Origin of the sequence: Parasphingorhabdus sp., from assembly GCF_039968395.1 — a bacterium.
In the GTDB taxonomy this organism is placed as follows: Bacteria; Pseudomonadota; Alphaproteobacteria; order Sphingomonadales; family Sphingomonadaceae; genus Parasphingorhabdus.
The window spans coordinates 627223-681615 of the sequence record NZ_JBDVPV010000002.1 but is presented as its reverse complement, the minus strand read 5'-3'; the positions used below and the strand labels follow the sequence as shown (position 1 = coordinate 681615).

Below are 54393 nucleotides of genomic sequence, written 5' to 3'. Positions count from 1 at the left end.
CATCGGCCAGCGTCGTCAACACCCCTCCATGCGCGACTTCAATGCCATTTATATGCCCGTTGCCAATGCGGATGCCCACCGCAATATGGTCAGCTTCTTTCCGCGTAAAATAGGGGCCGGCAACATCCAGAAAACCGGTCGAGAATTTCGCAGGGACGAAACCCTCGGGAAGGTCAGTCAAGATCCTATTCCGCAGCTTGCAACTTCGGACTTTTCGGCGCTTCGTCACTATCGAGCCAAAGATTCAGCGTTTCGTGAAAATGCCGGATCTTGCTTTCCTGATAGCTGGCAAACATCGTTTCACCATGGGGATGACTGTGCACCCCTTTTTGCACGGCCCGATGATTGAGATAGTCCTGATTGAAGATTTTGAGCAGATAGCTCCCAAAATTCGGTGCTTCGGTATAATCGTCATGTAGATCCAGAAATGTGCACTCAGCGGGTTCCGGTCGTTCGGCACCTTCAGGCAGGGGAAGCAAGTACATCACTTCATGCAGAGATTGTTCCGGGTTGTCGCCATCGGGCCGAAACCGATAGAATATGGCATTGTGGTCAGCCCATGGGCTGATGTTGGGGAAAACGCTGTAGAAAATTGAGTCGCACAGGTCGGCATCGCTGAAGCCTTCAACTTCATCCCCCCACGTTTCGCGCATGTCTTCACGCCGCGCGTTGGCAATCGCATCGCGGTATTCGCGCGGAGTGCCTGGCGGAAACGGGGCGTCCATTTCTTCTTCTTCGGGCGCAATCTTGCCGCCCACCCAGTTGCACATATGTGTATCGGCATTTTTGACATCGCCTTCAATATAGTTGGCTTCCATATCGAACACGCCTTTTTTCCCATTTGGGAATTCTACTTCGACGCGATTTTCCTCCAGGCGCCGATAAACATGATTGTTGATCGGATGGTGAAAGCTCTTGAACAGTTTGCCATCCGGGAATGCTGTCGGATCCGGGTTTGTCAGAGAAGTATGCGGGCTCGGCGGGCCGGATGCTGACATGGCGCGCGACATGTTGTGCCACACGTCATATTTGCTGTTCGCATCTGAGAATGTAGGCATCAAAACGGGATGAGTGCCCACAACATGATAGCTTTCCATAAAGGCTTCCTGCGCGACCTTCCAGTTACAGGGAAGACGCTTCACCAGATGCGCAGCCTTGTAGCGGCGCTCAAAAGGAATACGGAAATGCCGATCGATATCGCCCAGGAAATCTTCCAGCGGTTCGCAATCCGGGTCCGGATTAATGAAGATAAGTCCGCCCCATTGACCGATTTTCACCTCGGTCAAACTATGCGTTTCTTCGCTGACAGTCGGAAAATCCCATTGGCAAGGTACTTCCTTCAGTTTTCCATCCAGTTCCCAAGACCAGCCATGAAACGGGCAGCGTATCGCTTTCAGTCCCTTTTTATGCGCATCGCACAGAGATCGACCGCGATGCAGGCAGGCATTTGGATAAGCCTTGTACTCTCCCTCAGCAGCATGAACGATGAGGAAGGACAGTCCTGCAATATCATAGACATGCGTGTCGCCAACATTGGGGATATCATCCTTGTGACAAGCCATTTGCCAAACACGCTTCCACAGTTTCTCTACTTCCCGGTCATGCTCTTCCTTAGACCAGTAGCGCGACACCTCGACGGTAGTGAGACCCGGCTCCATTGGAGAATCTTCAAGATAGACCGCTGGAGGCGGAACGGTGTCGCCTTCCAGAATTTCGTTATATGAAATACCGTTTGACCGATTATGGCCTGTCAGCGTCTCAACCATTAGTCTCTCCTGAAAACTTTTTCCTGTAGCCACGCAAAATAGAGCAAGACTTGACGATATCCACTAGTGAATCTGGCAGCAGAAATCCGGTTTGCGTCCTACTGTTTTTGAGAGGACCGCGAGGCGATGCTACCTGTGTATCCTGCCGGATATAGAAGCAGGCGCGATTCTGCTCGTCAACCAGTTCATAAGGAGAAGATCCCCTTGAAGCTTTATTCCAGTCTTGGCCCCAATCCCCGTCTTGTACGGATGTTTCTGGTAGAGAAAAATATCGACGTAGAGCGGATTCATCTCGACATTATCACCGGCGAAAACCGCAGCGCAGACTACGCCCAAAAGAATGTCATGCAGACAACACCAACGCTGGAACTGGATGATGGCATGCTACTGACCGAATCAACGGTAATTTGCGAATATCTGGAAGAAACCCATCCTGATCCTGTGATGATCGGATCGACACCGCAAGAGCGCGCCGAAACACGGCGTTGGGCCCGGCGCATCGATCAGGAAATCGCAATTCCCATGACAATGGGGTTCCGCGGTGGAGCGGGGCGACCCATGTTCGAACCGCGCATGAATGTTGTTAGCCAGGAAGCGGCGGCCGAACTTTCGGCAATGTCAGACAAACACTGGTTGTGGCTGGACGAGCAGCTCGGCAGCAAGGATCATATTTGCCACGGCAAGCTGACGCTCGCTGATCTGGTAACCTTCTGTTTCATTAAATTCGGCGGCACTGTAGGCTGGTCACTGCCCGCTGGGGCGAACAATCTAACCCGGTTTGCTGCAAAAATGGAAGAGCGCCCATCGGCTGAAATATGGCGCGGCGAAGAATGAACGCCTCTCCCGCCAAGAGTCCTGCTTCCCTGGCCAGTCTCGGGACGATCATGCAGATCAGCTATGTCCCGGAAGACTACGACTCAGCTCTTGAATACTGGACAGTAACAATGGGTGCCGGTCCTTTTTTCCACACCGAAACGGTACAAGTCGAAAACGTGAAATTCCGCGGTGAACCAAGCGACATTCAATTTTCCATGGCCATTGGTTATTGGGGAGATGTTCAAATCGAATTGATCCGTCCGGACAACGACGCGCCCTCCATGTTCAAGGAATGGCGTGCAAAGGGACTTCAAGGAGTGCAGCATCTTTGCATCATTGTGAATGATCTGGATCAAGCACGCCAGATTACCGAAACCAAAGGCGGTACCGTCATCCAGGAAGTCAGCCTTCCAGGCGGCGTAGGCGGTGCATTTTACGCCGATTATGGCGGCGGCCCCGGTACCATCATCGAATATCTGCAAATCCCGCAAGCGGGCCTCGATGGCTTTGCAGCCATGCGTCAGGCGCACCTTGATTGGGATGGCGTCAGCAACCCGGTAATAGGAAAAGCGTAATGAGCGAAACACCTCCCGAACGAAAAGCAGATCAAAAACCGATCCGTTGCGTCATGGTTGCGGCCGGAAAATATCACGACATAGATTTTGCGCGGCTCGAGTTGTTAAAATTGCTGGCCGAAGATGATCGTATCCGAGTCCGCATTTTCGAGGATTATGAAAACCTCGATGCGATCAAAAATGCTGACATGCTGATCAGTTATACATGTGATCTGCTGCCCAGCGAAGCAGCCCAGAAGAACATTCAGGACTGGGTCAGTGGCGGCGGCCAGTATTTTGCCCTGCATGGCACCAACAGCGTGCTTAAATTTCTCGAAAATGGCCTGGTCGATGCACCGGATGACATGCCGACTTTTGTCGACACACTCGGCAGCCGGTTCCTCTCGCATCCCCCCATCATTCCCTTCACGGTAGACAATGCACAGCCAGACCATCCCTTGGTCAAAGGCATTGAAAGCTTTGAAACCGTCGACGAACAATATCTTGTGGAAACGCGTGCCGAACTCGACGTTCTGCTCGATACTGAGTATAATGGCACCGATGATATTAGCGGTTTCGTCCACAGCGACATCAAGAAAAGCCGTCATCCGGTATTCTACATCCGCAAGATGGGCGAAGGTGCTGTGCTCTATCTGACCATGGGTCATTGCCGCGGACATTATGACATGGAGCCGGTGCTGGACTGGTGGCCGGAAGTAGATCGTTCCGGTTGGCAGCAGCCAATTATCTACGACCTGCTGCGCCGCGGTATCAAATGGGTGTGTCAGCCCGCAATTTCGAAATTCTGAACCCGAAACGACATTTAAAAGGAGAGCATTATGGACTTGGGACTTAAGGGCAAGAAAGTCATTCTTACAGGCGGTAGCCGCGGATTGGGGCGTGCAGCTCTGGAACATTTCGCAAAAGAAGGTGCTGACGTGGCATTTTTCTCGCGTAATGCGGAACAAGTTGCCGCTGCAAAGGGCGAACTCGAAGCGCATGGCGGCAAAGTCTTTGCCGAAGCTTTCGACATGACCGATGCCGACGGCTATCCCAAATGGCTCGAAAAAGCAGCTGGCGAACTGGGTGGCTGTGACATATTCATCCACAATGTCAGTTCTTCAGGCGCCGGCGCTACAGGTGACTGGGAAGTGACTTTCAACACGGACATTATCGGTGCCGTCAAAGCGCTTGAAGTCCTTGAACCGCATCTGGAAAAATCTGATGATGGTTCGGTGATTTTCATGTCGTCGACGGCAGCGTTCGAAACTTTCGTCGCACCACAGGCCTTCAATGCCATGAAAGCCGCATTGATAACCTATGGCAGCCAGCTTAGCCAGGCACTCGGTCCCAAGGGTATCCGCGTCAACATGGTCTCGCCGGGTCCAATTAAATTCCCGGGCGGAAACTGGTCGCAAATCGAAAAAGGCATGCCGGAATTCTATGAAATGACCAAAGCCGGATTCGCACTGGGTGATTTTGGCGGAGCCGATGACGTGGCTCGTAGCGTGGTCTTCCTCGCCAGCCCTGCATCAAGTTACACGACCGGCGCGCACCTGGTCATCGACGGTGGCTTCACCAAGCGCGTTCAATTCTGAGTTTTGAAAATACCGGGCAGTCTAGTTGACTGCCCGGTCCTTTCCTTCCCAATAGGGTTCCCGCAGGTCTTTTCGCAAAATTTTGCCTGATGGATTGCGCGGCAGAGCGGCAATAAAATCGACGGATTTCGGACATTTATATCCTGCAATATGTTCCCGGGTATGTGCAATGACATCAGCCTCGGACAGTTCCTGACCTTCCTTGACAACGACGCACGCCTTGACCGCTTCACCCCACTTGTCATCCGGAATGCCGATTACAGCGACATCCGCGACTTTGGCGTTGGCATAAATCGCGTTTTCGACTTCCGCTGGATAGATGTTCTCGCCCCCTGAAATGATCATGTCCTTCAGCCGGTCGTGAATATACAGATACCCCTCTTCATCCATATAGCCCGCATCTCCGGTACGCAGCCAGCCGTCTTCATCAATCGTTTCTGCGGTGGCATCGGGCCGATTCCAGTAACCTTTCATATTTTTGGCTGATCGAGTTGCAATTTCACCTACCGTGCGAGGGGAAAGTGTTTTTCCATCCGTGTCGATAATCTTGAGCTCGACGCCCGGAAGCGCCGTTCCTACTGAACGCATTTTTTCATTGCCTTCAGGGTCATGATCTTCCGGATTAAGGGTCGTAATCGTTCCGCTGGTTTCGGTCATTCCGTACATCTGGACAAAACCGCAACCAAGCACGTCCATAGCCTGTTTCATTAGTTCCAGAGGAATAGGCGAAGCGCCGTAGGTGATGTATTTGAGCTGGCTGAAATCGACTTCGCTGGCCCGCGGATGATTGAGCATGATCTGGATCGCAGCCGGGACCATGAAAATCTTTGAAATCGTGTATTTCTCGATGAGCTCGAGGGCCTGGGTGGGATCATATTCGGACAGAATCATCGCGCTGCCACCGTTGAACATTGTCCCCAGACCAGTGCCCGTTCCGCTGATATGGAAACAGGGCATGGCGAGCAGCGTGATTTCACCGGGCACCGGTTTTTGCCAATCCATCAGATCATCCTCGGAAATGCCCGAAGCTCGGGATGAAAAAATCGAGCCATTGGTCATAACAGCGCCCTTGGGATGACCGGTTGTACCCGATGTATAAAGCTGCAGTGCTTCATCCTCTTCCGTACAGGGCGTGTGCGGATCAACGGAATCAAAACCATCTCGCCACGCGGGATAGCTGGCAAAATCTGCCTCTGCATTCTCTGATCCGAGGATAAGGTCCACATGTTTCAATTCGGAATGGATTTTGCGCACGAGATCGTCAAAACCCGGACCGACGAACAATATTCGGGCCTGACAGTCATTCAGAATATACGCAACTTCGGGGGGAGCAAGCCGCCAGTTAACCGGCGTCATCACGGCGCCCAGCTTGGCAGCACCGACCAGAATCTCGAAATACAGATGCGAATTCTTGCCCATATAAGCAATCCGGTCACCCTTGCCGACACCTTTTGATGCCAATGCCTGAGCCGCCCGATTGCTACCCGCATCCAGCTCGGCATAAGTCATTTGCGCATCTTCAAACGTAAAAACGACGCTATCCGGCTGTTGCTGAGCATGAAAACGGACCACATCACCAATGGAAACAACGTCGTCTTCGGTCATATTCTATCCTCTCTCTGCGATGCCAGGATCGCTTTTTCAAGACAGGAACATAGTGTTAGTGAGCCGTGAAAGTGCCTGTCAGATTCACTAGCCCGGGGCTCCTCAAATTCGCAGGTGCAAAGCCTACCGCACATAGTATGCATTGCCGGATGCGCAGTTTGGCTATTCACCAGATTACATTCCTGCCCGGAGGTCCTGCCGGATTGATTGAGTTCGCCTCGCAGGCTGAACTGCAATCGGTATGCCTGTTCACTGCCACCCCGATCCACCCCGATGGAACACCGATGTTTCCGGTCGTCTCACCAGCAGAAAAAATCGAAATGCGTTCCCGATTGTCTAACCGGGGCATAACCGTGACAAATGCCGAATATTTTCTCATCGCTCCGGATATCGAAGTGCGCGATTATCGCGTGCCACTGGAGTTGGCAGCAGAGCTTGGTGCTAAGCGCGCGGTTACTCATATTCATGAACCGCAATCGAGGCGTGCCGAGGATCAGTTGGGGCAGTTGTGTGAAACCGCCGCCGATCTCGGATTGGATATTGGCTTGGAGTTTACCGGCTTTGCGAAAGGTTGCGACAGTTTGAAACGAGCGGTGGCTCTGCATGGCAAAATGGCACAGGACAATTTGTTCATTGCGGTTGATGCGCTGCATTTGTTCCGAACCGGCGGTACAATTGAAGCACTGGCTGCCATTGAACCGAAAACGATCGGCTATGCACAGATATGTGATGGGCTGGATTTGAGAGTTACGGAGGACTATCTGGAAGAAGCCATGAGCCGCATGGTTCCAGGGGAAGGCATTTTTCCATTGCCCGAGTTTTTGGGTGTATTGGGAGAGCATGTCGATGTGGATATCGAAGTCCCCTGCACGGCCATGCCGCCAGATTGCACATCGGAAAAATGGGCGATGCTGGCGGTAGCTGCCAGCAAGAATCTACTGAGATAAAGGAAAAGCAGTCAATGATGCATGAAGAGCTGGTTGATCGGACGAACATTGTTGATCACATTTTAAACTATGCAACGGGAATCGACCAGCGTCGATGGGATCTGTATCGATCAATTTTTGCAGATGAAGTCTCGCTGGATTTTTCCAGCTGGTCGGGGCAACCCGAGGCCTCAATGCCTGCCGATGACTGGGTAGCTGGCGTCCGGGCGACATTGGAGCCTTTTGACGCAACCCAGCATGTATTGACCAATTTTACCGTCAAACTCGATGGGGATCGTGCAGCCTGTACCTGCTATATGAGCGCTCATCATCATCTTGTGACCGGCGAGCTTCGTGAAATGCATTCAATCGGTGGCTACTATGTCCACGAACTTCGACGTAGCGGCAATGGCTGGCTGATCCATCGCACACAACTCAATGTTACATGGGAAATGGGAGATCGAAGCCTGTTCGAGCAAGCGGCGCAACGCGCAGTTTAAACTGCAATCTCGTAGCTCGCAGTGGTTTTGGCAGCAACATCCTCTGCTGTTACTCCCGGTGCCAGCTCCACCAAACGAAAGGGGCTGTTATGATCCGCGCGGTGAAACACGCACAAATCGGTGATAATCATATCGACCACATTGGTTCCGGTCAGCGGCAAAGTACATGTCGGAATAAACTTCGGACTGCCATCCTTGGCACAATGATCCATGACCACAATGATTTTTTTAACACCGGCGACAAGATCCATCGCACCGCCCATGCCCTTTATCATCTTGCCCGGAATCATCCAGTTGGCAATGTCGCCATTTTCCGCCACTTCCATCGCGCCCAATACGGTCAGGTCAATATGACCGCCACGAATCATGGCGAAGCTATCGGCGCTACCGAAATAACTTGAGGAAGAAAGTTCGCTGATCGTCTGCTTGCCGGCATTGATCAGGTCAGCGTCGATTTCGTCTTCGTAGGGAAAGGGGCCAATGCCCAGCATTCCATTTTCGGACTGCAACGTTACTTCCACACCTTGGGGAATATGGTTGGCAACCAGGGTCGGAATACCAATGCCCAGATTTACATAATAGCCATCTTGTAGTTCTTGCGCCGCTCGGGCCGCCATTTGATTTCTATCCCAAGTCATGCAGGTTATCCTTCATCTTCGTCGCCAGCCGCAGCTTGGTCAGACATCGTTTTGTCCGGCGAAGCTACCAGGGGCGTGGGCGCGACAAACCAGCCTGCCCCAAACATATATTCCAGCGTGATTGCACCATCCGGATTGCGCAGATAATCGTATAGCTCGTCAAAGTCGGAGCGAGAGTCCCCTGCAGATGCCACGATACAATAGGCGCGCGCGGCATCCCAACGGCGGGCTTGCTTGCGATCGTCGTTCCCGCGATCCAGAAACAGGAAATCATCTGCTTCAGGGGCAGACAGGCCAGCTTCAGACAGAATTTGTGCAATCCGGTCCGATGCTGTGGCAGGCTGATCGGACAACCAGATCACGCTGACTTTGGCGGCTCGCAACGCGCTCACAGCTTCCGGTAGTCCCTGCTGCCAGTAGAGCGTATCAGCGGTCAGCCATTGTTTTTCAGATTTATCGTCGAGATCGATCAGAACAGCAAGCGGCTTGCCCGCACAAGATACCGTTTGCGGCTTTTCGATTGCGACACGAGGCACAAGTACGGATGATTTCAGGCCCTCACCAGCTTCGAGCTTTGCCGCCTGAGACAGCGCGTAATTTGCAAACTCAGTATATGCGGCGAAAGGCCTGGCGCCGATGGGCTTTTGATATCGTGACAGATAGCTTTCGATCGCTCCGGCTGTTTGCGCATCTCGCTCCATATCGAACCCACCGCCCTGGCCGGAAAATTCTCCCGCTTTTATGGCATTGTGACGTCCAGCTGGCTGCACAACATCTGTCGCACCAGCTGCAACCAATTCCCGCTTGGCCTTTACACGATCGATCTGGGTTTTACCCATCACTCCCGCCGCCGCGATCGGCAACAACGCCGCAACGCAACCGGAAAGCAACGGCAACACCATTGCCGATAGCAACAAGAGGCGGAGCTTTGGCATCAGTCCGGTTTCTCGTAATCTTGAATAGTATCAAGGTCTGTGGTGTTGCGCTTCCGTTCGACATCGACACCGGCCCAGATCATCTCGAGCGCATCGGCTTCGGAAATCCCATGCGCTTGCGCGTAGGCACGAGAACCGTGGCGTATACAATCAACCATGAGCATTCCGAACATTTCCGGGCGCTCCAGTTTTTCAGGTTGAATGAGACATGTCGCGCCGGCACCATCTTCCACCCAAAGGCGTGCCACTTCATGCGACTGGTCAAGGAAATCAAAATCATCCACGGCGATAGCATTTTCGTAACGACCGCCCTTTTTCTTGTTGCCAAACACTACACCCTCTTCCCCTCTCGGATCATACGAAACTCAATTTTCTTGTCATATGGAGCCCCGCAAATCAGACGCTTCACATAAATGCTCGGGAGATGGATTGCATCAGGATCGAGGTCTCCCACTTCGACAATCTCTTCAACCTCAGCCACACATATCTTACCGGCAGTGGCCATGGGTGCATTGAAGTTTCGGGCTGTCTTGCGGAACATCAAATTGCCCGCCTTGTCCGCTTTCCAGCCCTTGATCAGGCAAAGATCAGCAAATATTCCGCGCTCCAGAATAAAGTCTTCAGGTCCATTTGGGCCATCAAATCTCTTTATTTCTTTGCCATCAGCCACTTGCGTACCCACGCCGGTTTTTGTGTAAAAACCCGGTATACCGGCACCGCCTGCACGACACCGCTCCGCCAGAGTTCCTTGCGGACAAAATTCCACTTCCAGCTCGCCAGACAAATACTGCCGTTCAAATTCCTTATTTTCACCCACATAGGAAGAGATCATCTTTTTGACCTGTTTTGAACGCAACAATTTGCCCAGGCCTTCATTGTCAATTCCGGCGTTATTGGAAGCGATTGTCAGATCTTTGACACCTGCATCCTGAAGCGCGTCAATCAACCGTTCCGGGATTCCGCACAGGCCAAATCCGCCGACGCACAAATGCATGCCATCAAACAGGAGTCCGTCCAGTGCCGAAGTCGCGTTTGCGTATATTTTCCTCATAGATTGGCCTTCTGCAACAATGGAGCCTCCCTAGCGCAAGATGGAACAAAGCGTCCAGAATAGAATATATTTCCGCGTGTGGATCGTTTATGGGCGCTGACGTGACCCGAATACTGGCCTGTTTTTCCCTGTTCTTTTTCCTGGTACCCGTAACCTGGGTGCACGGGCCACCGCCGGTGAAAAACACCAGTCAGTTCATCAATCTGCAACCGATCGCATTTGATTCGTCAGACCCCGAACGCAAACGCACCGGTCGACTGGAATTTCTCGCGGGCTGGAAAATGACCAGCGACAATTCCGATTTCGGCGGCATCTCTTCCATGTTGTTGTTGCCAGAAAACCGGTTTTTCATGCTCAGCGATGCCGGTGTCCTGATCGGCTTCACCCTAGATGAAGATAAAGATCGTGCAAAACGCCCCTTCATTGCTCCACTACCGGATGGACCGCCAAAGGAAAGCGAATTTGGCCGTCAGAACTGGGATGCAGAAGCGATGTTATATGATCCGGAATCGCGAAAATTCTGGGTTGGCTATGAACGGCAACACGGGATCTGGCGCTATAGTGCCTCCTTCGCGAGAAAGGAAGTAATGCATCAGCCCTCAGCCATGCAGGATTGGCCTCTTAACGGAGGTGCGGAGGCCATGTTGCGTCTGGCGGACGGCCGATATCTGGTCTTTTCAGAAACGGCCGACTATTCAAAAGGCGGGACACAAGCCCTGATATTTGACAGCGATCCAGCAGAACCTGGCGCAAAGTCGACATTGTTCGGATACAAGGCGCCAAAAGGCTATCGTGTAACCGATACAGCGCTATTGCCCGATGGTTCTGCCCTAATACTCCATCGTCGATTCACGCCGCTGCAGGGAGTGTCCGCCATTTTGTCCATTGCTGACACCACTGAAATTGCGGCTGGCAAAGTCTGGACGTCACGCCAGATCGCCAAGCTGAAACCGCCACTCAAAGTCGACAATATGGAGGCACTGGCAGTGACGGTCGAAGACAACGGAAACAGTGAGGACACGATTATCTGGATTGCGTCGGATGACAATTTTCAGGCAATTCAGGAAACAATCCTACTGAAGTTCCGGCTCCTCAAGGGGCGCAAGAAACCTGAGCAAAAAAAGAAAACCGTCAAAAACGAAAAAGCCGAGGCAAACCCCGGCTTTTCGTCATTCTAGATATATCGCGTTCCTAGCAGGAACCGATCATCTGTATCAGGCCGCTGCAGCCTGCTTCTTGGCAATGTCTTTTTTGATCCGGCGTACACGAAGGCTCAGCTTGTCATCTGATGTCTTCATCAACCAGTTGTCGAGACCGCCAACATGCTCAACCGAACGCAGACCATGGGTCGAAACGCGCAATTTAATGCCCTTGCCCAATGTATCGGACAGCAGAGTCACATTTTGCAGATTTGGCAAAAAGGTTTTTTTGGTACGGTTTTTGGCGTGAGACACATTATTGCCTACCAGCCGAGTCTTACCTGTCAGTTCGCAAATTCGCGACATCGCTTCAGTCCAATTTTTTGTTAGTGAGTGATTCCCACGCGGGAAAGACAGCGCAATTAACTGCAAAAGCCCTGTTCGTCAAGCACGCGGGCATGATTATCTTGCGAATCTATCTACTGGTCAGGACCTCGTCCGGACGCTAGTCACCCCGCATGGCGAACGAAAAATTCACGTCCTACATGGCGCAAGCGCTGGAATTGGCGCGAGAGGCCGAAAAAACCGGTGAAGTTCCGGTCGGCGCCGTGATTGTCCACGACCAGAAGATCGTAGGTCGCGGTCACAACCTGACACGCACCCAAAATGACCCCAGCGCCCATGCCGAAATGGTAGCGATTCGTGACGCCGCTCGGCATCTTGGCACGGATCGACTAGAAAACTGCGATCTTTGGGTGACCCTGGAGCCTTGCACCATGTGCGCCGGCGCCATTGCTCATGCACGAATCCACAGGCTCTATTATGCCGCGAGCGATCCCAAAGGCGGTGCCGTCGACAGTGGCGTGCGTTTTTTCAACGCTCCCACATGTCACCACAGGCCCGAAATATATGCCGGTATCGACGAAATGGAGTCGGCGGCTTTGCTGCACAGCTTTTTTGCAAATCGCCGGGAAAAGTCCGGCAACTAAGCTTGTCAGTGCACAAATCGCGCCACAACATCCCGGTAACTCCGGCTGACTTTTACCTGCGCACCTGACCCGAGCACCAGAAAACATTCGCCATTGGTATGCGGTTTGACTTCGCGCACCTGGCTGAGATTTACGATGGTGGAACGATGAACCCTCTGGAAATTCCTTGGATCAAGCCGCTTTTCCAAGTCTTTCATGGTCTCGCGCAGGATCAGACTATTGTCTGCGGTATAGATACACATGTAATCACCGGCTGCATCGATGCGTTCGATTGTATCAACATCGACCCGGAATATCTGACCGCGGTCCTTCACGTTGATCAGCTTTTCATAGCGACTGGCGGCTGCCGGTTCTTCGGCACTTTCAATGTCGGCCATCGCGTTGGGTGCAACTTCATTGAGTACGGACTTTAATTTTTCGATTTCTTCGGTTCCGCGTTTTTCGGACATCCGCTTGCGAACCCGGTCCATGGCATCGGCCAGCCGGTCGGGCTCAACCGGTTTCACCAGATAGTCTATTGCTTCCGCTTCAAACGCCCGAACGGCGTGATCAGCATAGGCAGTTACAAAAATGAACAGCGGCGGTTCGATTTCCATCACGCCTTGCACAACCGAAAATCCGTCAAAACCCGGCATCTGAATATCCAGAAAGACCAGATCCGGCTTGAGCGTTTTGATTTTGCGAATCGCTTCCCGGCCATTGCTGCAAGTGTCGATAATCTCGACATCCTCGAATTTCTCCAATCGGATCTCGAGGCCTTGTATGGCAAGTTTTTCATCGTCGACTAATATTGCCTTGATGGTCATGAATTCACTTCCTTGTGCTGTACCGTCGCCAATGCCGGTGTTGCCACCGACCCCGCTTCATGGTCGACTTCGCTGGTATGCTCCCCAAAAATCGCTTCTGTCCTGATTTGCTTTTCCGAACTGGCTTCCTCTGCCGCCTTCCTTTCGATCTGTTCCCTCGTTTCGAAAGGAATGGCGATTATTACTGAAAACCCGCTTCCCGGAGATGATTGCACTTCAAATTCATGGTCTTTTCCATAAGCCTGGTTTAATCGCTCCTGAATATTGCCAAGGCCGACACCAGTTGAGTCGCCAGACTTCGGAATCGGGCCATTTTTTCCCGGGCCGGTATCTGACACAATGATATGCAATTTTCCGGATTCCAGCGTGGCTGTGACCGAGATATCGGCCCCCTGCTCCATCGGGGTGACTGCATATTTGATCGCGTTTTCAACCAGAGGCTGCAGCAAAAGCGAAGGCAACAGCGCATCTCGTACGGCCGGATCTATATCAAAATGCGGGCGCAACCGCTCTTCAAACCGCATTTTTTCTATATCCAGATACAAATGTAGCGTTTCCACCTCCTGCGCCAACGTCACCCGGCTATGCACCTCGTTGACCAGCGTATGCCGCAAAAAAGAAGACAGCCGCGACAACATGGCATTGGCCGGTTCAGTCTGGCGAAGAAGGACCAGCGTGGAAATGCTGTTCAGTGTGTTGAAGAGGAAATGCGGGTTGAGCTGATAGCGCAGCATGGCCAGCTGTGCTCGGGTCGCCTGGGTTTCCAGGCGCAGCAACTGGTCGTTTTGTTCTTCTACCCGAAGGAAAAAGTTGATGGCATAATACAGAGCCGACCAGGCTGCCAACATGGTGAAATCAAGAAAGAAAGCGCCCAGAAAAAGCGTACCAAAGCCGCTTTCCGTACCCGGATTCTGGATCAGAAAAACCCAGGCATCAATAAATGCAAACAACGCGGCTGCGCCGATCAGCACAGCAATGGTCGAGCCCCAGGTCACAATTGGTTTGCGGTGAATCAGGCTTTTGTAAATCACCGACAGCAGCAAGGTGATGGAATAACCGGTAATCGTTGAAATAATGACCGGGACCAGGAAACTCAGCGGCTGGCCATTTGCAACCCCGGACAAGCCGCGTAAAATCAGCGCGCCAGCCCAACCCGCAGACTGGAGGTTCCAGAACGCGCGGTTCTTGTTGCCAAAAAAAGGTTGGGGACGGATTTCGATTACGGCCATTATGCTACCTATAGCGCCGCATTGCCGATTGGGGAAGAATCGCTTGTGGTTTGTGGCAAATATCTACCCGATCAAAGGGGGTAGCAGTTCAGGCAGCCGTTGGTTCGTTGATTTCCTTGAGGTGACGAACGTTCAAATCCTGACGGTCACTGGACGCATTGGACGCATGATCGCGCATTTCATCTTCATCAATCCAGCACAGATCTTCCAGACCCAGAACGCGATCATCATGCGCGCGGATCGATATCGCATTAATCGGTTGACGATCCTTGGCATCCGCGAGAACCGGATTGGATGGCACACCGGTCTCCCATTTTTCGCCCCATTGCCGAATTGAAACGATAGTCGGCAACAGATCGGCACCTTTGTCGGTCAGGCGATATTCCACTTTGCGCTTGTCATGGTCACAAGGCCGACGGGACATGATTCCTGCCTCGACCAGTCTCGTCAGCCGGTTGGCGAGGATATTTCGTGCAATGCCAATCTCGCTGAGAAAGTCCTCAAAATGCTTCACGCCGTTAAAGGAAGCACGCAAAATCATGAAGCACCAGCGTTCCCCGATGACTTCCAGTGAAATGGGCAGACTGCAGCCTGTACCCAAGTCTGCCAAATTCTCATGTAATTTATCCATGTACCTCACCTAGCCGAGTTTCGCCGAAACCCAAAAAATTAATTTAAGTTTTTAGTTGCAACTTAAAACCTATTGAACTAAGTACTGATTCGCAACCTAAATTGCAAATCAAATTTTACTCCCCACGGCCGACCTGATTTTCCGGCCAAGAACGACAAAAGACGAAAGGAAATACCATGCTTCTCTCCCAAAGCCCTTCCCGCTCCCTCGTAACACTTGCGACAGCTGTCATCACAACTGGACTGCTGTTTACCGCAAGCACGGCCCAGGCACGGTCAAGTGCCGTAGTCTATACAGCTGAACTGGCTGCGCCGGTCGAAGCGGCAAGACATATCATTCGCGGGACCGTAATCCACTGTGCGGACACCCAGTGCAAAGGCGCCAAAAGCAACTCTTCGCCGCGGACAATCTGCGCAAAATTGTCTCGCGAAGTCGGAACTCTGGAATCGTTCAGCTACAAAGGCGAAGCGATGGATGCTGAAGCACTGGCCAAGTGCAACGACTAAATCACCGGCTTGCCTAAGAGTTAACCCCTTACTGACCCGCCATCCAATCCCGTAGTGACCCCCTTCCTCAGGTTCGGTCACGGCAGGTCAGACCTTCCCCCGACATTATTTGGGGGCGCTGATGCCACAATTCTTCCCCGCTCCTTGGGTTAGAGAGTTGGCATCAGCGCTTTTTTTTGTTGCTCATCCTGTCAAACCACCGCAACTTGGTTTCGTGCTTAGACAATATGAACTGGTGGAGCGCGTCCGCGCCTATGATCCCGAGGCAGATGAAGATCTGATCAATCGCGCCTATGTTTTTTCCGTGCAGAAACACGGATCGCAAAAGCGCGCGAGCGGCGATCCTTATTTCAGCCACCCGATCGAAGTCGCCGGTTTGATGACAGATCTCAAACTTGATCAGCAGACCATTGTCACTGCATTGCTACACGATACCGTGGAAGACACGCTGACCACTGTCGATGAGATCAGCAAATTGTTCGGCAAGGATATCGCCCGGTTGGTCGACGGAGTAACAAAATTATCCAAGATCGAGGCGCAGACCGATGACGAACGGGCCGCTGAAAACCTCCGTAAATTTCTGCTCGCAATGTCGGATGATATCAGAGTGTTGCTCGTCAAACTGGCAGACCGCCTGCACAACATGCGCACATTGCACTTCATCAAGAGTGAAGAAAAACGCAAACGGATCGCTCATGAAACCATGGATATCTATGCCCCGCTGGCAGAACGTATCGGCATGTACGAATATATGCGGGAAATGCAGCTTCTTGCGTTTCGGCACATGGAGCCGGAAGCCTATGAGACCATTACCCAGCGCCTGCAGACGATCAAGGAAGGCGATGAAGGCCAGGTCGGGAAAATCGCCAAGTCCATTCAAAAGGCTCTGTCCAGCGGCGGCCTCGCCGCCGACGTAAGCGGGCGCGAAAAACATCCCTATTCGATCTGGAAGAAAATGGCAGAGCGTCATGTCAGTTTTGAACAACTGACCGATATCATGGCGTTTCGCGTGATTACCGACAACAGCGCCGAATGTTATCGCGCGCTGGGAATCTTGCATGAAAAATGGAAAATGGTTCCAGGTCGCTTCAAGGACTATATTTCCACGCCCAAACGCAACGGCTACCGATCCATCCACACAACAATCATGCATGGCGACAATATGCGGGTGGAGATACAGATACGTTCAGAGCGCATGCATCGTGACAATGAATATGGGCTGGCGGCACATTGGGCTTACAAACAGGGCAGCGGTCCGGATGGACAAGCAGGCTGGATACGCGATCTGATCGAAATTCTGGACCATGCAGAAGATGCCGAGGAACTGCTCGAACACACCAAGCTGGCCATGTACCAGGACCGTATTTTTGCCTTCACTCCCAAGGGAACCTTGCTCCAGATGCCCAAGGGCTCGACAACCGTTGACTTTGCTTATGCTGTTCACACAGATTTGGGCAACCAGGCGGTTGGAGCGAAGGTCAATGGCCGGCACGTTCCGCTGAGAACGCAATTGGCCAACGGCGATGTCGTTGAAGTTCTGAAGTCCGGCGGTCAGGAACCGCAACCAGGCTGGCTGTCTTTCGTCATCACCGGCAAAGCTCGGGCGGCAATACGCCGGTTTGTCCGGTACAAGGAACGGGATGAACTCATCGAGATCGGTACCAAATTATACGATGAGATTATCGAACGTCTGCCCGGAAAAATCGGCAAACGCGCGATGAAAGCCGCTTTGAAGCGCCTTGACCTGAGCACCGATGATGAGTTGATGCTGGCTATTGGAACCCGGGACATAAGCGACCGCAAAGTGATGGAAGCGCTGATGCCGGGTAGTGCCAACGAAAATGATGTTGATCGGGATTGGCCGGAACAGGACCGCGCCATCTCGATCAAGGGCCTGACACCGGGCGTCGCCTTCAATCTGGCGGAATGCTGTCATCCGGTTCCGGGAGATCGCATTGTCGGCCTGCGGCGCAGCGGAGAGAATGTGGAAGTCCACGCCATTGACTGTCTGCAACTCGCCGACGGAGTGGATGCGGACTGGGTGGATCTCAGTTGGGGTCAGGGATCAGACGGCGCGGCTGCCCGGCTTGCGGTCGTACTGCACGACAAACCCGGGACTTTGGCAGAAATGGCCGGTATTTTCGGATTCCACAATGCCAATATCCTGCGCTTGAGAATGACAAATCGGGACACGCCCTTCCATACGTTCGAAGTTGATCTGGAAGTGCACAATGTCCATCACTTGATGCGGATTCTGTCTGCCCTGCGCGCATCCGACGCCGTCGCGCAGGCCGAACGCTTGTAGCCTGGTTGCGAACGCGACAATCTGGTTATGTGATCAGGCGTAGCTTACTGTCACTTTGGGCTTGCGACGACGCAGGCCTGCGCCAACCAGCCCGAAACCAATTATCATCATGGCCCATGTCGAAGGCTCCGGAACACTGGGCGCCAGAATCGAAGCCGAAAATATTGCCGCGGTCGGTGGACCGGCATCAAACATCAACTGGCCACCATCGGTTTGCACAAAGGGTGCAAAGAGATTGTTCAGCAGCAGATCTGTCGAATAAGATGGAAGATCTGATATGCCGTCCCATGTTGAGAACGGACCTGGCGTATCAGTGATATTCACGAAAGCAAAAGTGTTGACGATCCCCGGCAGCGGCCCGATCAACTCCGTAAATCCAAACAAGTTGGAAGCATTGTTGACGAAACTGATGCTCGGGCTAGTCACATTAAAAGTGCCTAAACCTGAAATGTCGAGTTCCAGACTGTCATTGACAACAAACGCACATTCCGGAATCGGCATTCCGTTGTCCATGCAAGGCTGCTGAGTAGCTGTGTCGCCTGTGCTGGTAATCGTAAAATCACCGTTGAACACGCTGCCATTCAGATTACCGCTGCCTGTTCCGCTAACGGTGTAAACAATCGTCGCAGCCGAAACCGAACTCGCACCGGCAATTGCCAGAATCGCCGCACTGGCACATAATAAAGACTTACCCATCACTACCCCCAACACTTATTGAAAAAGCAAGATGCGATGCATTCAACCCTTTGTCAATTGTGTAGAGATTATAGAGACTTCACTGTCTCATTGTCGCACATTCGCTGCTTCATGAAACATGCCGTTGGCTACAATTGCCCGAACACTCTGTGCGCGGGGTGCGGGAATGGCAAAGCGTTGATGAAAGCTTATCGCCCGGGAGGAAGCATTCCCTGTTGCTGCTGCAACTGCTGCTGAATTGCCTGCATCTGCTCTTGCGAGATGAACTCGACCAGAGTGACATCGAAAATCAGAAGCGAATTTGCCGGAATATCGGGGCCCGGAGAAGCTTCCCCGTAACCAATTTCGGATGGGATCCAGATGCGGTATTCGCCGCCCTTCTGCATCAGTTGCAGGGCTTCGGAAAAGCCGGGGACGACGCCGCCTACCGGAAATACTGCGGCATCCTCAGGTTGTCCCCGTCCCACACTGGTGTCAAATTCTGTTCCGTCCCTCAACGTGCCGGTATACTTGACCCGGGCGACATCCGTTGCAACCGGATTTGGGCCTTCTCCCGGCTTGATCGTTTGAATTTGCAAACCGGAAGCGGTGGTGACAACATCGTCATTATCAGCGTTGGCTGCCAGATATTGCTCATCTGTCGCGCCGGTTTCAACCGCGTTTTGCGTACCAGTCCATGCCAAAGCTACACCGATCAGGATCACAAGCACGACACCGATCCATAATTTGGTCAACGAGCCTTTTTTTATTGGCCGGATTGGAACGGTTGTTACGGACATGTCGGGTTCCCTGGCTTCAGGTTACAAACTGGATTGGTTCGATCGAACTTAAATAGTGCCGTCGCGCTCCATCCGCTTGCGTTCCATCTTGCGGGCACGGCGAACAGCAGCTGCTTTTTCACGTGCACGTTTTTCAGACGGCTTTTCGTAGTGCCGACGCAATTTCATTTCGCGATAAACGCCTTCGCGCTGCAGTTTTTTCTTCAGCGCCCGAAGGGCCTGGTCTACATTATTGTCGCGCACCATGATTTGCATAAGACTAAGTAACTCCATTCAAATTTGCGGCAAAAACTACTCTGGCAACCGGATATTCAACAACCGGCCGATAAAGAGTTTAGCCATAAAAAGGGGTTTGCAGAAGAATCATTCTTCCGCAATCGCTTGCCGCCTACCAATTTCTGTTGGGGATGGCAAGTCCTGTGGCATGCCTTTCCGCCATTTCCCGTGAATTGCCAACAGCTTTGCATTCGCATTTTCCAGCGCGGTCTATATGCTGTGTGGCAACACGGAATTCGGCGCGATTCGAGGAGAAGAAAAATGGCCACGGCAATTAATATGCAATCCCGCTGCAGTGAAGGGGAATGGACAGCTCGCCAGCGACTGGCCGCCTGTTACCGGATATTCGCCTATCTGGGATGGGATGAGCTGATTTTCAATCATGTCACTTTGAAAGTTCCGGGCGAAGACGAGGCGTTTCTGATCAATCCTTATGGATTGCATTTCAGTGAAGTCACTGCTTCAACGCTGGTCAAGATCGATATTGACGGCAACACGCTCGACGGATCAACCTTCCCGGTCAACAAGGCTGGATTCACACAGCACAGTCTTTTTCACCGCGAATTGCCGGATGTGCATGCGATCATCCATACACATACAACCGCCGCCATGGCAGTCGCCTCTGTCGAAGGCGGGCTACAACCCGTAAACTTCTATGCCGCAGCTGTCGTGCCCCGGCTCGCCTATCACAAATTCGAAGGTGTGACCGTTCATGCCGAAGAAGGCCCGCGGTTCCTGGCCAGCTTGGGCAAGAAACGCATGATGCTGCTGGAAAATCACGGTCCCGTGGTAATGGGTCGCTCCCTTGAGGAGGCTTTTCTCAATCACTGGGTATTGCAACGTGCCTGCGAAATTCAGATGCAAACTCTGGCGATGGGCAAACCGATTATGATTGGCGAAGAAGTGATCAAGAAGCACCTCGCGAACCTTTCGCAGACGGCCATTGATCCTGCCATTCAGGGTGTTCCGGAATTTGATGCCATGGTCCGGTTGATCGATCAGCAAGACAAAAGCTGGCGCGATTGATTCGAGCCGACTAAGCTAGTCGCATGACCAAGTTTACCGTCAACGACCGCCCGGTTGAATATCGCATGGATGAAGACACGCCTTTGCTTTGGGCATTGCGCGATGCTTCCAATCTGACCGGCACCAAATATGGCTGTGGTACAGGTGATTGCGGTGCTTGCATGGTCGAAATTGATGGCGAAGCGATTCGCAGCTGTCTGGTCACCATCGGCGAGCTGGAAGGTCGTTTCATTACCACGATCGAGGCCTTGTCCCGCGACCGCAGTCACCCGGTACAGCAAGCCTGGGCCGCAGAAAATGTCCCGCAATGCGGTTTCTGCCAGTCCGGCATGATCATGGCGGCGGCAGTTCTGATCAAGAAAAACCCCAAACCCACCAATGCAGATATTGACGAGGCAATTCCCAATATCTGCCGCTGCGGAACCTATCCCCGCATTCGTGAAGCCATTCAGCGCGCAGCACGTCTTGCCAGCGGCGACGACGTTCTCAGCGCCGCCCCTCCCCCAGGTATAGATCCGGAAGATGCGGCAAAAGCCGTGCCGGCGCTAACGCCGAAAAAATAGTCAAAAACCGAATTTGATTGTCAGTCGCGCATTCAGTGGCTCGCCAGTGGTAATATTGTCATTGTTATGCACCGACGGGAAGTAAGTTTCATCGAGCAGGTTTTCGACATTGAGCTGAACCTGCACCTTTTCGTTCACATCATAATAGAATGCTGCATCCACGCGCGTATAGGACGGGATGCGAACGCTGTTGTCGTTCCGGGCAAATTGACTGGACTGATGGGTAACGCCCAGTCCGGCCGCAAATTGATCGGTGAAGTCATATTTGGTCCACAGTGAAATCATGTGTTCCGGTACCTGAAACAGACGTAAATCCTGGCCGGCGACCGTAGCTGCATTGCGCTGTTGACCATCAAGGTAGCTGTAGCCAGCGTTGATCTGAAGCCTGTCTGTCAATTTCCCGACCAACTGAAGTTCAGCGCCTTCCGTACGCGATCCCGACAGGGTGGTATTGCCCTGATTGTCGAGCAGGATAGCCTGATTGTCGCGATCGAGACGGAACAGGGCGGCGGTAAGACTGAGCGCCGGGGTAATGTCCCATTTCGCGCCAATCTCGTAATTCTCAAAGGCTTCCGGCTCCAGATCCACGGTACCGAGTGTGGTGCCAACCGTCGGCGTCAACGTCAGGAACTGATCACCAGAACGCGGCAGAAAGCTTTTCGAATAGCTGGTGTAGATGGAAATATTTTCTTGCGGCTTGTAGATCAATCCGGCGCGCGGCGAGAATTTGTCATCGGTCCTGTTCAAAAGAACGTTGTTCTGAATGTCGTTCACATCAATATCGAAACTGTCAAAACGCACGCCGCCGACAATTTCAAAATGCTCACCAATGCGGATCTGATCCTGCACATAGAGCGAGAAAAATTTCAGGTCTGAAACACGATTGCGCGTGGATGCCGGAAAACTGAATGCGGGCTGGGAGATGGGATCGGTGAGCGGGATCGTGATCTGGTCATCGTTGCTCGCCGCAAACAGAATGTCCTGCCGCGCATTGGCCGATTGTTGCTGGCCTATTTCGTAACCCAGCAACAGAGTGTGTCCAATACCACCGGTATCGCCGGTCCAGACGAGATTTCCCTGGGTGATGAAATTTTCTCGATCGGTTGTGTCGTTATAACCATCAAGAGTGACGGAATCGACGAGCGGCCCACCTGCCGGGACGCCCAAAATGGCATCCACCGGATAGACGTTCCGATACAGCTTGTCATAATCGCCGTAGAGCGTTGTGGCGTTGAATTGCAGGCTATCGCTGAAATCATGCTCGACGCGCAATTTGACGATATGCGCCTGCAATGTTGTCTGATTGACACCGTCAAAGCCGAACAGTGTGTCGCGGAAACCGCGCAATGGTCCGCACGGATTTGCAAAGGAGCAGGCATCACCAACAGCGCGCAGTTCCGCGGGATTTCCGCGATCCACCGACCGGTCATCATCAACATATTCATAGGATAATAATATCCGGCTCTGGTCGCTGAGCTCCGCACCCACGGTCGGGTTGACTGCAAAACGACGGCCATCGAAAAAATCGCGGTGATTGTTGAATTCTTCGTACAGGCCATTGATCCGGAATGCGGCATTGTCCGCGATGACCGCATTGACGTCACCGCTGATAAAAAACGCGCCGAAACTGTCCACGCTAGCGGTTGTGGAACCGAACATTTCCCCAGCAACTGGTGACTTGGTGACGCGATTGATTATCCCGCCACCGCCGCCCCGGCCGAAGATCATCGCATTGGGACCTTTGTGGATCTCAACCCGCTCGATATTATAAAGCGGCCGAAAATACTGGACGTCATCACGGATACCATCGACAAAGAAATCTGCGGTAGTATTCTGTCCTCTTATGGTGATCTGGTCGCGGTTGCCTTCTCCCTGCCCGATCGATGCGCCGGGTGTGTAGCGCAAGATGTCGCCAATATCCTGCAGCGCCTGATCGTCAAGTTGCTCGCGAGTTAAAACGGAAACGGTTTGTGGCGTGTCAATCAGCGGCGTGCCCGTTTTCAGACCCGCACTGCTAATCGCAACATACCCGTCTTTCTCGCCGGTAACGATAATCTCGTTCTGATCTTCATAGCCTGCTTCATCGGCGGTATCTCCCGAGATGTCCCCGGCGGCAACTTCAGCCGCATATGCCGGGCTGGCAGCCAGTGCCAAGCCCATTGCGCTACCGAGAGTAAGGATTTTCTGGACGCTGAACCGTGATGAAATCATATTTGTCGTATTCCCAAATTGCGAATCGTTCTCATTATCATGAGTCGCACTAATGAGAATAATTCTCATATGCAATGAACTAATGTGGAAAATGTCAATTTTCTTTGATTGCGATCACAGACTGGTGTTTATGGATCACATAAAATCGTTGTCAGTGATTCAGATATCGCTGATGACGGGCCCAATAGCTTCAAGGAAAAGAGCATGAAAGCAACAATCTGGCACAATCCAAAATGCGGAACATCCCGCAAAACTCTGGCGATTCTTGAAGAAACAGCCGACATAGATCTGACTGTGGTGGAATATCTGAAAGAACCGCCCAGCCGTGCCAAGCTGGAACAACTCTATCGTGATGCTGGCATCACCCCGCAGGAGGGCTTAAGGGTCCGCGGGTCGCCCGCCGAAGATCTGGGGCTGACAGATGATGGCGCAACTGCTGCGCAAATACTGGATGCCATGGCAACCGAACCGAGTTTGATCGAGCGACCCCTGGTCGAAACGGACAAAGGTGTTCGGTTGTGCCGGCCACAGGACCGGGTCCAGGAAATCATCTGACTGCACTGAAACCCGGCGCCTGTTTATTTTATCGCCGGATTCTGACCATGGCCGTTATCGCAGTTTATAGTATGAAAGGTGGTGTCGGCAAAAGTTGCACCGCCGTGAATCTAGCGTGGAGCAGTGCTGCACAAAGCGCCCGACGGACGCTGCTATGGGATCTGGATGCGCAAGGTGCCGCTTCATTCATTCTAGATGGCGGCAAGGTCAAGAAAGATCGCGCGCGCGCGATGATCGCTGGCGATGTCAAGCCTGGCAAGCTGATCAAGCCAACATCCTTTGACAATCTGGATTTGCTGGCCGCAGATGTATCCCTGCGGGGTCTCGACCGGCTGTTCTTCGAGATCAACAAAAAGAAGCACATGAAGAAGCTTCTGCACGGACTCCAGAATGACTATGACCGGATTATTCTCGATTGTCCGCCAGGCTTGACCGAAACCAGCGAACAGATCCTGCGCAACGCAGATGTCGTTATCATACCGGTGATACCATCGCCGTTGTCCGAACGTGCGCTGAAAGATGTCCAGCTGTTTCTTGATTCAAATGGCCGCAAACACGCGCCCCTGCTGCCGCTATACACGATGGTCGACAGACGACGGACCATTCACAAGGCAACCCTTGCCAAACATCCCAAATGGCCAGTCATTCCGATGTCGAGCAATATCGAACGGATGACAAAGCTCAAACGACCTGTGGGTGATTTTGCCCCCGGCTCGCCTGCGGCCAAGGCTTTTGCAAAATTATGGCGCGGGATCGAGAAACGTCTGGCCAAAGGCTAGATCAAGCGGCGCGGTCATCCGCCGTTGCTGAGCCGGAATCATGGCCGCGAAACAATTCCAGAGCATCATGTGGTGCCATAGGCCGTCCAAAATAATAGCCCTGAATCTTGCGGCAGCCCAGCTGCTGGATCATTTTGACTTCTTCTTCTGTCTCCGCACCTTCGGCAGTGGTCGACATGCCCAGACTGTCCGCCATCGCGACAACGGCGCGAATAATCGCCAGACTCTCCGGTACTTTTTTCGCGGCACCCTGCACAAAGCTGCGATCAACCTTGATCGTTGTGAACCGGGTTTTCCGCAGATAGCCGAGAGACGAATAGCCTGTCCCGAAATCGTCGAGAGACAAATTAATTCCCAGCGCGATAATCTGATCGAGTACCTCGGTAGCTCCGGTCCCCTCGCGCATGAAGATGCTTTCGGTCACTTCAATCTCCAGGCGCTGTGCGGGGAGCTGGCTTTCCTGAAGTGCAGACACCACCATATCCAGAAAATTCGGATCGCTGAGCTGATCTGCTGAAACGTTGACCGCGACCTTGATTGTAGATGGCCAGTTCATGGCCTCCTTGCAGGCCGTGCGCATGACCCATTCGCCAATCGGTCCGATCAGGCGGGCATCTTCGGCGAGCGGAATAAACTTCGCTGGCGAGACGACACCAAATTCGGGATTGGTCCAGCGGAGCAAAGCTTCGAAGCCCATTACTCCACCCGTATCAGCACTCACCACCGGCTGATAGTTCAGTGCAAATTCGTCATTGTCCAGCGCTTTGCGCAAAGCGATCTCCATCACGCGCCGCTCTTCAGCATGGACATGCAATTTCGGTTCATACTGATTATGCGCGCCGCCGCCCTGATCCTTGGATCGGTACAGGGCAAGATCGGCGCTGCGCATCAGCATCTCGACGGTCCGTCCGTCTCTTGGACCAATGGCGGTACCGACACTGGCACCGATGTAAAGCGTATGCTGGTCCACTTCATAAGGTCGCGACAGTGTCTCGATGATCTGCTTTCCGAGCATTTCTGTATATTGGGAATCACTGGCATCCTTGATGACGATAGCAAACTCGTCACCGCCAAGGCGGCCGCATAGCTCATTGTCTGTCATAATTGATCGCAGACGATCGGCAACCCGGGCAAGTAACCGGTCACCGACCGGATGGCCCAGCGTATCATTCACTGCCTTGAACCGATCAAGATCAATCATCATGAAACCACAGCGACCATTCCATTTGTCGGAATTCTGCATGGCCTTGCCAAGTGTTTCAGTCAATTGCAGTCTGTTCGGCAGGCTCGTCAGTGTATCAAATCGCGCCATGTGGGAGATTTTGTCTGCGGATTCGCGTTGCTCCGTCACGTCAGAACCGACCCCGCGGAATCCGTGGAACACACCACTGTCATCCATTTTGGGTGAGGCCGACAATTCCCACCAGCGTGTTTCGCCACGAATTTGAACCGGAACCATCATATTGCTGAAACTGTCTCTGCGCTTCAGCTTCTCGGCCAGATCGTGCAAGGCGGGTGGAAATTTCCCGGTATCCCATGACTGGCCAGCAACGAGTTGCAGGAACGGTTTGCCATCAATCTCTTCGGGTAACAAGCCGAGCGCATGTGCAAATCTCGGAGACACATGGGCTATGCGCCTTGACGTATCTGTCTGCCACAACCAGTCAGCGCCGGTATCTTCAAATTCCTTCAGGAGTAGGCTGACGACTTCGCTTTTTTCGTTCAGATGCGCCTCTGCCACTTTCCGGTAAATGAACGACCGTCCGGTCATAAGGCAGGATGATACCAGCAATATCGTGATCGCAATGGAAGCCATGCTCATCTGAAAATTGTCGACATAGTACCAGCCGAAGATCATCGAACAACCCGAAGCTCCGATAAACAATATGCTGCTTAGCGGTATCGCCGACAGCATCATCGCAGAACCAACCATCAGACAGATCATGATCGACCAGAGGTCCATCATGCCCGCTTGATTACCGACCAGGGTCAGCGTTACGAACGCGATGCTCCAAATTGTTCCTGCAGCAACGGAAAATAAATGCGATATGGCTGTGTCGCGCAAGGAAATGCTTTTGCGCTGCCACATCGCCTGATTTTTATATGTGACATGGGTGTACAGGTACAAACCGCTCAGAGCCAGAAACCAGGCTCCGGCTGCCAGAAACCCGACACTCTCCGATGCGATCTGTACGGCCAGCATGGCGCATACCGTCGAACCGATAATCTTTACGAGATCATTCTGGCGCATGCCCTCAAACTGGAGCGCGCGAATCCGCCCCCAGTCGACCCCTTTGGGATCGGCCAGGCCGAGCAGAACGCTAAGCGGGATATCCCGCGGCAATCCAGACTGAGAAACTTTTTCTTCCACGCTCCGCTCCTTACGCGGAAAACCTTATCGAAACGTAAGCAGTGGACTGATTTTATTGGCTGCGAGGATTAACCGAAATTAACGATTGCTACGCCGCGATTGCGTAAGGCTGGATATCTCCCGAAAGATAGAGGTTTCGTGCCTTTGCACGGCTCAGCTTTCCAGAACTGGTGCGGGGCAGTGTGCGCGGAGGTACAAGCTCGATAACGCAGTTCATGCCGGTAATTGATCGCACTTTTTCACGGATTTCTTCCCGCAAGCGCACTCTCTCGATTTCATCTGAAGTCCGGCACTGGACCAGAACAGCTGGTGTTTCATCACCGCCCGGAGTTGTAATCGCAAATGCGGCGATATCGCCGGCCTTGAAACCCGGAAGCTGTTCGACGGCCCATTCAATATCCTGTGGCCAGTGGTTTTTGCCGTTGATAATGATCATGTCCTTCGCCCGGCCAACGACGTAGAGATAGCCATCCGAAAGATAACCCATGTCTCCGGTATCAAGCCAGTTGTCGATCAGGCATGCATCAGTCGCTTCCTGATCGCCATAATAGCAATCCATGACCGATGGGCTCTGCATCCAGACTTTGCCGACGGTTTTTTCGCCCAACACCGAGCCGTCTTCCTCCCGGATTTCAAGCAAGGTATCGCGAACCGGCTTGCCGCAATTGACAATCGCGCGATAGCGTTTGGGCTTGTTTCCATTCGCCTGAACTTCACCCGACAATTCTGTCTCTTCGACCAGTTCCACTTCCATGCCCTCGCCCGGTGGCATGATCGTGACCGCAAGAGTTGCTTCCGCCAGACCATAGCTTGGCAGGAATGCCTTCGCGTCGAACCCGGCGTCAGCAAACGCATCGGTGAACCTTTGCATTACATCAGGGCGGATCATGTCGGCGCCATTGCCGGCTATCCGCCATCGGGAGAGGTCAAATCGTTCCGCGACATTTGACTGACTACCAATCCGGCGCGCGCATATTTCATAACCGAATGTTGGTGAAAAACTGCAGGAGCTCCCTTGGTTACGGGAGATCAGATCCAGCCACGAAAGAGGCCGGCGTGCAAAATCGGCGGTCTTGAGATAGTCCGTCGAAACCTGATTGCAGACCATCGAGATGAAACAGCCCACCAGTCCCATATCATGATAAAATGGCAGCCAGGAAATACAGCGATCATTCTCGCCTACAAGCATGCCATGTGAATGCGATCCGACATTATGAAGCAGCGCGGAATGCGACACGGCAACGCCGTGTGGAAAGCGCGTGGAACCGCTCGAATATTGAAGATACGCAATGTCTCTTCCCTTGGCTTCCGGCAAAGGTTTATCCGATTGCGGGCGCTCCGCGAAACGATCCCAGCCGAGCGATTCAATATTTCGGGATTCACCGGCAGCAGAAGCCATTTCCGCGATCTCGTCGGGGAAAAGCAGAATCGCCGGAACACAACTGTCGAGCTGCACTCCAATCTGATCTATGTAACTCTCCTTGCCCCCAAATGACGTTGGCAATGGCAGCGGCACGGGAAGTGCTCCGGCATAAATCGCTCCAAAGAACAGGGCGCAAAATTGCGGCTCGGTATCCGCGATCAGAGCAACCCGGTCGCCCGTATTGATACCCGATTCCATCAGGCGACGTGCAGCCGCCATGGCATCGGACTGCAATTCCCGAAATGGATACACCCGCACGAGCGAAGCGCGCGCATCATAAAAGTTGAAACCGCGCGCGCCCTGCGCTGCATAATCCAGAGCCTCGCCAACCGTAGAAAAATCAGCAAATCGGCGGGTCAATTCATCGGATGTTGGGGTGGGAACGAGTTCAGTCATAAAAATCCACTTTCCAGAAGGTCAAGCCTTCACAAAAATCAGTTATTTTTCCAGACATACGCAAAATCAACCGTTTCCGGTCAAAAATGGCTAATTCAATAAGTATTGAGCCCCTATTGGTTGTAACTGACGTTTAAATTTCGGCTCGACTGTGGCACAAAAAGGGCAATCATCCTTTTCGAGAGCCAAAGCGTTGAAAAACAGGGTCAAACCGTTAAATCAAACACAGCTGCGAGACCTCGCTTTACGCTATGTCAGCCGGTATGCAACCACTCGGCACAAGCTAAAGTCTTATCTCCACCGGAAATTGCGAGAGCGGGACTGGAGCGAGGAACAATCTCCGGACATCGAATCCATGATCGAAAAATTCGTGGATCTGGGCTATATTGACGACCCGCTATACGCAAAAAGCCGTGCCGCTGACCTGACCGCCAGGGGCTATGGCAAACGGCGGGTCACCCAAGCCTTGTACCAGGCAGGGATTGCCGAAGGTGACGATTTCGACGCGCTGCAGCTCAGTGATGCGAAAAAGTGGGAAGCCGCCAGCACTTTTGCACGGAAAAAGTCCATTGGTCCATTTGCTCTCGAACCGCATGAACCCGACAAACGCCGCAAGCAGCTGCAAGCCTTTCTGAGAGCGGGTCATGATTTTGCCATTGCGTCGCGATTTGTGGCGGCCGCACCGGGAGAAACGATCGACGAAATGGACTGAATGTCAGGGACGGATCTGAGCCGTCTGGCAAATTTACGCGGCAGAATCGCAATTTTACATTTAATATGTTAATGATAGCGTCATGGAGTCTCTTCGAGTCCTACCTTTGTAGTCAGCTATTGTTTTCGGAGGCGTATGGTGGCCAGTTTAGTTGCAGAACCAGCTCATTCAGATGAGTGCGTGGCAGATAGTCTGGCAGACGACGGCAGCGCCGCGTTGATTCAGCCAATGAAGACGACCGGAACGGTCAAATGGTTTGACTGTCACCGCGGATTTGGATTTGTCATCCCCGAAGAACCTGCAGCTGATGGTTCCCAGATACAGGATATTCTTGTCCACTGGACGATATTGGAACCGCTGGGGAGAAGGGACCTTCCAGAAATGGCGCGGGTTTCATGTGAATATGTCGATGCTCCCAAAGGCCTGCAGGCAACCAGAATTATTGATATCGAGATCCCGGACGATGTTGAAATCCGGTCTCGCTCGGTTCCTGAAACCAAAAGGCGGGCCATTCATGTTGTTGATGGAGAAAGCTCCGCATATGTCGATGCTGAGGTGAAATGGTTTAACCGTGCCAAGGGATATGGATTTCTGGTCGCAGACGGACTGGATGGAGATGTCTTCCTGCATATGGAAACCTTGCGCAATGCGGGTCTGGCCGAGGTATTCCCGGGACAAAAAATCATGGCCCGCATTGGTGAGGGTGAGCGCGGTCACATGGCAGTTCAGGTGAGCCTCCCTCAAACCGCCGAAAGCTAGAACCACCGGCCATGACCTCCCTCTCCAGATCAGCAGTATTTTCTGCCGCCCTATTTGTGCTGGCAGGGTGCACGGGCAGTAATGCGCAAAGCAGTGATCCGGGTGTCAGCGGCCAACCGGAGCAAACAAAGTTTTCCGAGGCGGGGCTGAGACTCATTCCGCTCAGCATCAAATCAGGCGAACGATCACATCAATTCACGGTTGAGCTGGCAAGCACGGGCGAACAGCAGGCCCGCGGACTTATGTTCCGCAAAAAACTGGAACCCGGTGCCGGCATGATATTTCCATTTGATCAGGAAAGAATGGCGAGTTTCTGGATGAAGAACACAGTCATTCCTCTCGACATTATTTTTGTCCGCAGTGATGGCACGATCGAGTCAATTGCGGCGAAGACAACGCCCTATTCTCTTGAACCTGTCGTTTCCGGTGAGCCCGTTTCCGCCGTGCTGGAACTGGCCGGTGGCAGGGCTGCCGAACTGTCAATCCGCTCCGGTGATATTGTCACTTGGACCGAATAGCGGAACGTTCTGATCGCATGGTCCGATTTCCTGCCGGAAAGTCGCATTTTTTAATTGCGGACCCCCCTGCCCTGACGCTAAGCGAATTCGCATGGGAATCTTAGGCAAGATATTTACATGGTGGGAAGGTGCCACGATTGGCACATCTCTATTCACGGCTCGAAAAGGCCAGCAGGTCGGCGAGGATATTCTCGGCAACCGCTACTTCCATCTAAAAAGGCCCGGCAACGACTTTCACCGGCGCTGGGTGATTTATTCTGGCGCCAATGATGCCAGCCGCGTACCGCCTGAATGGCATGGCTGGTTGCATCACAGTTATGACGAGATTCCCGAAAGCCATTTGCCTCAACCGCATATCTGGGAGAAAGAGCCAACCGGTAACCTGACCGGAACGGCGGATGCTTATCGCCCTGCCGGGGCACTGGAATCCGGAGGCGCACGAGCTGCAGCCACTGGAGACTATGAACCTTGGAATCCGGCCGAAGCGGAATGAACCGGCAGATTCTGCCTGTCGCCGCACTGGTTCTGCTACTCGGCGGATGCAGCTGGTTCAGCAGCGACAATGTCGAAGAAAATGCTTTGGGACAGGCCGCCGAAAAAGCGCAAGTTTCAGCGACCGACGAAGAACTCGTACAACCGGTCACCGAGCAAATCGGAACGCCAATGGCTGAACGGGTCGCGACTCTGGGATTTCTCAACAAGCGCAATGGATTGACCCGGGATCTGGAGCTCCGGCCCGGTCAGTCGATCCGCATCGGTCGGGCAATTGTCCGACTGCGCGCGTGCGAGCGGACGGCTCCGTGGGAGCTCACTCCGGAACAGGGCGCATTTGTACAACTGCTGGTCAACGATCGTCCGGCGACACGACAGGGTGATGACGAATGGAAACGAGTCTTTTCGGGCTGGTTGTTCCGGGAATCGCCGTCGCTAAATGTCGTTGAACATCCGATTTACGATGTCTGGGTCAAAAGTTGTGCGATGAGTTTCCCGGGCGAAGAGAATCCTCCGGAAGATTCTGTAAATCCAACAGCTCCGCGATCTTCTTCGTCCAGCGCCGTCAATCTTTCGTCCAATGCCGAAAATGATGTGCCTGAATCCTCGAACGCAGACGCGGGCGCCAATTCTGTCAGCGTTCCACCGTCGCCGCCCCAACCTGCGGCCGCACCAGCTGAACCCGCAGATCTTATCGGTGAACTGATCGCCGAAAATGAAGACGTCGAATAACTGCAAGCAGCCTCCAACTGCTTGAGATAAGCTTCCTGACTGATTTCAATTGCGCCGAGTGATGCCAGATGATCAGTCATAAACTGACAGTCAAGTAATTGAAATCCGCCCAGTTTCAAACGAGCGACGAGCCAGGCAAGGGCGACTTTTGAAGCATCTGTGATTCGAGAGAACATACTTTCTCCGCAAAAGGCCGCGCCAATTTCCAGTCCGTAAAGCCCGCCAACCAGTTGTTCTTTCCCCTGGTTATCCGTCTGCCAGCATTCCACGCTATGCGCTCGCCCCTGCTCGTGAAGAGCAATAAAGGCGCTTTCAATCTGGCCATTAATCCATGTTTCATGTCGGCCTTCTGCGCTTTCGGCGCAGACAGAGATAACATCTGCAAACGCGGTGTCTGTCGTGACCCTAAAGCGGTCAGATCGAAGTTTTTTCCGAAGCGAGCGGGACATGTGAAAATCGTCGAGAGGCAGGACAGCCCTGTTTTTGGGTTCGACCCAGAAAATTTCAGGATCATCGCGCGCATCCGCCATCGGGAAAATTCCCGATCCATAGGCTTTCATCAACAGGTCAAGGTCGATCGACATCACTGGCTTCGTCCAACAAAAGTTTCGCTTCGTCTGCAATCGTGCGGGCAACTTCCAGATATTCATCAGCGAAGCCAGCTCCGGTGCGCCAGGCTGCACCGATGCTGCGGGTCGCGCCCCAGCCTTCGATATCGAGCAGCGCTACGTCTCCACCACGTGACAATTCCGATCGGACATAGAGTGCGGGCAAAATTGCCAGACCCAGTCCCGAAGCAACCATCTGACGAACGCTGTCGAGACTGGTACCTTCGTAATCCCGCAACAGGTTCATTCCATTCTGACGGCATTGCTCGGCGACATCCCTGTGCAGATGATGGCGCCGATCCAGACTCAGGACCGGCGCTTCGGCAAGATCAGCCAGTTTGATCTGGCCCTTCGCCGCGAGCGGATGATCTGGCGGCGCCACCATGATCAGCGGTTCGCGAAACAAAGGCTCGATAGTTAGATTCTCACCTTCAATCGGCAAGGGACCGAGCAACATGTCAATCGATCCCTTGACCAGTTCCATTGCCTGGAGGTCCGGAATGCCTTCACGCATATAGAAACGCAGATCTGGCTGCGAACGGTGCAGTCCGGCAATAACCGGGGGCATAAGATACGGTCCGAGTGTTGGCGATACTCCGAAACGCAAAGTGCCTGCCAGCCTGTCACTTGCCCGCTCAGCCAAATCGCGGATATCCTTGACTTCGATAAGTACTTGCCGGGCGCGTTCTGCGATTTCACGGCCGATCGGAGACAGCTCTGCACCATGTGTCCGGCGCTCCACTAATGTGACACCCAGCCGGGCCTCCAAGGCGCGCAGTTGATGGCTTAACGTGGGCTGGGATGCAGCAGCAGCCTGGGCAGCCCGCCCGAAATGACGATTATCAGCAACCGCTACAAGATATTCAAATTGACGCAAAGTGGGCATGAACGGGGCCTTTTCTACCTATAGATGAATTCTATCGAATCTTTAGATTTCATTCGATTGGAAATATCAACTCCTTCATGCAATATCAAGCTCGTCGAACGGAAAACTCCTCTCCGGCAATATCCCCAGGCCGGTTTTTTGTGAATTTTCCTCACCTAACCCTGATCCCTCTCGGGGCGGCAGCTCTCCCTCAACTGGCTGACCGCCCCAATTTTTTGATACAGGCGTTTTGGGTGAGGTGTCTTGCGGTAATCATGCTAAACGACCTGTATGACCAGGCACCTTTATCTACTGGCAGGATTCACCGCCCTTGCGCTGGGCAGTGTTGGTGTGATCCTGCCTCTTCTGCCAACGGTCCCATTTGTAATACTTGCAGCTTTCTGCTTTGCGCGAAGCAGCCCGAAACTTGAGGCATGGCTGCTGGACCACCATGTTTTCGGCCCCCATATTCTGAACTGGCGCCACAAACGGGCCATTAGCAAAAAAGGCAAGCGCGCAGCTCTGGTTGCGTTTGCAGCCAGCGCAATCATCGGTCTTGTATTTGTCGATCTGCCGTGGAATCTGGCACCCATCACGGCGGCGATCATTGGCGGGACATGGATATGGACCCGCAACGAACCCTCGGTGCCGCTGCCCGACACACCGGATGTTCCACTCGACCCTTCGCAGAAAGAATAGTTTGCAGTCCCAGCCAATTTGCTATTCTTCGCCGAAATTCGGGAGAATGATATGTCGCGGCAGAAACTGATCGAAATGACCCGTTCGCTGGTAAAGCATGGCGAAGCGGATACTATGGAGCTTGTCGACGACGTGGTTGCCGTCGCCGCCTCGGACTATACCGACGAAGACCGTTTCGAGCTGGAAAAGGACAGAATATTCAAACGCCTTCCGCTGATGGTCGCACCGTCTTGTGAAGTACCCGAACCCGGCTGCTACAAAGCAATGGAAATTGCCGGCATTCCGGTTCTGGTTACACGGCAAAAGGATGGAACAGCACAGGCATTCCTCAACAGCTGCACCCATCGCGGCAATCCGGTGGCGCAGGGCAGCGGCAAGGCGACACGCTTCACTTGCGGCTATCACGGCTGGACGTTCAAGAATAACGGAGATTTGCTCGCTGTCGCTTCACCCAAAGATTTTGGCACAGTGGACAAGGCAGCTTTCTGCCTGAAGAAATTTCCGACACTGGAACGCGCGGGTCTGATCTGGACGACGCTCGATCCGGAAAGCAATCTGGATATTGAGTCATATCTGTGCGGTTATGACGAACTGCTGGAACATTTTGGTTTCGACAACTGGCACCTGTTCGAACAGCGCACCATTCCGGGTCCCAACTGGAAAACCGCATATGACGGTTATCTTGATTTCTATCACTTGCCGGTACTGCACAAGGATACGTTCGGAGCGGACTTTTTCAACCGCGCCAATTATTTCGCCTGGGGTCCGCACCAGCGACTTTCCTCACCATCCAAGTTTATCCAGAAGACGGGCAGCGACGAGCAGCTGGACCTCACCGAAATGGATGAAAAAGACTGGCCGATTGACGCGCTGCTGCAAGGCGTATGGACCATTTTCCCGCATATTTCGATTGCTAGCTTTTATGGCGGCGGCGGACGGGGCGCGATGATTTCACAGCTCTTTCCCGGCAAAACCGTAGGCGAGAGTTTCACAACCCAATTTTACGTCATGGAGCATGAGCCGGATGATGACGCCGTGCGCCAGGGCGCGCACGACCAGTTTGCGTTTCTCGAAACCGTCGTCGCGGAGGAAGACTACAAGACCGGCAAGCGCCAACATGAATCATTGCAGGCTGGCCTGATAGACAAGGTCTGGTTTGGCCGTAATGAAGGTGGCGGGCAAGTATTTCACCAGTGGGTGGACAGGTTGATCGCAGCCGATGATGCGGAGCTGGACAATATTTTCGCACCCCGGCTGCAGGCCGCAGAGTAGCACCTCTCAGGCGTTTCTCACATCGAGACTGGGCGGCAGTGCTTCTTTCCATTTGGGGCGCTCGGTGCGCAACTTATCCAGCATCTTCTCCCAATAGGCTTCGGTCTTGCCTTTGAACTGAATATTAAAATCTTCTTCGGTGCGAAATTCCAGAAGCTCCACGCCTTTCTCGCCAATCGTATAGGTGTAGGGCGTTTCGGCGGGCAGGAAAAAACCGTCACCCGGACCCATCTCCTCGGTACCCATTCGGATATCACCTGCGATGATATAATAGAGGCAGTCCGTGTCATGGCTGTGCAACGGCAAGGGATAGCCTGGACGGAACCAGAACTGATGCAGCGAGAACCCAAATCCGCTGAACAGACATTTTCCGGAATAGCCATCGGCGACGCCCGCTTCGCCCATTTTTTCAAGACCATTTAAGATGACCGGATCATCATCGACATAAGACATATGGTCCGCTTCGCCAAAGTCCTGCGCATCCCGGGATCGGAAGATACGCAGGACTTTGAGCGGTTCCGGTTTGTTATCGGGTGACAGGGCCATGAGTTTCTCCTTCAAGAACAGAAACACATAGCAGTATCACTCGAACCAGCCAAACCGGATTATGCTTCGAGTTCCTCTGTCTCCGGAACCGGGTAGTGAGCAACGTAACGATCCAGCACTGCCGGATTGAGCATATTCTCGAAGGCGCAACCCAGGCCTTCATTATTGTGGTGCACAACGGAGGCCTCCAATGCACCCAGTCCCGGTAACGTCAGCCAGCACCGGGTTCCCCGATGAATTTGCAACAAGGCATCACAAGCAAAACCCGCCAGTGAAATGTTAAAAACATTCACCGAAAAACTGGTTGAGCCTGTAAACCGCATCCTGGAAGGTATCAGCACATCATGCCGTGGTGCGCAGCGATCCTCTTCGGCTGCGTAGACATAGGGGATTGTCGTGGGGGTAAATATTCCCTTTCTCGTCAGTAAGTCTGTCATAGTTTGTTCTCCGTAATGATAGCGACCCGTAGCCGCTTGCTGGGTACGAAAAGGGGAAAAGTGGCTAGGAGACCTTACTTTCCAATTGGCCCTGACCCACCAGCAGCGGCTGGATTGGTTTGCACGCGACCGAGTAAACCGCGCCTTTCGTCAGGCGGTAAACAGGAATTTGCCGTTTTTTAACCATGATGGACATTGCGCTCGTTTCCACGCAGATTTTGACCCGAAACCCGCCGCCAGCACAGAATCCTGCTTGCCCTTGTCCGCGCTTGCGGTTAAGGCGCGCGGATTGATCGGGCAGCGAGATGCGCCGCTGGATCGTGCAGGAGTGTAGCTCAGTTGGTAGAGCATCGGTCTCCAAAACCGAGGGCCCACGGTTCGAGTCCGTGCACTCCTGCCATTTTTTCTTCCCAAAATGGCGGACCAGAACATGACCCAGTTTATATCCGCGATTTCATTGATTGTGCCGGATTATGACCAGGCTATTAGCTTCTACGTTGGCCTGCTGGGTTTTGATCTTGTGGAAGACACGGAGATTTCTGAAGACAAACGCTGGGTATTGGTCGCTCCACCGGGCAGCACCGAAACGCGGTTACTCCTCGCGAAAGCCAGCAACGAGGCGCAGGAAGAAGTCATTGGTGAACAAGCTGGAAACAGGGTGTTTCTATTTCTCGAAACTTATGATTTTGATACAGATTTCGCGCTCATGGAACGGGCCGGTATCGACATTGTCGAAGAGCCTCGAATGGAACCTTATGGTCAGGTCGCCGTTTTCCGGGATCCGTTCGGCAATAAATGGGATCTGATCGAACGGCATTGAGTCGTTTTGAACGCAAAACAGGTAGCTCTGCAATGCCGTAACGTCATCGCGCGACATTGCTTCAGTCTCGGAATTCTGCCATATTACGACAATGGCAGAACAAAAAAACAAACGGGCAAAAGCCTTTTTGGAACCGTTTCTTGGCGGGCGATCGTTCGACGCATGCTGGGACGAATATGAAACCAACGGCTACGTGATTTTCCCCGGTATCATGCCGGCGGAACAAATCCGTCAGCAAAGATCGGCGCTGGATCCTTTTATTGACGCTGATATCCGCGGACGCAATGTGTTTGAAGGTGTGGAATCCAACCGCATCTATGCCATGCTCGGCAAACACCCGGTATTTGCCGATCTGATCACCCATCCGCTGCAATTGGCGTTTGCTGAACGGGAACTCGGCAAATCCTGCCTGCTGTCGGCCTGTCTGGCGATCAATCTCCACCCAGGAGAAACAGTGCAGCCCTGGCACATGGATGACGACCATTGCCGCCAGCCCCTGCCGCGCAAGGCTCTGGGCGTGAGCACCTTCTGGGCAATTGATCCAATGACCGAAGATAACGGCGCGACCGAAGTCATTCCCGGCAGCCATAAATGGGGCAAGGTCAAACTTGATGGCGCCAACAGCCTGAACGACTTTTTTACAAAAGATGCCGGCGATTTGAATCACGATCCCGGTGCCCACCCCGAGGCAGTCAAAGCAATTATGCCGGCCGGTTCGCTGATGATTGCCAAGGGCAATTTATGGCATCGCGGTGGAGCAAACAGATCAGACCAGTCCCGGTTGATTGTGACACCTCAATATTGCCCCGGCTGGATGCGTCCGCTGGAAACCATGTTGCTTGCGGTCCCGCCAGAAAAAGCAACAAAACTGCCAAAGCGGGCGCAGGAATTGCTCGGTTATTCGATCCATGAGCCGTTCATGGGCTATGTCGATGGCGTACATCCAGACAAGAGCCTCGTCGCGAGCCAGCCATAGCCCGTCCTGCAAAAAGGGAATTTCGGAAAATGTCTGATCACCAACAGATACAAAATTTCTATGCCAGCTATTGTTTCGCCGTAGACAGGGGATCGGCGGATGACATCGCAGATCATCTCTGGGAAGACTGTCATGTCAATTTCGCGGGGAACATTCATGAAGGTGCAGACGAAGCGCGTATTGGCTTTGCCAAGTGGATATCCAAAATGCGGGACCCGGTCGAAGGGCTCAGGCACTGCCTTTACACACCGTTGATTGAAATAAGCGGAGATCGTGCAACCGCCGAAGCCTATTATGATGCGGATGGACATGCCGGGCGGAAAGCCAGGCCCATTCAGCTTCGCGGGCTCTACCGAAGCACATTGGAAAGACGGGACGGCAAATGGCGTTTCATAAAGCATGAAGTGCAAATCTGGCGATCCATCCGCGATCATGGCGAAAGTGACGAAAAAGTTAGCCGATCCTGACATGCTGGCGATCAGTTAAAATCAGCACTCTGCCCTTGCGAATCTGCGAATCTGCAGTTAAAGGGCTGGTGCTTTCCTAAATCATGCATATATCCGAACCGGTTCAGCAACCGACACCCGGAGTTTATGCCGGACAGATGGAAACAGGAATTTTTTGGAAACAGAGCATGGCAAAAGTCAATCCCGGTGAATTTGTACGGCAGGTCCGTACTGAAAGCAGCAAAGTAGTCTGGCCAACTTGGGCGGACACGGTACGCACTGCAATCATGGTATTGATCATGACCACAATTCTGGGTCTGTTTTTCCTGGCAATTGATTCGATGTTCAACGGGATTGTCGGCTGGCTGCTGTCACTCGCCTGAATATTTGAAATAAAGATTAGGGATTAGGTTTTACGCATGGCACGCTGGTATATCATACACGCTTATTCAGGCTTTGAGCACAAGGTCAAGGAAGCGATTGAAGCTGATGCCAAGCGTCTGGGCCTGACCCCGCTGGTTGAGGAAATTGAAGTTCCAACCGAGACCATTACGGAAGTTCGGCGCGGCAAAAAAGTACAATCTGAGCGGAAATTTTTCCCCGGCTATGTGTTAGCGAAACTGCAGATGACCGATGACGTCTATCACCTGGTGAAAGACCAGCCAAAGGTCACCGGTTTTCTTGGCACAACAAAACCACAAGCGATCAGCGAGGCCGAAGCGGCGCGTATCCTCAATACCAAGGAGGAAGCGGCAAACGCACCGAAACAGCGGATCACGGTCAACTACGAAATTGGCGACCAGATCAAGGTTCTGGATGGCCCGTTTGCAAGTTTCAACGGCATTGTCGAAGAGCTGGATTTCGAGAAAAACCGGGTCAAGGTTTCGGTATCGATCTTTGGCCGCGCTACGCCGGTCGAGCTGGACTTTGAACAGGTCGAAGTTGCGAAATAGGAGATTTGGTGGCTTGCCACCAAAATACACCCGGCGGCTTTCAGCCACCGGATCACCAATGCGGGAGGCAGGTTTTCGGACTTGTTGTTTGACCGCTTAATTTGATCCGCCATCGCGCTCGCTATGGTGGAGATAGAATGAAAGGACAGCCAAATGGCTAAGAAAATTGATGGTTATATCAATTTGCAAGTACCTGCCGGTATTGCAAATCCATCCCCGCCGATCGGACCCGCACTGGGTCAGCGCGGTGTGAACATCATGGAATTCTGTAAGGCATTTAACGCCGCTACGGACAAGATGGAAAAAGGCGCTCCGATCCCGACCAAGATTACAGTTTATGCGGATCGCAGCTTTACCTTTGTCACCAAGACACCTCCTGCCAGCTTTTTCATCAAGAAACTGACCAAGCTCAAAAAAGGCTCCAGTGAGCCCGGCAAGGAACCTGCAGGCACGATCAAAAAATCGCAGCTGAAAGAAATTGCTGAAGCAAAGATGGAAGATCTCAACGCCAATGACATTGATCAGGCAATGAAGATCATCGCTGGTAGCGCCCGTTCAATGGGTATCGAAGTGGTGGAGGGATAAGACATGGCTAAACTCACCAAACGCGCAAAAGCTGCGAATGAAGCGGTTGATCGTGAAAAGCTCTATGGCATTGATGATGCCATCAAGACGCTGAAAACTCTCGCCTCCAAGTCGAAGTTCGACGAGACCTTTGACATTGCCATCAACCTCGGTGTTGATCCGCGCCATGCTGACCAGATGGTTCGCGGCGTGATCAGCTTGCCTTCCGGTACCGGCAAAGACAGCCGTGTTGCGGTTTTCGCCAAGGATGCGAAAGCAGATGAAGCGAAAGAAGCTGGCGCCGATGTCGTCGGTGCAGAAGATCTGATGGAAACCATGCAAGGTGGTGACCTCAATTTCGATCGCGTGATCGCAACTCCGGACATGATGGGCGTTGTCGGTCGTCTCGGTAAAGTGCTTGGCCCCAAAGGCCTGATGCCAAACCCGAAACTCGGCACCGTCACCCCGAATGTCGCGCAAGCGGTCAAGGATGCCAAGGGCGGACAAATCGAATATCGCGTTGAAAAAGCGGGTATCATCCATAACGGTATTGGCAAAACCAGCTTCAAGGAAGCAGATATTCGCAAGAATTTCGATGCTTTGGTCGGTGCGGTTGTCAAAGCCAAGCCAACCGGCGCGAAAGGCAAATATGTCAAGAAAATCGGCTTGACCACGACCATGGGCCCTGGTTTGAAAATTGACCTGAACGAGATTGAAGGCGCATAAGCTGGAAACTCGAACAATGATACGTTAGAAAAAAGGCCGGGCGCAATCCCGGCCTTTTTTGTTGGAGAATATGATGAGCCATGAGGGATCCTGCTTGTGCGGCACCATAAAAATCGATGTAAGTGGCGATCTTGCAGAAGCGGACGCTTGCCATTGCAGCCAGTGTCGCAAGCAATCAGGCCATTATTGGGCATCAACCGATGTCGAGATGCCGAGGCTCACTATCACCGGCGAGGATAATATCACCTGGTATCAATCGTCAGAAATGGTCCGCCGAGGTTTCTGTAAAACTTGTGGCTCTTTCCTGTTCTGGGATCCGGTTCAGCAAGACAAATTAGCCATTGCCATGGGTGCATTTGACCAGCCAACCGGGACGAAGCTGTGGAGCCACATCTTCGTCAGAGATAAAGGCGACTACTATCAGATCGAAGAAGGGACATTACAAAAGGATCAGTAGCGCTCAAAGCACTGCGGTCAGTTTCAACAGGTTTTGGCCACCTGTGACCGCGCGCGGCCACCAACCTTGAAGTCCAGTGTAATCGTTCCGCAATTCGGGTCAGCATGATCCGCTAATCTTGCTTCAACTGGCGCTTGATGCGTCGCCCTTTCGACATCGATTCCCGCTGATCGGGTCAATTGCGGCGCATTGGCAACCATCCCCGGACTTGAGAATATGGGCGATACCAAAATTAGCCATATCGGAACCGTATAAGTCATCAGAACCTCCAAGAAACCGCGTGCCTGAAAGGCATAACGGCATATTCAACCAAAATTTTAGCTACAATTTGAAATTGTGAGCTGACCTTTCTGCGCAGACTTTCACGGTCCGCACACCCCAACAATCAGCAAGATACATGCCAACGCAGCCGATAATCGCTCACTCCCGAGACAAATGATCCACATCCTAAAAATTTTCATAAAGAATCCGTTTCCTGAAATGCTGGAGCGATTGCGTCAGTTCGATGCGGGTACACCCCGTGCGATCGGGCGCCGGGCGCACCAGTCATCTGGAACAAACAAGTGAATGGATTTGGGTAAGGTTGGCATGCAGACATTGCTAAAATATCTGAATGTTACATTGCTTTTTGCGGTGTTCCTGCCGGGGACAATCACCGCAGCAGAGGCCCAGACACTATCCACACATAGTTCGCTTGCAAGCTACAATTCCGCTTTGCCGGGAACTGGAATCACTTCAAACTTCGAAGATTTTTCATCGGTGGGCAGCAACTTCGGCATGTCGCAAACCAGCGGAGATACCTGGAATGGCTTTTCAGTCGTTGCATCCAGTGCGGGCTCGTTCGGCGCGTCTGGCTATTGTCCGCAGCTGAACGACCCATTTGGCTCCTTTCCAACACCTTGCCTGGACTATAATGCATTTGCACCAGCAGTTCCCGGGATTGTGGGTGCATTTTCGAACGCTGGTGCAGGCAATGCGCAAATGGTTTTTACTCCGTCCGGAAAGACTATCGGCTTTGCACTGGATTATGTCGATTGGAACGATGAAAACGGCACCACCAACGTCGAACGCTCGGCCATCCGTGTTTTCCTCAGCAATGGTGCTACGGTCGATGTCGCAGGTCCTGCCGTTTCGACCGACGCATCGCCTGGCTTTCTGGGCATGGTTGTCGACGCCAGTCTGATCGAAGCTGGCGTCTATATCTCAAGCGTCCTTTGGTACGGTCTGGAAGACGAGCTGGTTGGTATCTACAATGTTCGAACCACGCAGGGCATTCCCGTCATATCCGTCGAAAAGAACTCGACAGCCTGGGACCCCGCAGGCATCGGCAAATTCTCGATCCCCGGGAATGAAATATATTACACGATCTCGATAGAAAATAATGGTAATGATTCAACAGATTCCAATTCCCTGTTCATTGTCGATAACCTTCCAAGCGACGTAGAATTTTGGAACGGTGATATCGATGATGGCGGGAACGAAACATTTGCGGACGTAGCCCCTGTTGGCTTTCAACAAATCGCTGGCAGTGGGATCGCATTCAATCCCGCAACGAATTTGCGTTACAGCACCAGCACTTCGGCTCCTTCCGATTTTGATGATTGTGTATCCATACCTCTGGACAGCAGTTTCCGGTCAGACATCCGCTACATCTGCATCAATCCGAGCGGTGTGCTCGATCATGGATCGACCAGTCCCCAGATCGACTTTGTCTTTCGGGTCAGGATCAAATAGCCGAACCGACACCTACAACGCTTGACATCTGTCGCTCTTGCGCTAATGCGCTTGCACAAATTGTGACTCCCCAAAAGGAATCGCAATTTCCGTCCGAGACAGCCGGTGAGAGGAATATGCCTCTCTTAATTTCCAGCCTAGACGGGGATCAGTTTTTTCGTGAGGAAACTCACGGGTTGGCGACCAGCGATTTTTTCGCGGCGAAACAACCAAAACCCCCCTTCGGATTATACAGGATTGGTTTCGATCAATCCTTTCGCTCGTCATCCTGAACTTGTTTCAGGAGGTCGATAATAGAGAATTGGGCGTCGGTTTCGGCCAGCGCCCACGTGAAGGAGCAAAATATGGATCGTGGTCAAAAGGCCGATGCTGTTGCTGCTCTGAACGCAACCTTCAAAGAGGCCGGCGTTGTTGTGGTAACACGCAATCTGGGTCTCACCGTTTCTCAGTCAACTGAGCTTCGGACGAAGATGCGTGCAGAAGGCGCCAGCTTCAAAGTCTCAAAAAACCGCCTCGCCTTGCGCGCTCTTGAAGGCACCGACTATGCACCGATCAGCGACATGCTGAAGGGGCCGGTCGCACTCGCTACATCGGATGACCCGGTGGCGGCTGCAAAAATCGCAGTCGAATTTGCAAAATCCAATGATCTTCTCGAGATCGTTGGTGGCGCAATGGGCGACACCCTTCTGGACGAAGCTGGCGTGAAATCTCTGGCCTCCATGCCATCTCTTGACGAACTGCGCGGAACGATTGTTGGATTGCTTGTTGCACCACAAACGAAAATCGCACGGGTGGTCAAGGAACCAGCTGGAGCCCTTGCACGTGTAGTCGGCGCTTACGCCGCTGCGGGTGAATAATTTAACTTAACTCAAATCTGATTAGAAAATTTGGAGCGTAAATAACATGGCTGATATAGCAAAACTAGTTGAAGAACTCTCAAAATTGACCGTGATGGAAGCGGCTGAACTGTCCAAGGCTCTTGAAGAAGAGTGGGGCGTATCTGCTGCAGCTGCTGTTGCAGTTGCCGGACCTGCTGCTGCAGGCGGCGGAGAAGCTGCTGAAGAGAAAGACGAATTTGACGTCATTCTTACCGGCGACGGCGGCAAGAAAATCCAGGTGATCAAAGAAGTTCGTGCCATCACACAGCTTGGTCTTACCGACGCGAAAGCTCTCGTTGAAGGTGCACCTAAAGCGATCAAAGAAGGCGTTAACAAAGCCGAAGCTGAAGAGATCAAAACCAAGATCGAAGCTGCTGGCGGTACCGTCGAACTCAAGTAAGCCATTCGGTTTACCCAAAGTAACAGCAAAAGGGCGGTTTCCGATCCGGAAGCCGCCCTTTTTCATGCCGTTTCTTATGTAATTTGGCGATAAAAAGGGGGCGACCTCCATGTGGAGACCGCCCCAATCACTACCCGATCACCGTCAGATCAGGGTAGCTTAATCACAAGACGCAAACCAATATTGTCGATGCCGGGATTCTGGCCTCTGTCGAACAGCCCTGCGTGGCTGACATGAACCCAGCTGGCTTCCAGATCGACACGTTCCGACAAACGCACACCAACCGACAATTCCGGTTCAAACAACACGCGCGAACCAAGCTGGGTCTGCCATCCATCGTCTGCAATCCGGAAAGAAGGGCCATCGTGGATTGCCAGCCCAATTCCGGGCCGAATGTAGATCTTGTCACCAAATTTCCAGCTGACCCCTGCCGCCAGCATGCTTGTGTCACCCTTGCTGTTGATCGATGCGAACACATAAGGTGACGGCGATCCGATAAAGGACAGTGCCTCAATCCCGTCTCCGCGATAACCGATCTGGAAATCGGTTCCGCCTTCACCTGTTCCCATGGACAAGGGGGTGTCGACGGCATGGGCAGCGACGCCCGCGTAGATCTCGTCTGCTAGAGCTGGCTGAGCAAAAAGGAATGATATTATAAAGGCGACAGAAAAGGTGACGGATTTCTTCATTATGACGGTACTCCTGTGACACGTGATTGATGCCCGTGTCTTTGTTATGCGCCGATTATATTGCCCTGCATCCCGCACAGAAAGCGGGTTACAGCTCCAGTCTCTTTTTGGGTCACGGTGATTGACAATTCTTAACGGCTCCGCAACTAGAGATCGGCGCATTGCAGGAGATCCAAAATGAGTAAAATTGGCCGAATAGCAGTAGTTACAGGGGTGAAGGAAGAAGCCGATGCTCTGCTGCCAGACCGTGTCGCCGAGCGTCACGACAGCCCCCTCGGGCCGGTTCGAAAAGTTGACCATTGTGGTAAACAAATCGCCATTTTATGTTCCGGTATCGGTAAAGTGCACGCCGCCGCCGCAGCCATGTACATGTATCAACATTGTCAGCCAGACCTTTTTCTCGTCATCGGCACTGCCGGACAGGTTAGCGCCATTGAAGGCGATTGTTTCTATCTGCACCAGTCGCTGCAGGCTGATTACGGTACCCTGAACAATTCCACCGGAAATGCTGGATTTACGCACTATAATGCGGGTGCCTGGCCGATCGGTCCTGCCGACTGGTCTCCCTTCGCGGCACTTGCGATCCCGCCCGCACTGGATTTGCCGCTGGCCCGCATTGCCACCGCCGATTGCTTCGTGAAATGCCCGGAACGATCGGGCTATCTGCGGGATGAGTTGAACGCGGACCTTGTGGATATGGAAACTGCAGCCGTCGCTCAAGTCGCCCATTTGCTCGATCTTCCCTGGGCAGCCATCAAGGCCACCACCGACAAGGCCGATGGCGACAGTTCTGGAGACTTTCACAAAAATTTGACACGTTCAGCAACACGCGCTGCGAACGCTGCGGCGCAGTTCATCCAGCTTTTATGATCGGGCAGAACTCCTGACTCGCGCATGGCCGATAGTGGCAAGTCTGCACTTGGACATTTAAGCCCTCAACCGCTCGACCGTTCTATAGTTTACAACTGTAGAAAAAAGGTGGTGCCCAGTGGGCGAAAAGTTAACATATCGTCGATTCCTGGCGGCACAGGCAAAGATCTGGAATTTCAAGGTCGATGCCAGCCTTGAATCCCATGATTCTGTTATCCGGGAACAACTGAAGTCCTTTGCCCTAATATCACGGATCGGCGCACTGATCCTCATCCCGTTCCTCATTTACATGATCGACAAATTGTTTCGTTATGCGGATCCCATATTTGTCGCGGGCAGCCTTTTCTTTGTCGCTGTGATGACTTTTCTGAGCATCCGCACCTACTTGCGTCACGAAATGGCTGATCCTGCGCCGGCAGAGTTTGAAGGCGCGATCAGAACCATCAAACTGGAATCAATCATCGCCGCCATCGGCAACTGTTCTATACTGGCTTTGCCTTTGGCATTTGGTCAAATACCCAATGAATTTGATGTCGCGATTATCTCTGCTGCCAATCTCATTCTCGGCGGCTTTATATATGGCAGCATCCCAAAAGCTCAGACATATTATCTTGTCATTAGCACGACGAGTTTCGCCAGCGCCTATCTCTTCCTGCTGGGCTTGCCCGCTAGCGGTGGGGTCGGCATGCTGATTCTCCTCGGACTTGGAACGAGTTACATTTACCGGTTGTTCTTTTTTAACTTTGCGCAACGCCACATTCATGCGGCCAAGGAGCGCAGCAATGCAGCAACCGTTAAACTGCTGCTCCATGATTATGCCGAACAAAGTTCGGACTGGCTTTGGGAAATCGATGCCGATCAACTGATTATCGATCCTTCTGCTCGATTTGCGTCAGCAGCAGCGGTCGAGATCAGCGATTTGCGCGGAATGAAACTGATTGACCTTTTTGATGACAGCACGGAACGAAATTTCCTCATCCAGTCGCTGGATTCCGGCAATACGTTTCGCGATGTGGCGGTTCCTATCACCATTCGCGGAAAACAGTTTTGGTGGAAGCTGTCCGGTCGTCGCATGAAAACACCTGATGGGTTAAGCGGGCATATTCGCGGTGTGGCGGCAGATATCACCAGTGCAAAAATGGCCGAAGACCGCGTTGCGCATCTGGCTCATTTTGACAGCCTCACCGATCTACCCAACAGGGTATTGTTCAATCAATCCTTGCAGAGATCGATCGCGCGACTCCAAAAAGACCAGAAACTTGCGGTACTCTATGTGGATCTCGACAATTTCAAGACAGTCAATGATACCCTGGGCCACGGCGCTGGCGATTTGATGCTGAAAGCGGTTGCCAATCGACTGGAAAATGCGATTGGCGTCGAGGATGTGGTAGCACGCCTCGGAGGCGATGAATTCGCGGTCTCCCTGAGAAACATTCAATCCGGGGCAGAGGCCAAGCGGAATGCAAGCCGGATCATTCAGCAACTGTCCAAGCCGATCATGATCGAAGGGCAGCCGGTGCGATCCGGTGCGAGTATCGGCATTGCGCTGTGCCCTGGCGCAGCATCAAATGCCGATGACCTATTAAAATATTCCGATATTGCGCTCTATCACGCCAAAGCGAATGGCCGCGGTTGTGTCTCACTATTCGAAGAATCCATGGGCACGGCATTTCAGGATCGCCGGAATATCGAACTGGACCTTCGATCGGCTCTGCAAAACAATGAACTCGAGCTATATTATCAACCGCTGGTCAACGTCGAAACCGGCGATACAATAGGCTATGAGGCACTCTTGCGGTGGCATCATCCGGAAAAAGGCATGATCATGCCGAACATTTTTATTCCTGTCGCTGAAGAAACCGGATTGATCGTCCAGCTCGGCGAATGGGTGCTGCGATCGGCACTTCAGGAACTTAGGAATTGGCCAGAGCATCTCAGTGTGGCCGTCAATCTGTCGCCTTCCCAAATGCGCAGCCCGAACCTGATGCCAACGATTATAAACGCACTGGCGGCCACCGGCGTTACTCCCAACCGACTGGAGCTTGAAATAACTGAGTCCGTCCTGATGAGCGACAGCCAGCATAATGTGGATATTCTCCACAAAATCCGGGAACTGGGTGTCCGGATCGCTCTGGATGATTTTGGAACCGGTTACAGTTCACTCAACTATCTAAGAAGTTTCCCTTTCGACAAGATCAAGATCGATCGGTGTTTTGTCGAGGATGTCGATAGTCGCGAAGATTGTCGCGCGATTATCCGCGCTGTTACCAGTCTCGCCTCCAGCCTGGGCATGGTTACAACCGCCGAAGGTGTGGAGCGCGATGGTCAGCTGGATCAACTGAGAGAGGATGGCTGTGTCCAGGTTCAAGGATATCTTTTCAGCAAAGCCGTGCCTGCGGGCGATATCGTCGGTCGGTCGGATCATGGCCTGAAAAACGCATCAGCAGTTGTGAAAGAATTGAAAGAACTCCCTGTACAGGAGCAGCAATCGCTGTCTGCTGACGATCTCAAAAAAAATGCGGGCTGACCATTTGCTAACAATGCTGTCAGTAGTTTTGCATATACGCACGTAATTCGTTATGCATACGCATGGTGTTTTTGCTCAAAAATATTCTCTATCTCATGCCGTTATTATTTGGAATCGGGTTTGTCGGGCCCGTGTTCACCGCGCTCATCCAGTTAACCGGGTGGTCTCCGCCATGGGGATTGTCCCCACTCCTTTTTGGATTTGGTCTGGGCGGAGCATGGGGCCTTTACGCCCAGTGGCGGGGAAGCTGGATCGCCTGGAGGGTGCGATGACGGGCAGTCAGCAGAACATGTCTCCGGAGGGCCGGACACAGCAGTTACGAAAACAGGAACTGGCCATTGCTCGCAAATACGCCCAGCGGCTTCCTTGGGAAGCAGTCATTTGGGGAATCGGAAATCTACTCGTCTGGCTGTCCCTCTGGCCGCTGGTTTTCATGGGATTTGTCCCGCTATGGCTTGGGTTTGTTATCGCAACGTTCAATGTGATGCTTTGCTATTTGCCTTCTCATGAAGCGCAACATGATATTATTGGCCGCAGAGGCACAAAGTGGCGCTGGCTGAACGAGTTGGTAGGCCATGTTTCAACCATTCCGCTGGCCCTGCCCTACCGCGCAGCCAAACTGACACACATCCAGCACCACTTGCATGCCAACGACCCCCACAAAGACCCCGATCACAGCTCTCTGGCACCGGGGCCGTGGCAGGCAATTGTGAAATCGATGCATAATCGGCAGCCGGGTGCCAAAGGCGGCTTCAACAAATATGCTGTGATCCTGCAGGAAATCGAGCGACCGGATGTACTGATCGATGGAGCAATCTATCAGATCGCTCATTTCGGCATTTTATTTGGTCTGGCGCTGTCAGGATATGTCTGGGAAGCCGTTCTCCTTTGGTGGCTGCCGCGCCAGATTGGTCTGACCTATATCCAGTTTTTCCTCAGTTGGGCGCCCCATCATCCAGGCGATGGTCAGGGAAGATACAAAGATACGCGCGCGTTCAAAAGCAGCTGGGGCAATGTCGGCTCGATGGGCATGCAATATCACATCATCCATCACCTTCACCCCTATATTCCGCTGACCGACACGCCAGCGGCCTACCGCGAGATGCGGGACATTTTGGAGCAACGTGGATGCCGACTGGAAGGGATATGACGGACAAGATCAGAGGTAGTTGCCTGTGTGGCGGCGTTTCATTTGCCATTGCAGGGCCTCCCGGACCAATTGGACAATGTCATTGTTCAAAGTGCAGGAAAGTTTCCGGCACCAATGGAAACTCCGTTTTCCATGCATCCCGTGAAAATTTTGAATGGACCAATGGCCAGGATCTGATCGCCGCGTATCACGTGCCCGACAGCAATGGCTGGCACTCGACCTTCTGCAAGACATGCGGCAGCCCTCTTCCGCTGGACGGACAAAAGAGCAATTTATTCTTTGTACCGGCCGGCTTGCTTGATGATGATCCCGGTCACCGCAATTTTGCTGCTCATATCTTCGTGGATTCAAAAGCACCCTGGGTCGCCATCACCGACGACGCCCCGCAGTTTTCGGAAGGATTTGGTTCGGAAAGGCGAGATCGATCGTCTTCTGAATGAAGATCAATTCGGCAACTACAACGCGAACCGGGGCGTGTTACGCCAGGGAGACTTAGACCTGCCCCGTGGGCCGGATCATCAATTCCCCGACGCAAACAGACGGCGGCTGCCCCAGTACGTAAGCAACGCTGTCGGCGAGATTTTCCGGTTCCAGAAATTCGAAATCGAACACGCCGCCCATCATTTCCAGCACTGACTGATCCTTGATACTGCTGCCCAGCTCGGTCTTCACCCCGCCCGGGAAAATCGTCGTGACCCGCACTCCATGGGCGGTCATTTCCTTGCGCAATGTGTGACTCAACGACCGCACGCCCGCCTTGGTGGCGGAATAGACTGCACTGGAGGGGAAAGTCTCGAGCGCCGCAATGGAGGAAATGATTATGATATGGCCATCCTTGCGCTCGATCATCTGGGGCAGAACGGCATTGATCCCGTATAATACGCCGCGCAAATTGACATCAATCATCCGGTCCCAGTCTTCGACATCACCTTTTTCGATAAGCGAAACCGGCATGATTCCGGCATTGCTGACGAGGGCATCAACCTGTCCAAATCTTTCCGTTGTGGCCGCCGCCAGCGCTTCTTGATCCTTGCGGCTGCTGACATCCGTGGCGTGAAAGGCCGAGTTTTCTCCCAGCTCCTCAACAATCGCTTCGAGCCGGTCGGTACGCCGCGCGGCCAGCATGACATTATATCCATCAGCCACCAGTTTGCGAGCCGTCGCCTCACCGATACCGCTTGATGCTCCCGTCACTATTGCCGTTCTCATGTCCGTCTCCTGCTGGCCAATCCTGTCGCAATGTCGGTCACGGTACGCCGCCGGGCAAGCCGCGTTTTTGTTAGGCAGAGATCAAGCCGAGACCTAGGACATAGTCGAGATAGATTACCGCATCCCGGACATCGAAAATAAAGGAAAAGAGAATAACCACCGTAATCAGCGCAGACCAAAGGGCATAAAAAGACCGCTCCGTCAAAAATGGCCGGTTCTTCAGCAGCAGGTACAGTCCGGGCGACCAGAAGATCAGATGTACCAGCGCGACCAGCCCCGACAGTTTCACGATACCGAGTGCGGGAATGCCCAATCGGCTGAGCAATATTGCTGTGATGAAGCCGCCCACTACCCAGCGCGCCTCAACCCGCTTCCAGACAAACAATAGCCCAACTGCGAAGCTGGCGAGCATGACCATCAACCAGGTCTGGACCCATTGCGGGGAGTTGGCGATACCTTCATCATTCCAAAGTTGCAGCGCCTGATTGCCGGGTTCATAGGCTCCCGCATTGGTGGCAGTAAGCAGCCCCGATACAAGCACCGCTGACACCAGAAATCGTTTCATTGCGGCATCTAACATCGATCTGAGTTCCCTTTTTTCAGTACATCAGGCACTGGGGGAGCCCTTGTCAATCCTCGCCGCTAACTGGAGGGTACCCAGTTGCCATGAAATCCAGGAGGGATGCGGTGAGGGACATGAATCACGGCCTGCGGCTCGCCCAGGAAATCATCGGCGTTGAGTATGGTCAATTCCGTCGTTTCGTTTTCGGCATCAATAACCAGTCCGATCAACCAACCTTCATCCTCACCTGAATCATCACTGCGGGGAACGAAGACAAATTCGCCGGGGTGACGCTCTTCACCGAAATCGCGTGATAACGTTTTTCCCGACTGCAGATCATGTTTAAGCAACTCCGTACCGGCGATATCAAAATCACCCTGTTCGCCGCCCAGCGAAATCGTATAGGCATAGCGATAAGGCTGGCTGGTCAGCCGTTCATCATAACGCGGAAACTCCTGCGGGCGGTCGGACAGTATCTTGCGATCGATTTTTTTGGTGACCGGATCGATGGTCCAGCGCTCAAACCGCGACCATTGTCCGCCGGGTCCAAAAGCGGTCTCGGCATAAGTGCTTTCGTGCACGACCACATCGACCACCGTTTTGCCGTCATCTGTCTCAAAGGCATTTGCGGGGTGATAAACATAACAAGGCTCGTCAAGTTCGCACCAGATGATATCAGCATCGGTTCCGGTCTTTGGAAGCAGTCCGACGCGCGCGCCATGATCTGGATTCCAGTCATAGGGAAAGGCATAACCCGCCAGCATTCGCTTCATCGAGAAAGTAGCAGGCAAGTCAAAAACCAGCACATTATTCTCGGTGATCTGACAATCGTGAATAGAGGGACCATCCTTCACCGCAATTGGTTCTTCCCGCGTCACTTTGCCTTCAGGGCCTACGACCACATGCCAGACCGTGTTGGCGACGGGTGCATCATATACAATCGCATGCGCTTCACCTGTTTTGGGGTCAAAATGAGGATGCGCGGAAAAACCGTTGGTCAGCGTACCGTCGAACGGATTATGGGCGACAGTCTCCAGATCATCGGTTAGCTCAACAGGAAAACCTCCTGCTTCGACAATTGCAAACGTCTTGCCGCCAATTTCGACGATATTGGTGTTGGCCGTGTCTGCGCGCGGATTGCGTGTGCCTGGTTTACGCTCTTCACCAAGCGCATCGCTGACAGCGTTCGAGCGTATCCAGCGATTGCGATACCAAACGGCTTCGCCTCCTTGCACGCGGATACCATGCGCCATACCTTCGCCAGTAAACCAGTGATAACTTGCTTCATCGGGAGGCGTCACGGGATTGGGACCAATCCGCATGTAACGGCCATCCAGTTCTGCCGGGATAGTTCCCGTCACCTGCATGGCCGAAATTGTTTCTTCTTCCTTCATCGGCACGTGCACGCCTTGCAGATAAGGATGACCGCCTTCCGGTGCCTTCAACCGTCTGCGATTAAAATTGGCCACCGCGCCCATGACGGGTGTGACAGCGGAACGGATAGTTTTTTCGATTACGGAAGCCATAAGATTTGTTCCTTCATTTAAATTCTATATCAGCCAGCGTCGCCGCGGCCATTGTCAATAATATCAAGCCGCCAGGGTGCGGCCGTCGGAGAGCTGCGAGATTACCGATGCCTGACAGAGCAAAAATGATCATCGCGGTCAGCGGCAAGAGATCGCTTCCGCCCTGCATGCGATTTATCAGCACGGCGATCGCAAGCCCGGACCAGGCGATTGACGGGATATGAAAGACCGCCCGAATAATATCGCGTGACGACCGATTGGCCAGAACACCACTTGTCGGTTCCCGATACAGCGGACCCAGCAACACGCGTTCGCCCAGCACACTATGCGCAATGCCAACGACTATACCAAGTATCGCAGTAAGAGATGCATATATTAGCATGCCAATATTCCTTCCCGGGTTTCACTTGGCAAAATGATTCGCAATGTTTATAGTGTTAACATGAAGCAATATGATAACAGTGTCAACATAAGAATGCTGACTGCGGAGGATGCGGCCTGATGAACGCGATGAAGCCTTCCTATCACCACGGAGATCTGCATTCTGCAGCCATCGCCGCGGGCATGGAGAAGATTGAAAAGCAGGAACATCCAGACCTCGGCTTGCGCGCGCTGGCTCGAGAGCTTGGAGTTTCAGCAACGGCACTATACCGGCATTTTCCGAACAAGGACGCGCTTCTGGATGCGCTTGCAATGGAAGGCCTGAACCGACTTGGCGTACATCAGGCCAGCGCAGCGCAGGCCGTGGGTGGTGGTATCGAGGGTTTCGCCGAAATTGGAATTACTTACGTCAGCTGGGCTGTCAGCCACCCAGCGTTGTTGCGCCTAATCTATGACCGCGTTGGCAAAGTTGATCTTGAAGCGGACACGCGAACGGATATGGGAGAAGCCTTCTATCAATTGCGCGCGGGTATCACGGCCATGATGCCGGATGACATGTCGATCGAAACACGTACCGCAGCAACGCTCCATGTCTGGTCGCTGGTTCACGGGCTGGCTATGCTGATCCTCGACGGTCAGGTCGACTATGATGCCGATATGGTTCGCAAGGTCGTGTCGATGACAAACTTCGGATTGAGATAGCCGGCCTGGAATCTATAGGATGCGCACGCCTTTTATGATGAGGTAAAATGCTGCCGAAAACAGCGCAATCATGTTGGATATCATAAATGCCATGGTAACATAATTGTGTCCCAG

General features: G+C 52.8%; 65 protein-coding genes, 1 tRNA gene and 1 pseudogene (2 of these 67 cut by a window edge). 38 read left to right on the top strand and 29 right to left on the bottom strand.

What is annotated here, in order from left to right; translation table 11 throughout:
* Positions 1–181, bottom strand: the beginning of a protein-coding gene (locus ABJI30_RS07535) for a PaaI family thioesterase (protein WP_348016570.1). It extends 227 nt beyond the left edge of the window; only the first 181 of its 408 coding nucleotides appear in the window; its start codon is at positions 179–181; the stop codon falls past the left edge of the window.
* 4 nt (positions 182–185) lie between these two features.
* Complete coding sequence (locus tag ABJI30_RS07530) at positions 186–1766, bottom strand: aromatic ring-hydroxylating dioxygenase subunit alpha (RefSeq protein WP_348016569.1); 1581 nt, start codon at positions 1764–1766, stop codon at positions 186–188.
* 204 nt (positions 1767–1970) lie between these two features.
* On the opposite strand from ABJI30_RS07530, the gene ABJI30_RS07525 reads away from it, so the two are divergent.
* Genes ABJI30_RS07525 through ABJI30_RS07510 form a run of 4 tightly spaced genes read left to right on the top strand, consistent with a single transcriptional unit; the run spans position 1971 to position 4734 of the window.
* Positions 1971–2600: a glutathione S-transferase family protein gene (locus tag ABJI30_RS07525; protein ID WP_348016568.1), complete on the top strand. Its 630-nt coding sequence runs from the start codon at positions 1971–1973 to the stop codon at positions 2598–2600.
* Complete coding sequence (locus ABJI30_RS07520) at positions 2597–3157, top strand: VOC family protein (RefSeq protein WP_348016567.1); 561 nt, start codon at positions 2597–2599, stop codon at positions 3155–3157. Before ABJI30_RS07525 ends, ABJI30_RS07520 begins: the two co-directional genes overlap by 4 nt.
* Positions 3157–3945 (top strand): ThuA domain-containing protein, encoded by a 789-nt coding sequence (locus tag ABJI30_RS07515; protein ID WP_348016566.1) that lies wholly within the window; start codon positions 3157–3159, stop codon positions 3943–3945. The genes ABJI30_RS07520 and ABJI30_RS07515 overlap by 1 nt, the downstream gene beginning before the upstream one ends.
* Before the next feature lie 30 nt (positions 3946–3975).
* A complete protein-coding gene (locus ABJI30_RS07510) occupies positions 3976–4734 on the top strand; it encodes an SDR family oxidoreductase (protein WP_348016565.1) in 759 nt (252 codons plus the stop codon).
* Between the two features lie 21 nt (positions 4735–4755).
* Here ABJI30_RS07510 and ABJI30_RS07505 read toward each other — a convergent pair whose 3' ends face one another.
* Positions 4756–6339 carry a fatty acid--CoA ligase gene (locus tag ABJI30_RS07505; protein ID WP_348016564.1) on the bottom strand — a complete coding sequence of 528 codons (1584 nt, stop codon included), beginning with the start codon at positions 6337–6339 and terminating at the stop codon, positions 4756–4758.
* A gap of 149 nt (positions 6340–6488) precedes the next feature.
* Between ABJI30_RS07505 and ABJI30_RS07500 the strand changes: the two genes are divergently transcribed.
* Entirely contained in the window at positions 6489–7286 is a 798-nt protein-coding gene (locus ABJI30_RS07500; RefSeq protein WP_348016563.1) for a TIM barrel protein, read from the top strand.
* Positions 7287–7300: 14 nt separating this feature from the next.
* Positions 7301–7765, top strand: a complete 465-nt coding sequence (locus ABJI30_RS07495) for a nuclear transport factor 2 family protein (protein WP_348016562.1) — start codon at positions 7301–7303, stop codon at positions 7763–7765.
* On the opposite strand, the gene ABJI30_RS07490 is transcribed toward ABJI30_RS07495, so the two are convergent.
* Genes ABJI30_RS07490 through ABJI30_RS07475 form a run of 4 tightly spaced genes read right to left on the bottom strand, consistent with a single transcriptional unit; the run spans position 7762 to position 10389 of the window.
* Positions 7762–8403 (bottom strand): CoA transferase subunit B, encoded by a 642-nt coding sequence (locus ABJI30_RS07490; RefSeq protein ID WP_348016561.1) that lies wholly within the window; start codon positions 8401–8403, stop codon positions 7762–7764. The genes ABJI30_RS07495 and ABJI30_RS07490 overlap by 4 nt on opposite strands.
* Positions 8404–8408: 5 nt before the next feature.
* On the bottom strand, positions 8409–9338 hold the full coding sequence (locus ABJI30_RS07485) for a hypothetical protein (RefSeq protein ID WP_348016560.1): 930 nt from the start codon (positions 9336–9338) through the stop codon (positions 8409–8411).
* Entirely contained in the window at positions 9338–9670 is a 333-nt protein-coding gene (locus ABJI30_RS07480) for a DUF5076 domain-containing protein (protein ID WP_348016559.1), read from the bottom strand. The genes ABJI30_RS07485 and ABJI30_RS07480 overlap by 1 nt, the downstream gene beginning before the upstream one ends.
* Positions 9670–10389: a CoA transferase subunit A gene (locus ABJI30_RS07475; RefSeq protein ID WP_348016558.1), complete on the bottom strand. Its 720-nt coding sequence runs from the start codon at positions 10387–10389 to the stop codon at positions 9670–9672. The genes ABJI30_RS07480 and ABJI30_RS07475 overlap by 1 nt, the downstream gene beginning before the upstream one ends.
* Before the next feature lie 101 nt (positions 10390–10490).
* Between ABJI30_RS07475 and ABJI30_RS07470 the strand changes: the two genes are divergently transcribed.
* Positions 10491–11567 carry an esterase-like activity of phytase family protein gene (locus tag ABJI30_RS07470; protein ID WP_348025421.1) on the top strand — a complete coding sequence of 359 codons (1077 nt, stop codon included), beginning with the start codon at positions 10491–10493 and terminating at the stop codon, positions 11565–11567.
* Positions 11568–11603: 36 nt separating this feature from the next.
* On the opposite strand, the gene rpmB is transcribed toward ABJI30_RS07470, so the two are convergent.
* Entirely contained in the window at positions 11604–11894 is a 291-nt protein-coding gene (gene rpmB, locus ABJI30_RS07465) for a 50S ribosomal protein L28 (RefSeq protein ID WP_348016556.1), read from the bottom strand.
* Positions 11895–12046: 152 nt separating this feature from the next.
* Here rpmB and tadA point away from each other — a divergent pair, with 152 nt between their 5' ends.
* Positions 12047–12517 (top strand): tRNA adenosine(34) deaminase TadA, encoded by a 471-nt coding sequence (gene tadA, locus ABJI30_RS07460; RefSeq protein ID WP_348016555.1) that lies wholly within the window; start codon positions 12047–12049, stop codon positions 12515–12517.
* A 5-nt stretch (positions 12518–12522) separates the two neighbouring features.
* Here tadA and ABJI30_RS07455 read toward each other — a convergent pair whose 3' ends face one another.
* The 3 genes from ABJI30_RS07455 to ABJI30_RS07445 all read right to left on the bottom strand — a co-directional run bounded on the left by ABJI30_RS07455 (position 12523) and on the right by ABJI30_RS07445 (position 15183).
* Entirely contained in the window at positions 12523–13323 is an 801-nt protein-coding gene (locus ABJI30_RS07455) for a LytTR family DNA-binding domain-containing protein (RefSeq protein WP_348016554.1), read from the bottom strand.
* Positions 13320–14552, bottom strand: coding sequence for a histidine kinase (locus ABJI30_RS07450; protein ID WP_348016553.1), 1233 nt, complete (start codon positions 14550–14552; stop codon positions 13320–13322). The genes ABJI30_RS07455 and ABJI30_RS07450 overlap by 4 nt, the downstream gene beginning before the upstream one ends.
* 88 nt (positions 14553–14640) lie before the next feature.
* A complete protein-coding gene (locus ABJI30_RS07445; protein WP_348016552.1) occupies positions 14641–15183 on the bottom strand; it encodes a helix-turn-helix domain-containing protein in 543 nt (180 codons plus the stop codon).
* A 176-nt stretch (positions 15184–15359) separates the two neighbouring features.
* On the opposite strand from ABJI30_RS07445, the gene ABJI30_RS07440 reads away from it, so the two are divergent.
* Positions 15360–15689 (top strand): hypothetical protein, encoded by a 330-nt coding sequence (locus ABJI30_RS07440; protein WP_348016551.1) that lies wholly within the window; start codon positions 15360–15362, stop codon positions 15687–15689.
* 214 nt (positions 15690–15903) lie between these two features.
* Complete coding sequence (locus ABJI30_RS07435) at positions 15904–17994, top strand: bifunctional (p)ppGpp synthetase/guanosine-3',5'-bis(diphosphate) 3'-pyrophosphohydrolase (protein ID WP_348016550.1); 2091 nt, start codon at positions 15904–15906, stop codon at positions 17992–17994.
* Between the two features lie 33 nt (positions 17995–18027).
* Here ABJI30_RS07435 and ABJI30_RS07430 read toward each other — a convergent pair whose 3' ends face one another.
* The 3 genes from ABJI30_RS07430 to rpsU all read right to left on the bottom strand — a co-directional run bounded on the left by ABJI30_RS07430 (position 18028) and on the right by rpsU (position 19724).
* Complete coding sequence (locus ABJI30_RS07430; protein ID WP_348016549.1) at positions 18028–18690, bottom strand: PEPxxWA-CTERM sorting domain-containing protein; 663 nt, start codon at positions 18688–18690, stop codon at positions 18028–18030.
* Positions 18691–18878: 188 nt separating this feature from the next.
* Complete coding sequence (locus tag ABJI30_RS07425; RefSeq protein WP_348016548.1) at positions 18879–19469, bottom strand: FKBP-type peptidyl-prolyl cis-trans isomerase; 591 nt, start codon at positions 19467–19469, stop codon at positions 18879–18881.
* A 48-nt stretch (positions 19470–19517) separates the two neighbouring features.
* Positions 19518–19724 (bottom strand): 30S ribosomal protein S21, encoded by a 207-nt coding sequence (gene rpsU / locus ABJI30_RS07420; RefSeq protein WP_074204042.1) that lies wholly within the window; start codon positions 19722–19724, stop codon positions 19518–19520.
* 282 nt (positions 19725–20006) lie between these two features.
* On the opposite strand from rpsU, the gene ABJI30_RS07415 reads away from it, so the two are divergent.
* On the top strand, positions 20007–20771 hold the full coding sequence (locus ABJI30_RS07415) for a class II aldolase/adducin family protein (protein WP_348016547.1): 765 nt from the start codon (positions 20007–20009) through the stop codon (positions 20769–20771).
* 23 nt (positions 20772–20794) lie between these two features.
* Entirely contained in the window at positions 20795–21334 is a 540-nt protein-coding gene (locus ABJI30_RS07410; RefSeq protein WP_348016546.1) for a (2Fe-2S)-binding protein, read from the top strand.
* On the opposite strand, the gene ABJI30_RS07405 is transcribed toward ABJI30_RS07410, so the two are convergent.
* Positions 21335–23545 (bottom strand): TonB-dependent siderophore receptor, encoded by a 2211-nt coding sequence (locus tag ABJI30_RS07405; protein ID WP_348016545.1) that lies wholly within the window; start codon positions 23543–23545, stop codon positions 21335–21337.
* Positions 23546–23749: 204 nt separating this feature from the next.
* Here ABJI30_RS07405 and arsC point away from each other — a divergent pair, with 204 nt between their 5' ends.
* Together arsC and ABJI30_RS07395 are read left to right on the top strand one after the other, a co-directional pair.
* Positions 23750–24100, top strand: a complete 351-nt coding sequence (gene arsC / locus ABJI30_RS07400) for an arsenate reductase (glutaredoxin) (RefSeq protein WP_348016544.1) — start codon at positions 23750–23752, stop codon at positions 24098–24100.
* 47 nt (positions 24101–24147) lie between these two features.
* Entirely contained in the window at positions 24148–24879 is a 732-nt protein-coding gene (locus ABJI30_RS07395; RefSeq protein ID WP_348016543.1) for a ParA family protein, read from the top strand.
* 1 nt (position 24880) lies between these two features.
* On the opposite strand, the gene ABJI30_RS07390 is transcribed toward ABJI30_RS07395, so the two are convergent.
* Both ABJI30_RS07390 and ABJI30_RS07385 read right to left on the bottom strand, forming a co-directional pair.
* Positions 24881–27250 carry an EAL domain-containing protein gene (locus ABJI30_RS07390; protein WP_348016542.1) on the bottom strand — a complete coding sequence of 790 codons (2370 nt, stop codon included), beginning with the start codon at positions 27248–27250 and terminating at the stop codon, positions 24881–24883.
* Positions 27251–27338: 88 nt separating this feature from the next.
* Positions 27339–29069: a fatty acyl-AMP ligase gene (locus ABJI30_RS07385; RefSeq protein ID WP_348016541.1), complete on the bottom strand. Its 1731-nt coding sequence runs from the start codon at positions 29067–29069 to the stop codon at positions 27339–27341.
* 151 nt (positions 29070–29220) lie between these two features.
* On the opposite strand from ABJI30_RS07385, the gene ABJI30_RS07380 reads away from it, so the two are divergent.
* From ABJI30_RS07380 to ABJI30_RS07360, 5 genes and pseudogenes are all read left to right on the top strand, one after another.
* Positions 29221–29781 carry a regulatory protein RecX gene (locus ABJI30_RS07380; protein WP_348016540.1) on the top strand — a complete coding sequence of 187 codons (561 nt, stop codon included), beginning with the start codon at positions 29221–29223 and terminating at the stop codon, positions 29779–29781.
* 180 nt (positions 29782–29961) lie between these two features.
* Positions 29962–30540 carry a cold shock domain-containing protein gene (locus ABJI30_RS07375; protein ID WP_348016539.1) on the top strand — a complete coding sequence of 193 codons (579 nt, stop codon included), beginning with the start codon at positions 29962–29964 and terminating at the stop codon, positions 30538–30540.
* A gap of 11 nt (positions 30541–30551) precedes the next feature.
* Positions 30552–31058: a DUF192 domain-containing protein gene (locus ABJI30_RS07370; protein ID WP_348016538.1), complete on the top strand. Its 507-nt coding sequence runs from the start codon at positions 30552–30554 to the stop codon at positions 31056–31058.
* A 91-nt stretch (positions 31059–31149) separates the two neighbouring features.
* Positions 31150–31551, top strand: coding sequence for an NADH:ubiquinone oxidoreductase subunit NDUFA12 (locus ABJI30_RS07365; RefSeq protein ID WP_348016537.1), 402 nt, complete (start codon positions 31150–31152; stop codon positions 31549–31551).
* A gap of 170 nt (positions 31552–31721) precedes the next feature.
* A pseudogene (locus ABJI30_RS07360) lies at positions 31722–32048 on the top strand (DUF2155 domain-containing protein); the annotation flags it as partial.
* Here ABJI30_RS07360 and aat read toward each other — a convergent pair.
* On the bottom strand, positions 32009–32866 hold the full coding sequence (gene aat / locus ABJI30_RS07355; RefSeq protein WP_348016536.1) for a leucyl/phenylalanyl-tRNA--protein transferase: 858 nt from the start codon (positions 32864–32866) through the stop codon (positions 32009–32011). The pseudogene ABJI30_RS07360 and the gene aat sit on opposite strands and share 40 nt — an antisense overlap.
* Positions 32850–33776 carry a hydrogen peroxide-inducible genes activator gene (locus ABJI30_RS07350; protein ID WP_348016535.1) on the bottom strand — a complete coding sequence of 309 codons (927 nt, stop codon included), beginning with the start codon at positions 33774–33776 and terminating at the stop codon, positions 32850–32852. Before ABJI30_RS07350 ends, aat begins: the two co-directional genes overlap by 17 nt.
* 270 nt (positions 33777–34046) lie before the next feature.
* On the opposite strand from ABJI30_RS07350, the gene ABJI30_RS07345 reads away from it, so the two are divergent.
* Together ABJI30_RS07345 and ABJI30_RS07340 are read left to right on the top strand one after the other, a co-directional pair.
* Positions 34047–34454, top strand: a complete 408-nt coding sequence (locus ABJI30_RS07345) for a YbaN family protein (RefSeq protein WP_348016534.1) — start codon at positions 34047–34049, stop codon at positions 34452–34454.
* A 51-nt stretch (positions 34455–34505) separates the two neighbouring features.
* A complete protein-coding gene (locus ABJI30_RS07340) occupies positions 34506–35726 on the top strand; it encodes an aromatic ring-hydroxylating dioxygenase subunit alpha (RefSeq protein WP_348016533.1) in 1221 nt (406 codons plus the stop codon).
* A gap of 6 nt (positions 35727–35732) precedes the next feature.
* Here ABJI30_RS07340 and ABJI30_RS07335 read toward each other — a convergent pair whose 3' ends face one another.
* From ABJI30_RS07335 to ABJI30_RS07325, 3 genes are all read right to left on the bottom strand, one after another.
* Positions 35733–36272, bottom strand: coding sequence for a cupin domain-containing protein (locus ABJI30_RS07335; RefSeq protein ID WP_348016532.1), 540 nt, complete (start codon positions 36270–36272; stop codon positions 35733–35735).
* Between the two features lie 59 nt (positions 36273–36331).
* A complete protein-coding gene (locus tag ABJI30_RS07330; protein WP_348016531.1) occupies positions 36332–36709 on the bottom strand; it encodes a PilZ domain-containing protein in 378 nt (125 codons plus the stop codon).
* Between the two features lie 150 nt (positions 36710–36859).
* Entirely contained in the window at positions 36860–37060 is a 201-nt protein-coding gene (locus ABJI30_RS07325) for a hypothetical protein (RefSeq protein WP_348016530.1), read from the bottom strand.
* Here ABJI30_RS07325 and ABJI30_RS07320 point away from each other — a divergent pair.
* The 9 genes from ABJI30_RS07320 (at position 37034) to ABJI30_RS07280 (ending at position 41651) form a co-directional block, all read left to right on the top strand.
* A tRNA-Trp gene (locus ABJI30_RS07320) sits at positions 37034–37109 on the top strand. The two genes, ABJI30_RS07325 and ABJI30_RS07320, sit on opposite strands and share 27 nt — an antisense overlap.
* 30 nt (positions 37110–37139) lie before the next feature.
* Positions 37140–37529 (top strand): VOC family protein, encoded by a 390-nt coding sequence (locus ABJI30_RS07315; protein ID WP_348016529.1) that lies wholly within the window; start codon positions 37140–37142, stop codon positions 37527–37529.
* Positions 37530–37620: 91 nt separating this feature from the next.
* The gene (locus ABJI30_RS07310; protein WP_348016528.1) at positions 37621–38505 is read left to right on the top strand and encodes a phytanoyl-CoA dioxygenase family protein; all 885 of its coding nucleotides are present in this window, start codon (positions 37621–37623) and stop codon (positions 38503–38505) included.
* A 29-nt stretch (positions 38506–38534) separates the two neighbouring features.
* Positions 38535–38972, top strand: coding sequence for a nuclear transport factor 2 family protein (locus ABJI30_RS07305; protein ID WP_348016527.1), 438 nt, complete (start codon positions 38535–38537; stop codon positions 38970–38972).
* Between the two features lie 167 nt (positions 38973–39139).
* Entirely contained in the window at positions 39140–39334 is a 195-nt protein-coding gene (gene secE / locus ABJI30_RS07300) for a preprotein translocase subunit SecE (RefSeq protein WP_348016526.1), read from the top strand.
* 36 nt (positions 39335–39370) lie between these two features.
* Positions 39371–39904: a transcription termination/antitermination protein NusG gene (gene nusG, locus ABJI30_RS07295; protein WP_348016525.1), complete on the top strand. Its 534-nt coding sequence runs from the start codon at positions 39371–39373 to the stop codon at positions 39902–39904.
* A 153-nt stretch (positions 39905–40057) separates the two neighbouring features.
* Positions 40058–40489 (top strand): 50S ribosomal protein L11, encoded by a 432-nt coding sequence (gene rplK / locus ABJI30_RS07290; RefSeq protein ID WP_348016524.1) that lies wholly within the window; start codon positions 40058–40060, stop codon positions 40487–40489.
* A gap of 3 nt (positions 40490–40492) precedes the next feature.
* Entirely contained in the window at positions 40493–41194 is a 702-nt protein-coding gene (rplA, locus tag ABJI30_RS07285) for a 50S ribosomal protein L1 (protein ID WP_348016523.1), read from the top strand.
* A 70-nt stretch (positions 41195–41264) separates the two neighbouring features.
* Positions 41265–41651: a GFA family protein gene (locus ABJI30_RS07280; protein ID WP_348016671.1), complete on the top strand. Its 387-nt coding sequence runs from the start codon at positions 41265–41267 to the stop codon at positions 41649–41651.
* Between the two features lie 23 nt (positions 41652–41674).
* Here ABJI30_RS07280 and ABJI30_RS07275 read toward each other — a convergent pair whose 3' ends face one another.
* Positions 41675–41911: a hypothetical protein gene (locus ABJI30_RS07275; protein ID WP_348016522.1), complete on the bottom strand. Its 237-nt coding sequence runs from the start codon at positions 41909–41911 to the stop codon at positions 41675–41677.
* A gap of 307 nt (positions 41912–42218) precedes the next feature.
* Here ABJI30_RS07275 and ABJI30_RS07270 point away from each other — a divergent pair, with 307 nt between their 5' ends.
* The 3 genes from ABJI30_RS07270 to rplL all read left to right on the top strand — a co-directional run bounded on the left by ABJI30_RS07270 (position 42219) and on the right by rplL (position 44663).
* Positions 42219–43385 carry a hypothetical protein gene (locus ABJI30_RS07270; RefSeq protein ID WP_348016521.1) on the top strand — a complete coding sequence of 389 codons (1167 nt, stop codon included), beginning with the start codon at positions 42219–42221 and terminating at the stop codon, positions 43383–43385.
* A 344-nt stretch (positions 43386–43729) separates the two neighbouring features.
* A complete protein-coding gene (gene rplJ, locus ABJI30_RS07265) occupies positions 43730–44242 on the top strand; it encodes a 50S ribosomal protein L10 (protein WP_348016520.1) in 513 nt (170 codons plus the stop codon).
* A gap of 46 nt (positions 44243–44288) precedes the next feature.
* Positions 44289–44663, top strand: a complete 375-nt coding sequence (gene rplL / locus ABJI30_RS07260) for a 50S ribosomal protein L7/L12 (protein WP_348016519.1) — start codon at positions 44289–44291, stop codon at positions 44661–44663.
* Between the two features lie 149 nt (positions 44664–44812).
* On the opposite strand, the gene ABJI30_RS07255 is transcribed toward rplL, so the two are convergent.
* On the bottom strand, positions 44813–45352 hold the full coding sequence (locus ABJI30_RS07255) for an acyloxyacyl hydrolase (protein WP_348016518.1): 540 nt from the start codon (positions 45350–45352) through the stop codon (positions 44813–44815).
* 177 nt (positions 45353–45529) lie between these two features.
* On the opposite strand from ABJI30_RS07255, the gene ABJI30_RS07250 reads away from it, so the two are divergent.
* From ABJI30_RS07250 to ABJI30_RS07235, 4 genes are all read left to right on the top strand, one after another.
* A complete protein-coding gene (locus ABJI30_RS07250) occupies positions 45530–46222 on the top strand; it encodes a purine phosphorylase (protein ID WP_348016517.1) in 693 nt (230 codons plus the stop codon).
* A 118-nt stretch (positions 46223–46340) separates the two neighbouring features.
* On the top strand, positions 46341–48749 hold the full coding sequence (locus tag ABJI30_RS07245; RefSeq protein WP_348016516.1) for an EAL domain-containing protein: 2409 nt from the start codon (positions 46341–46343) through the stop codon (positions 48747–48749).
* Between the two features lie 217 nt (positions 48750–48966).
* Positions 48967–49899, top strand: a complete 933-nt coding sequence (locus ABJI30_RS07240) for a fatty acid desaturase (RefSeq protein WP_348025420.1) — start codon at positions 48967–48969, stop codon at positions 49897–49899.
* Entirely contained in the window at positions 49896–50339 is a 444-nt protein-coding gene (locus ABJI30_RS07235; protein WP_348016513.1) for a GFA family protein, read from the top strand. The genes ABJI30_RS07240 and ABJI30_RS07235 overlap by 4 nt, the downstream gene beginning before the upstream one ends.
* Positions 50340–50391: 52 nt before the next feature.
* Here ABJI30_RS07235 and ABJI30_RS07230 read toward each other — a convergent pair whose 3' ends face one another.
* The 4 genes from ABJI30_RS07230 to ABJI30_RS07215 all read right to left on the bottom strand — a co-directional run bounded on the left by ABJI30_RS07230 (position 50392) and on the right by ABJI30_RS07215 (position 53578).
* Complete coding sequence (locus ABJI30_RS07230) at positions 50392–51108, bottom strand: SDR family oxidoreductase (RefSeq protein WP_348016512.1); 717 nt, start codon at positions 51106–51108, stop codon at positions 50392–50394.
* A 70-nt stretch (positions 51109–51178) separates the two neighbouring features.
* A complete protein-coding gene (locus tag ABJI30_RS07225) occupies positions 51179–51688 on the bottom strand; it encodes a hypothetical protein (protein ID WP_348025419.1) in 510 nt (169 codons plus the stop codon).
* 62 nt (positions 51689–51750) lie between these two features.
* The gene (locus tag ABJI30_RS07220) at positions 51751–53196 is read right to left on the bottom strand and encodes a carotenoid oxygenase family protein (RefSeq protein WP_348016510.1); all 1446 of its coding nucleotides are present in this window, start codon (positions 53194–53196) and stop codon (positions 51751–51753) included.
* A 13-nt stretch (positions 53197–53209) separates the two neighbouring features.
* Positions 53210–53578 carry a hypothetical protein gene (locus ABJI30_RS07215; protein WP_348016509.1) on the bottom strand — a complete coding sequence of 123 codons (369 nt, stop codon included), beginning with the start codon at positions 53576–53578 and terminating at the stop codon, positions 53210–53212.
* Positions 53579–53697: 119 nt separating this feature from the next.
* Here ABJI30_RS07215 and ABJI30_RS07210 point away from each other — a divergent pair, with 119 nt between their 5' ends.
* Positions 53698–54279, top strand: a complete 582-nt coding sequence (locus ABJI30_RS07210; protein WP_348016508.1) for a TetR/AcrR family transcriptional regulator — start codon at positions 53698–53700, stop codon at positions 54277–54279.
* Positions 54280–54291: 12 nt separating this feature from the next.
* On the opposite strand, the gene ABJI30_RS07205 is transcribed toward ABJI30_RS07210, so the two are convergent.
* A protein-coding gene (locus tag ABJI30_RS07205) for a DUF4386 domain-containing protein (RefSeq protein WP_348016507.1) crosses the window boundary here: on the bottom strand, positions 54292–54393 show its end. 612 nt of this gene lie beyond the right edge of the window; only the last 102 of its 714 coding nucleotides appear in the window; its start codon lies beyond the right edge, outside the window; it ends in the stop codon at positions 54292–54294.

Coding starts and splice junctions, on each gene's coding strand:
- ABJI30_RS07530 (WP_348016569.1), bottom strand. CDS start 1,766: ATGGTTGAGACGCTGACAGGCCATAATCGGTCAAACGGTATTTCATAT.
- ABJI30_RS07520 (WP_348016567.1), top strand. CDS start 2,597: ATGAACGCCTCTCCCGCCAAGAGTCCTGCTTCCCTGGCCAGTCTCGGG.
- ABJI30_RS07515 (WP_348016566.1), top strand. CDS start 3,157: ATGAGCGAAACACCTCCCGAACGAAAAGCAGATCAAAAACCGATCCGT.
- ABJI30_RS07510 (WP_348016565.1), top strand. CDS start 3,976: ATGGACTTGGGACTTAAGGGCAAGAAAGTCATTCTTACAGGCGGTAGC.
- ABJI30_RS07505 (WP_348016564.1), bottom strand. CDS start 6,339: ATGACCGAAGACGACGTTGTTTCCATTGGTGATGTGGTCCGTTTTCAT.
- ABJI30_RS07500 (WP_348016563.1), top strand. CDS start 6,489: ATGCGCAGTTTGGCTATTCACCAGATTACATTCCTGCCCGGAGGTCCT.
- ABJI30_RS07495 (WP_348016562.1), top strand. CDS start 7,301: ATGATGCATGAAGAGCTGGTTGATCGGACGAACATTGTTGATCACATT.
- ABJI30_RS07490 (WP_348016561.1), bottom strand. CDS start 8,403: ATGACTTGGGATAGAAATCAAATGGCGGCCCGAGCGGCGCAAGAACTA.
- ABJI30_RS07485 (WP_348016560.1), bottom strand. CDS start 9,338: ATGCCAAAGCTCCGCCTCTTGTTGCTATCGGCAATGGTGTTGCCGTTG.
- ABJI30_RS07475 (WP_348016558.1), bottom strand. CDS start 10,389: ATGAGGAAAATATACGCAAACGCGACTTCGGCACTGGACGGACTCCTG.
- rpmB (WP_348016556.1), bottom strand. CDS start 11,894: ATGTCGCGAATTTGCGAACTGACAGGTAAGACTCGGCTGGTAGGCAAT.
- tadA (WP_348016555.1), top strand. CDS start 12,047: ATGGCGAACGAAAAATTCACGTCCTACATGGCGCAAGCGCTGGAATTG.
- ABJI30_RS07455 (WP_348016554.1), bottom strand. CDS start 13,323: ATGACCATCAAGGCAATATTAGTCGACGATGAAAAACTTGCCATACAA.
- ABJI30_RS07450 (WP_348016553.1), bottom strand. CDS start 14,552: ATGGCCGTAATCGAAATCCGTCCCCAACCTTTTTTTGGCAACAAGAAC.
- ABJI30_RS07445 (WP_348016552.1), bottom strand. CDS start 15,183: ATGGATAAATTACATGAGAATTTGGCAGACTTGGGTACAGGCTGCAGT.
- ABJI30_RS07440 (WP_348016551.1), top strand. CDS start 15,360: ATGCTTCTCTCCCAAAGCCCTTCCCGCTCCCTCGTAACACTTGCGACA.
- ABJI30_RS07430 (WP_348016549.1), bottom strand. CDS start 18,690: ATGGGTAAGTCTTTATTATGTGCCAGTGCGGCGATTCTGGCAATTGCC.
- ABJI30_RS07425 (WP_348016548.1), bottom strand. CDS start 19,469: ATGTCCGTAACAACCGTTCCAATCCGGCCAATAAAAAAAGGCTCGTTG.
- rpsU (WP_074204042.1), bottom strand. CDS start 19,724: ATGCAAATCATGGTGCGCGACAATAATGTAGACCAGGCCCTTCGGGCG.
- ABJI30_RS07415 (WP_348016547.1), top strand. CDS start 20,007: ATGGCCACGGCAATTAATATGCAATCCCGCTGCAGTGAAGGGGAATGG.
- ABJI30_RS07410 (WP_348016546.1), top strand. CDS start 20,795: ATGACCAAGTTTACCGTCAACGACCGCCCGGTTGAATATCGCATGGAT.
- ABJI30_RS07405 (WP_348016545.1), bottom strand. CDS start 23,545: ATGATTTCATCACGGTTCAGCGTCCAGAAAATCCTTACTCTCGGTAGC.
- arsC (WP_348016544.1), top strand. CDS start 23,750: ATGAAAGCAACAATCTGGCACAATCCAAAATGCGGAACATCCCGCAAA.
- ABJI30_RS07395 (WP_348016543.1), top strand. CDS start 24,148: ATGGCCGTTATCGCAGTTTATAGTATGAAAGGTGGTGTCGGCAAAAGT.
- ABJI30_RS07385 (WP_348016541.1), bottom strand. CDS start 29,069: ATGACTGAACTCGTTCCCACCCCAACATCCGATGAATTGACCCGCCGA.
- ABJI30_RS07370 (WP_348016538.1), top strand. CDS start 30,552: ATGACCTCCCTCTCCAGATCAGCAGTATTTTCTGCCGCCCTATTTGTG.
- ABJI30_RS07365 (WP_348016537.1), top strand. CDS start 31,150: ATGGGAATCTTAGGCAAGATATTTACATGGTGGGAAGGTGCCACGATT.
- aat (WP_348016536.1), bottom strand. CDS start 32,866: ATGTCGATCGACCTTGACCTGTTGATGAAAGCCTATGGATCGGGAATT.
- ABJI30_RS07350 (WP_348016535.1), bottom strand. CDS start 33,776: ATGCCCACTTTGCGTCAATTTGAATATCTTGTAGCGGTTGCTGATAAT.
- ABJI30_RS07345 (WP_348016534.1), top strand. CDS start 34,047: ATGACCAGGCACCTTTATCTACTGGCAGGATTCACCGCCCTTGCGCTG.
- ABJI30_RS07340 (WP_348016533.1), top strand. CDS start 34,506: ATGTCGCGGCAGAAACTGATCGAAATGACCCGTTCGCTGGTAAAGCAT.
- ABJI30_RS07335 (WP_348016532.1), bottom strand. CDS start 36,272: ATGGCCCTGTCACCCGATAACAAACCGGAACCGCTCAAAGTCCTGCGT.
- ABJI30_RS07330 (WP_348016531.1), bottom strand. CDS start 36,709: ATGACAGACTTACTGACGAGAAAGGGAATATTTACCCCCACGACAATC.
- ABJI30_RS07325 (WP_348016530.1), bottom strand. CDS start 37,060: ATGCTCTACCAACTGAGCTACACTCCTGCACGATCCAGCGGCGCATCT.
- ABJI30_RS07315 (WP_348016529.1), top strand. CDS start 37,140: ATGACCCAGTTTATATCCGCGATTTCATTGATTGTGCCGGATTATGAC.
- ABJI30_RS07310 (WP_348016528.1), top strand. CDS start 37,621: ATGGCAGAACAAAAAAACAAACGGGCAAAAGCCTTTTTGGAACCGTTT.
- ABJI30_RS07305 (WP_348016527.1), top strand. CDS start 38,535: ATGTCTGATCACCAACAGATACAAAATTTCTATGCCAGCTATTGTTTC.
- secE (WP_348016526.1), top strand. CDS start 39,140: ATGGCAAAAGTCAATCCCGGTGAATTTGTACGGCAGGTCCGTACTGAA.
- nusG (WP_348016525.1), top strand. CDS start 39,371: ATGGCACGCTGGTATATCATACACGCTTATTCAGGCTTTGAGCACAAG.
- rplK (WP_348016524.1), top strand. CDS start 40,058: ATGGCTAAGAAAATTGATGGTTATATCAATTTGCAAGTACCTGCCGGT.
- rplA (WP_348016523.1), top strand. CDS start 40,493: ATGGCTAAACTCACCAAACGCGCAAAAGCTGCGAATGAAGCGGTTGAT.
- ABJI30_RS07280 (WP_348016671.1), top strand. CDS start 41,265: ATGATGAGCCATGAGGGATCCTGCTTGTGCGGCACCATAAAAATCGAT.
- ABJI30_RS07275 (WP_348016522.1), bottom strand. CDS start 41,911: ATGACTTATACGGTTCCGATATGGCTAATTTTGGTATCGCCCATATTC.
- ABJI30_RS07270 (WP_348016521.1), top strand. CDS start 42,219: ATGGATTTGGGTAAGGTTGGCATGCAGACATTGCTAAAATATCTGAAT.
- rplJ (WP_348016520.1), top strand. CDS start 43,730: ATGGATCGTGGTCAAAAGGCCGATGCTGTTGCTGCTCTGAACGCAACC.
- rplL (WP_348016519.1), top strand. CDS start 44,289: ATGGCTGATATAGCAAAACTAGTTGAAGAACTCTCAAAATTGACCGTG.
- ABJI30_RS07255 (WP_348016518.1), bottom strand. CDS start 45,352: ATGAAGAAATCCGTCACCTTTTCTGTCGCCTTTATAATATCATTCCTT.
- ABJI30_RS07250 (WP_348016517.1), top strand. CDS start 45,530: ATGAGTAAAATTGGCCGAATAGCAGTAGTTACAGGGGTGAAGGAAGAA.
- ABJI30_RS07240 (WP_348025420.1), top strand. CDS start 48,967: ATGGGGCCTTTACGCCCAGTGGCGGGGAAGCTGGATCGCCTGGAGGGT.
- ABJI30_RS07235 (WP_348016513.1), top strand. CDS start 49,896: ATGACGGACAAGATCAGAGGTAGTTGCCTGTGTGGCGGCGTTTCATTT.
- ABJI30_RS07230 (WP_348016512.1), bottom strand. CDS start 51,108: ATGAGAACGGCAATAGTGACGGGAGCATCAAGCGGTATCGGTGAGGCG.
- ABJI30_RS07225 (WP_348025419.1), bottom strand. CDS start 51,688: ATGTTAGATGCCGCAATGAAACGATTTCTGGTGTCAGCGGTGCTTGTA.
- ABJI30_RS07220 (WP_348016510.1), bottom strand. CDS start 53,196: ATGGCTTCCGTAATCGAAAAAACTATCCGTTCCGCTGTCACACCCGTC.
- ABJI30_RS07215 (WP_348016509.1), bottom strand. CDS start 53,578: ATGCTAATATATGCATCTCTTACTGCGATACTTGGTATAGTCGTTGGC.
- ABJI30_RS07210 (WP_348016508.1), top strand. CDS start 53,698: ATGAACGCGATGAAGCCTTCCTATCACCACGGAGATCTGCATTCTGCA.